Here is a 57671-nt window from a genome sequence, read left to right as displayed (position 1 = left end):
GCGAGCCGAAGCGCCAGTTGGAACGATCAACGCGTGCGACCTCGCACACCTAGGGCGTCGCCCCCACCCAGTTCAGACTGTATCACTTCCGAGAATGGAAGGTCTCGGCGTGCAATCGTTCCATGCTCCAGCGAGCGGATCACGGAGATAGATCGCCTTATGGCGTTTAAGTTGCGCCAGGTGAAGTCCTTCGTTGAGACTGATTTTGGCGGGCAGTTCCTAAAGCCAGCCCACCACCGCGAAAAAGTCAACATTGTGTAATCAGAGATCGCCAACAGCGGCGGATCCTGCTTTTCGCAAATCTTAAGTTGCACTGTCGGTCGCGGGCGGCTCACGTTTCTCAATGAGTTGGCCGCAACCTTTCCGAAGTATCGTTCCATTTCGGAATTCTGCTCGAAGTACAATCGAATGAGCGGTCGTGAACGATATCTTTGAAATAGAGTCCGCAGCAGCTCTCTGTATAGCAGCAGTGTTAGGCGATTCTTTGTCCGCGCCTGTGATTCGGTGAAGAAGATGAAGCTGCTGAATCCGATAGCGTGCGCTTGGAACGCAATAAAGCGATCAGCAATCGCTTGATCGTCATTTGACATATGGAAGCCGTCCTTGACGAACTTCTTGAAGCTCTCCTGATCGGCCATCCAACTGTAACTTGTGAGATCTGCGTATAGGTTCTCGATTTCGGAATTGATCGCAGAGAAGTCACTGTCTGCAACGGCGGCTCCGACACAGACCACCGGGGAGAACGACTCGTCCAACGCAATATGGATCGTGCCTTCAGGATCGTCGATCCGAGATTCGGTGCGTTGGACACGGTCTCCAACGGTGACCCACTGTTGCGGCATGTACTTGATCGTAGCCCCGTTGGCGTCAGCGCAGCAGGGCTTGTTCAAAGTCGTGGTTGCGGCGTGGTGTCGGGTTGACACGCCATGGGTGAGGTATAAGCCGGGCGGGCACGGTGGATACCGGGATCGTGGTGGGTGCTTGACGTCCACTGCCGATCGATCGGAGTCCTGCCGTGCCCGCACCCGTATCTTCTCTCATCCCGGCCGCTGATGCGCTGCGCGCCCATCAGGTCGAACCCGGTCACGGTGTTCCGGTCGAGGTGTGGGAGGTGTTGTCGATCATCACCGATCCGCGGGGCCGGCGGGGCCGCCGGTATGAGCTGGCCACCGTGCTGGTGGTCGCGTTGGCCGCGGTGGTCGGCGGATCACGGAGTCTGGCTTCGATCGCCGGATGGGCAGCGGATCTGCCCACCTGGCATTGGCCACGGTTGGGGATCACCCGGCGGCCGCCGAGCCTGTCGACGATCCGCCGGGTGCTGTTGCGGGTCGACCCGGAGGTGGTGGACGCGGTCCTGCACGCCTGGCTGGCCACGCTGACACCGGTCTCGTCGCGGTGGCGGGCGGTCGCGGTGGATGGCAAGACCTGCCGCGGCGCCCGCGGTGTGGATGGGTCGAGGGTGCATCTGTTCTCGATCGTCGACCATGCCACCGGGGTGCCGTTGGGGCAGGTCAACGCCGGCGGGAAAGATCATGAGATCGCCGCGTTCGCGGCGGTGTTGGACCGGATCAACCTCAACGGCGTCATCGTCACCGCCGATGCTCTCCACACGCAACGTGGCCATGCCCACTATCTGCACCGGCACGGCGGCCGGTACGTCTTCGTGGTGAAACGGAACCAGCCCACCTTGTACGACCAGCTCGCCGGGCTCCCGTGGAGCAAGGTGCCGGTCGCTCATCGTGTGGTGGAGAAAGGGCATGGGCGACGGGAGTCCCGTACCCTGCAGCTGACCGGTGTCCGGGCCGGGATCGGGTTCCCGCACGCCCGGCTCGTCGGCCGGATCGTGCGGAACCGGACCGAGACCGCCACCGGCGAGACCACGCAGGAGATCGTCTATGTGGTCACCAGTCTCGGCTGGTCAGACATCGCCCCGGCCGACCTCGCGACCTTGGTCCGTGGTCATTGGAGCATCGAGAACAAGGTGCATTGGGTGCGTGATCTCACCTTCGACGAGGACCACTCCACCGTGCGCACCGGCACCCTGCCCCAGCTGATGGCAACCCTGCGCAACACTGCGATCGGACTCCTCCGACTCCGCGGGAAACACACCAACATCGCCGCCGCGACCCGCAGCCTCGGTCGCCAAACCGGCCAACTGCTCGACCTGATCGATCACGCCCAGGTCACACCAGTCACAACAGAATCAACTTTGAATTGACCCTGGTCAGCGCAGACTCCGCACTGCTAGTTGAAACTGATGCGGCAGTTCGTGCTGTCTAGGCGCCGAACCGGCGACTGATCTCCACGCGAATCTGCCTTCGGGCACTAGCTCTTCTTGAGGCGTCCTGAATCTGATCCCGGACCCCACCCTCTCCAGGTCGTCCGATGTAGGACTGAAAAGAGTCTGAGGCGTTCACCACGACACCATTGTCATCGGAGCGGTCCTCGGCGGCCTCTAGCGCGGCATCGCACCACGATTCTTGCATTTCAATCTCAGCCATCACCGGTGCGATAAGTTCGAGCAAATCTTCATGTGGAACAGGATCCCGCGACGTCTGATAGATCCAGCGCTGCAGCAGAACTGCGACACCGTGGTCGCTCAACGAAGTATTTCGCTTCTCTAGCTGCAGGCACCCGCTATCCGCCGAGTGCAACTCACTCAACTCCACGACGTATTGCTCTGAGGGGCCCCCGGGTCCACGTACGGGAAACAGATCATAGTAGCCTGTACGCCACCGTCGCGAGGAGAGGTTCTGATCGAAGGGACTTACCCTCGCAGTCAGAATACGCTCCTTCAGTTTGGCTCCACGCCGCATGGAACACGGGTGGCTCATTATCATCACGAGACCCTCCGCGTCGCCTCCTCTCGAACAGGACACGTCCTGAAAAATGTCACCAAACATAATCGGTCGGCTTATCGGAACACTGTCAGTTCCGAGGAGTATGGCGTCCATATCAGTAGGATCAGCGAGGATCTCGTCTGCCATCGCGTTCACCCGTCTAGTAGGTCGTGAGCACTTCTATTGCTTTCGGCGCCTCAGGCTGCGGACTCCGTCTGAATCAAGCGTTACATCAAACTGTCGCCTACGGTTGATGCGCCAGTCTGCGTCGAAAGCGTCCATCGCTTGAGTTGCAGTCTTTCGCTGGAACGCGGAATCTAGCACGAGATCGAAGCGCTCCGCGGCAACAAGGTCGATGTACCGAACAGTATGGTCCCCAACCAGCGGTGTCAGAAGCCAGCCGGCCGCATCGACGACGAACGCTTCTTCTGCTAGATCGAGCAACGCAGCAACACGCGCAAGTCCAAGACGGTTGGCCGCCGTGCACTCTCCATTCTTTCTCCACTTCCGAACCGCGGACAGGCTGACGCCAATCGAGGTGGCGATGTCGTTCCATCCCAGTCCTCGTTCGTACAATTCGTCTAGGAGAGCGACGACGCCTCTCTTGGCTTTTATGGCGGCCCTATCATCGAGGTCGTAGCGTTGGAATGACTGGTGCAACTCCTGCGAGTCAACGTTCAGAACGTTGACGACGTCCCGAAGGCCCGCGGTCATCGAACGAAGCTCGCGAATTTGCTGCGATCCAGCGCCGGTGGAATCGTGCGAGGTCTGAAGAACCGGCATAGCTGGCTGCGTTTCAACCCTAGACATAGTTATCTTTCAGTTTGGCGGATTGTCTGAATTCATGAGTTGTAGCCCATCCAAATCCACCTTTGACAGGATTGTGGACAGCCTTCAATTGCCTGGAAATCTTCTCAATATCGAAGGGTTGAATTGAGTCAGGAATCCGTGGCCAGAAACCGTCAAAATCGATGACGCAGAAGTTGCCTGCCGCCGCGGGCGTGACCCAACGCTTCAGTGGGTCATTTCCGACGACGCCCAAGCCCGTTTGTGTAGCAACCCTGGTGGTTAGTGCACAGTTGTCAGCGAGCGAGAACTGGAGGTGTACTTCCAGGTCTCGGAGTTGTGGTCTATCTCCATCAACATTTCGGTGAACTTCACCCTCGCTGCGCACGAGAGTCGTAACCAGTTCAGGTGCGATCCACTGTTTCCAGTCGTCAAATGACTGGACTGGCCGGGTTGGCCAGACCTCATTTATGTAGCGAAGGCCCAGCCGCTCGTACCCAGCTGGTCGTGCATGTTCCGATATCAGGTGAAGACACGCAATGAACTCGCCCAGAAAGGTTTCGAACCCTGGGTATCTAGTGGTCTCATAAACGATTGATGTGTTCGTGACAACAAGGCTGCGCGAATTGGCGAGGTCTAGGAACCGCCAGCCGTCCTCGATCTCCACTTGGATGTTTCCGTCCTTTGGAACGAGGCGCTGCCGTTTCTCTGCGCGCAAGACCGGGAGTTCCGCTAACGCTTCCTGCAGCAGCTCGGCAGTCTCACCCTTGCTGAGTCGCGGCGCGAACGGCACCCTTATCTCGATCACGGCGTACACCAGCGGATGCGGCACTGGTGTGTCCATACGGACCCCCTTCGTAAGTAGCAACACTCAAACTAGCACTCAAACACGTACCTGCGGACGTACTGGTATGGATACCTGCACTCGTACGCTCGCACACACCTCTGACAGTCCTGCCAGGTGCGGGTGCGGTAGGCGCCCGCAGGTCACGCGGTCGGCCCGGCACAAACGGGACCGAGCGTCACGTCTGGGTGCGCGGGTTCACGCTCAGCAAAGCCTCCACCAACATGTTCGGAGCGTCTCGCGGATGCGCAGCGCGTCGGGAGACACGTCAGCGTGACGAATGTTCGCCCATTCAGGTCCGGGCTGGGGCCACAGACATCAAGCCACGTCACGTCGGGAACCGGTTCCAGTCGGACCTCTCGCCGCGTGCGGAGGTCCGCGGTTTGTGGCGCTGTGGCAGCCAAAGCGGCAGCCAGCAGCGTTCACTTTGGCGGTCTAGATCGCCCGGCAGTGGACAGATTCACGCTCAAGCGTGACCCGGGGGGACGACTCCCGATCGACTCGTAATGCGTAGGTCTGGGGTTCAAATCCCCAAGGCGGCTCCAGTCTTGGTTCTGCGCGGCGGATGTATCTGGCTGCAACCGTCGGGTCACTGATCTGTGTGGACCTCGACCTGCTCCGATTCCTGGGCATCACCGTGGTGGTGATGGCTGTGCCAGGGCCGTCGGTGCTGTTCGCCATCACCCAGCGGGTTCAGCACGGCCGAGTGGCCGGCATCGTTGCGGTGCTCGGGCTGGAGACCGGGCTGCTGGCCCATGTGCTCGCGGCCTGCCTGGGGGTCTCGGCCGTCATCGCCGCGTCGCCGGCTCTGCTGACCGTGCTGCGACTCGGTGGGGCGGGTTATCTGGCGTTCCTCGGGCTGCGGCAGCTGGGGATCAGGCTGCCCCTGGATTCCGGGGTCCTGAGCCCCGGGGTGCACCATCCAGCTCGGACGATGGCGGCGCCGGTGTCGGCTCCAGATCCCGGCCGCACCTTGTGGGGGATCTTCCGAGCCGGCCTGCTGGTCGATCTGCTCAACCCCAAGTCTCTGGTGTTCTTCCTCGCACTGGTTCCGCAGTTCATCCCCGGAGGCGTTATGTCGGCGCCGCTCGCCACCACGATGATCACCTGCGTAGTGGGCCTCGGGCTGTTGTTCGACGGCGGCTACGCAGCCCTCGCCGGCCGGATCCAGCGCACGGCTTTGGCCCGTGCCAGGCATTGGGGACCACCGTTGGCGGGCTGGTGCTTCCTCCTGCTGGCAGCCACCATCGTTGTCGGTTGACGCGACGAGCCATCTCCAAGATCGAACCCGAGCGTCTTCTTACGTTGAACTCTGGGCTATCGATGGCGCGCATCGACCAGCACAACGGATCCGTACGCTAGACATATCCCGTGAGCAAGCGCGTCTTGATCCTGTCCGCGGGTGTCGGTTCGGGCCACAACATGGCCGGTGGTGTCATCGAGAAGTTCCTGAACGCCACGCCGGGGGTGTACGCCGACATCGTCGATGTCCTCGAGCTGTCCAACGATGCCTACCAATATCTCTACGGCAAGACCTACTTCAAGCTGGTCGATGCGGTGCCGTGGCTGGTCGGCTGGGGCTATGACTCCAACGATCCGCCGTTCAAGCTCAAGAAGCCGGTGGAGATGTTCGACCGGCTCAACACGATGGGGACCGTGAAGCGGATCAAGGGCTTCAACCCGGATGTGGTGGTCTGCACTCACTTCCTGCCTGCCCGGCTGGCGGCCCTGCTGCAGGCGCGGGCGGTCATCGACGCGCCGATCTTCGTGGCGACCACCGACTACGACTTCCAGGGTCTGTGGCTCAACCCTCCGTTCAGCCGGATCTTCGTGGCGCGTGCGGAGACCAAGGCCTATATGGAGGCCATCGGCGTGCCGGCAGACCGGCTCACCGCGTCGGGAATCCCGGTGCGCCCGCTGTTCGGCGAGCCGGTGGACACCGACGCCGTCCGAGAACGGTACGACCTGGATGCGAGCAAGCCGTTGCTGCTGCTGTCGGCCGGAGCGGCAGGCGGCAGCTACACCACCGCCGTGGTGAAGCAGACGTTGCGGATGACGAGCAAGTTCCAGGCCGTGGTGATCTGCGGGCACAACGCGGAGCTCAAGTCCGAGGTCGAGACCCTGGTTGCCGGGCGAGAGGACGACTATCGCGTGCTCGGTTACTCCACCGACATGCCCGACCTGATGCGGATCGCCTCCCTCTTCGTCGGCAAGCCAGGGGGTCTGTCGTCGTCGGAGTGCATGGCCGCCGGGTTGCCGATGGTGCTGATCAAGCCGATTCCGGGGCAGGAGGACCGCAACAGCGACTATCTGCTGGAGTCCGGCGCCGCGGTCAAGTGCAACTATGAGAACACCATCGGCTACAAGATCGACGAGGTCCTGGCCGAGCCCGGGCGGTTGGAGCGGATGGCAGCCAACGCTCGCCGGATCGGTCATGCCGACGCGGCCGAGACGGTCGCTGCCGCCGTCGCCGATGACAACGCCCCGCCGCTGTGGATCACCCAGGAAGCGCGCGAGTCGATGGTCGCCGCGAGCGAAGCCGGCATCTCGGTGGTCGATCTGCCCGCCGAGCAGCGACTGCGTACCCTCTATCACCGCGACAGCGGGCGTTCTGCAGCGGTGCTCACCGAGGGCCAGCTCGACTCGTTGGTCGCCCAGCAGGCCGCGAGATTCGGCGATGGCACGGTGACGATCAGCGTCGAGGACCTGCTGAATCAGCGTCGCTGGCGTCGCTCCGACCCCGACCTGCTGCACGAGCTACGGCGTGCCATGGGCCAGTCGACCGAGGCGACCTTCGACCTGCGGTAGGCCATGGGCCAGACCGGATCGACCGGTCGGTGCAGCCCTTCGGTGGGGGAGTCCCTCGATTCATCCCTGGCGATCCCCTGGTTCACAGGCTCGGCACAGGAACACCGGGTTCTCTGGAAGGCGTGCTGATGCCGACCGTCTCCAGCTCCCGACCGACCAGGGAAAGCCCGCGCCCCGATGCGGCGTACGACCTCGTGCTCGTCGGTGGTGTGCCCGGTGCCGGCAAGTCCACCGCCATCGCCCAGGCCACCGATGACCTCGATCATGTCCGTGCCGTCGACCCCGAAGACATTTCCTGGTGGCTGCGGCGACAGCTGCCGGCCGGCACTCCGTACCACAGCTATCGCTGGCTGGTTCACTTCCTGCACACCGTCCGGGTGCTGATCCAGCTGCTGCAGGGTCCGGCCGCGGGGCGGCGATTGGTCGTGCACGACCCCGGTACGCGGGTGCGTCGCCGCGGCCTGTTCCTGGCCCTCGCCCATCTGGCCGGCTGGCGCACCGTCTTGCTGTATGTCGATGTCGATCGGTCGGCGGCCCAGGATGGTCAGCGTCGCCGCGGTCGCGTGGTCGAGTCCTTTGACGAGCACTGGCACAGCTGGCAGGCCTTGCGTCCACAGCTCGTCGCGAACGCCGAGCAGAGTGGTCCACCTCGGGCCGATCAGGCGACGCAGGTCGGCTCGACTCTGGCTCGCTCCGAGCCGTCCGATGCGGTGCTGCTGGTAGATCGCGCAACTGCCGCCCGGACGCTGCGGCAGCTGTGCTGACCTCCTCCGGGCGTTCTCAGTAGTCGCGGCTGCGGGCGGGACCCAGACTCGGGATCCAGAAGATGACGATGCTGAGCAGCGCGACGGAGGCCAGGGCCATCAGCTGCGGGAGCACCCACCCGAGGCCGGCCACCATCGCGCCGGTCAGGGCGAGCAATTGGGCGAACACCTGAATCGCCAGATAGCGGCGGAGCGGTAGCGCCAGCGCCCGAAGCTCGATCCGGGCCGTGATCGACGTCTGTCCGGCGATCGCGGCCAGCTGCAGCATCAGCGGCAGCGCGGCCACCAGCAACGGCGTACGCCAGGGGGCACCGGGTTCGACATCGAAGGCCAGGAGCAATCCCAGGACGATCACCAAGGCGCCGCCGACCAGCGAACCCGGGACCCAGAACAGTGCCACCAGCAGCCCGATCACGATCGCCCAACCGGGGGGCCCGGGCACTACCATCAGCCCGCAACCGAAGCCGATCAGCGCGACAATCGCGCGCAGCACGACACTCGGAATCGCCGGGGCGGTGTGGATGTGCACCCTGGGGAGCCGGGGGCGATGTCGCCCTGGGAGGTAAGCCAGCAACCAGCTGGTGAGCTGTGCCCACAGCCGGGGCAGTCCGGTACGCAGGGCAGGATCGCGGACGCCACCCTTGGCCATGCGGTCCTTCGGGCGGCGGCGCCGCGCGACCCCACCGCCCGCCGAGCCGGACTCCCGAAGACCATCGGGCGGCAGCTTGTCGGTCATCGCCGACCCCGCAGCCTGGCCAGCAGACCCAGTTCGAGCCCCGGATCGCGCTCGGGGTCCATCCAGGCCAAGGTCTCGACCCCGACGGCTGCGAGCCGGGTGATCCGGTCCACCCGTTCCATCGCGACGATCCGGTAGGCGATCCACAGTCGCTCCGGGATTCCGGAGATGAGCAACCGCGGCATGGTGTCGACCGCCAGCACGCGGTGCCCCGCCCGGCGCCAGGCGTGGGCCATCGCGGTGGCATCGTCATCGAGGAAGGTGGAGAAGAGCACGATCAGCGCGCCCGAGGGCAGTCGGGGGATGCGCTGCCGATGAGTCGGCTCACCCTCCGGTTCGGCCAGGGCGAGCTGCTGGGTGAGGAGCTGCAGCTGGCGTCGGCCACCGGCCGGGGGAGCGGGCCGGCGTAGCTTGCCGAGATCCTCCAACCCGACGCGGTCGCCGACGGCCAGATATTGCCGAGCTAGGGACACCGCCGCATGTCGGGCGACGTCCAGGGAGGTGGACTCGTCCTCCCGCAACTGGGTCGCGTCACCCCAGGTCGCCACCCGCGGTCCGACCTGATCCCGCGAGTCGATCACCAGCATCACGGTGGCGTCCGCGGTGGCGAAGGTGCGCCGTACATAGAGCCGGCTGATCGTCCGAGTCGGCCGGGGTGCTCCCGCCTCCGCCGATCCGCCGGCACTGGGAGCGGTCCCAGCGCCAGCGTTCCTGGGACCGGCGCCCTTCGGATTCCCGAGTACCGCCGGGGCCGTGTTCAGCCGGGCGGTGACCCGCCAGTCGACCCGCCGCAGCCGGTCGCCCGGCGTGAACAGTGCGACGTCGTGCAGGTCGCCGCCGGATCCGGCCCGACGCGAGGCGTGTGGTCCGGTCAGCCCCTGCAACCGGTACGGCAGCGGCAGCTCGGTCAAGGATCGTGCGCTGGGCAGGATCGTCATGGTCGCCGGCGCATCGGTCACGGCCGCCGTACTGAGCAGCGCATCGGGACCGACCGCACGGTGTGCCAGCCCGAACAGCTCGCGCCGCCCGGTGCGTACCGTCCGCATGGTCGCAGTGAGCGTCCGCGACTCAGCAGCGACCAGCGCCTCTGCGGGTCGGTGGCCGGGCGCGCGGACGCGGAGCGTCAAGGCCGTCGGCAGCTCGGCAGGTTCGAGCGCGACCTCGACCTTGATCTCGTCGGACAGCCCGGTCGGCTGGTCCTCTCCCCGGAGCTGGGCCGAAGGAGTTCGCTGGGATCGACTGGAGGTGCTCCAGGCGACGCCAAGCAGCAGCGGTACGCCGATGGCCACGATGTCGGGGCGCCGGGTCACCAACCCGAGTGCAAGCAGCACCACACCGGCCGCGAGCCACCCGATTGCTGCCGGCGCGAGTTGCCAACCCCCAGTTCGCACCATTTCGGTCATCTTCGCACCAGGTACGACGCCCGCCAACCGATCGGCGCGCCTGTTTCGACTCCGCACCAAGTACGGGTCGCCCGATTCCGACTTCGCACCAGGTGCTGTCACCGCGCACCATTTCGAGTGGCCTGATTCCGACTTCGCACCAGCTGCTGTCACCGCGCACCAGGTAGACCTGGTGCGCAGTAGACCTAAATGGTGCGAAGTCGAGATCGGGTTGGGCCGGCATCCCTCGGGGCCGACTGATGCGAAGTCGAGATCGGGTTGGGCTGCAGCGGACTCGCAGTGGATTTGGAGGGGACCGCAGGAAATGGTGCGAAGTCGAGATCTGGCGTCGGGCTGGTGCTCAGTGACCGATGCTGGCCGGGCCGGGCACCTGGTCGAGCTGGAGCTGCACCACATCGGCGGCCAACAACCCTGATGCCCAGGTCTGCGGATTGAGGGTGATCCGGTGCGCCAGCGCGGCGACGGCGACCTCTTTGACGTCCTCAGGCAGGACATAGTCGCGACCCGAAAGTACCGCCAGTGCCCGCGAGACGAGCAACAGGGCCAGGGAGCCACGCGGCGAGGCACCGACCTCGACGCCAGGATGTCGCCTGGTGCTGGCGGCGATCGCCACGCAATAGGACACGATGTCGGGATCGACGTCGACCAGCTCGATGCCGGCCTGCATCGCCAGCACCGTCCCGGGACCCACCACGGGCTCCACCAGAGCCTCGTCCGATCTGCGGGCCAGACGGCGGGCGAGTACGTCGACCTCGGCTGCGCGGCTCGGGTAGCCCACCGACAGTCGCACCATGAACCGGTCGAGCTGCGCCTCGGGCAGGGGATAGGTCCCCTCGTACTCCACCGGATTCGAGGTGGCCATCACGTGGAACGGCTGCGGCAGTACGAAGGTCGTGCCCTCCACCGTGACCTGCCGCTCGGCCATCGCCTCCAGCAGCGCGGACTGCGTCTTGGGGGCGGTCCGGTTGATCTCGTCGGCCAACAACAGCCCGGTGAACACCGGCCCGGGCCGGAACGCGAACACCGCGTCGGCCGGATCGTAGACATAGGAGCCGGTGATGTCGGCCGGCAGCAGATCCGGTGTGCACTGCAGCCGCCGAAACTCCAGTCCCAACGCCGAGGCCAGACTGCGGGCGGCGAGGGTCTTGCCCAAGCCCGGTACGTCCTCGAACAGGACATGTCCGCCGGCCAGCAAAGCGGCCAACGCGATCCGCAGCGGCTGATCCATCTCCACGACCACGGTGCCGACCCGTTCCAGCACCTGCCGGGAGAGCCGAGCCACCTCCCCGACCGTCAGGGCCTGGACGGCCCCTTCCTGACCTGTGACCGCCTGCCCCGTGACCGCCTGATCGGCAACCGCCTGGCCAGCGACCGCCTGATCGGCAACCGGTCGACCGCTGTGAGCTCCGTCGTTCATCAGACCCCCGAGATCGTCCGTCGTGGTGCCGCGATCTTCTCCACCGCGGTGACAGCGGCCACGAAGTCGGCGTACTGAGGTCGTTCATCCGGCTCGCTGATCACCCGGTACGCCCGCTCGCCGAGCGCGAGCTGGCAGCCCAGATAGTCGCGCGGGTCGGTGACGTCCAGTCCCTGCGCGGCGAGTCGGTACGCGGCGATGTCATGCAGGCGCCGCACCGACTGACGTTGCACTCGCGACTCGTAGCCCTGCATCGACCACGACAACCGGGCGACCTCCCGACGGACACCGGTGTCGGCGCGTGCGTCACCGTCGTCCGGCCAGGACTGGTCGAGGTTCACTGCGGGCGAGCGTCGCAGCCCCATGAGCGACGCCAGGACCGCAGCCAGCACGAAGGCATGCAGCAGGTCGACGCCCAGCAGCCAGAGCAGCCCACCGGTGACGAGGATGCCGATCCCGTTCAGCATCACCCGCCACCCGTCTGGTCGCAGGTTGGGCCACGGGGACGAAGCCTCGGTCATGGCTGGTCCTGGACGGTGTGTCGCATCGCGGTGTCGAAGCTGCGCCAGATCCGGGCCAGTTTGATCACCGCGGTCCGCGCGCTGCGTACCTCGTCATCGGTGATCGGGTGCCGAGAGAAGCGTGCCTGGTGATAGAGCCGGAGCAGCGTGTCGACCGACGCCGGGTCGGCCTGGGTGGCCAACAGCACGAGACCGGTGAACTCCGTCGGGCTGTCGGATGGTCGACGGGCGGCGCCCGAAGCGGCGGCAGCCTCCTCCAGGGCGAGCCAGCAGCGCAGGATCAGGTCGCGCGGCTGCCCGCCGGTCTCGGCGAGGATGCTCTCGGCGGCCTCCGCGCCGCGCACCAAGGTCGCCAGATCCGGTTCCGCGGCGAGCGCCCCGGCAGGTGTGGTGTCGGGAGGCCCTTCGACAGCGACGGCACGTCGCGGGCGCTGCCGCCACAGCCAGCGCCCGAGATAGATCAGTACGACCAGGACAGCCAGGCCGACCAGGACGGTCAGGACTCCCGCGATCCAGTGCTGAAGCGGGCTGGGTGGGGTCAACGGCGGCGGATGGGTGGGCGGCTCATAGGTGGTCGGTGGCGCTTCGAGATTGGGAGAGAGATTCTCCAGCCACCCCCGTGGCTCCAGTCGCCAGCCGCCTGCTGTGCTGGCGGCGACGATGGCCACCATGAGGACCAGGGCGATGAAGGCCCGGGCCGGCGATAGCAGCGGCGCCCGTGACGTCGCTGGCGTTTGAGCTCGCCGAGCCAGCATGGGCTCAGGATAGTTAGTCGGGCCTCCCGGTGTCAGGTACCGAGAGACAGGTGGGTGTTCGGTCAGGTCCGTACGGACAGCGGTCAGCTCCGCAACGGACGGGTGAGGGTCAGCGGATCGGCCAGGCAGGCGTCTCGCGCCAGCATGGCTGCCCCACGGGCCACTCGAGGTTCCAGCGTCTCCAGCGTGGCGACCAGAGTGGCCGAGAACGCCGGATCGGCAAGCCGCTCGCTGAGCTGTGAGTCGAAGGACTCCTGCAGGTACGGCGACAGCACGCCGACATACCCACCGATGATCGCGGCGTGCGGGTTGAGCACCCCGAGCACGTCATCGATCACCTGGCCCAGCGCACTCCCGGCCTCGGCCAAGGCGCTCAGCACCTGGTCATTGCCGGCTTCGGCCTCGTTGCGCAGCAGTTCCAGCGCTCCGATCGGATCGTCGATCACCTTCTGGGCCGCCTCGTCCGCACCCAGCAGGCCGCTGCGTACGAGCAGTGCCTCGGGACCGAGAACGCTGCTCAGCCGATCCGGCCGGTCACCGCCCGCTCCGCTGACGTGGGCCTGGGCGAGGTCACCGGCGACGCCGTGCGCACCACCGAAGATCTGCCCGCTGACGATCAGACCGCTGCCGACCTCCCGCAGGCCGCCGACATAGACGGCCACCGAGTCCACCGGTAGGCGAACCTCGGTCCGGGCTGCGTACAGACCCGCGAGTTGGCAGTCGTTGGCGACGCCGACGTGAATACCGGTCAGCCCGGTCTCGGCCAGCACCTCGCGGATGCGTTCCCGGATCGGGAACTCGGTCCACGGCAGGTCGGCAGCCCGCTCGAGCTGACCGCGGTCGCGTACCACCACGCCCGGGAGACCGATCTCGACCGAGATCACCTCCCGATCGGCCCGCACTTCGGCGAGGCGCCTGACGAGCACCTCGCGTACCTGGGCGAACGCTTCTTCTGGTTCAGTGCCGCGGAGCGTGACTGGATCGTTGGCCAGCCAGAGCTCCTCACCACCCATGGTGGTCGCGGCGATGGCTACGTTGTCGTGAGCCAGATCGATACCGATGGCGCACCACGGAGCACCATCCATGTCGATTGGGCGAGTAGGCCGCCCGGCACCCGGTCGTCGGACCGGATCCAGCTCTTTGACCAGTCGGCGCGACTTGAGGTCGCCGATCAGGTCGGTCAATGTGGAGATCCCTAAGCCGCATCCACGAGCGATGTCGTGACGACTGCAGGGTCCATGATCTCGGACGTAGCAAAGGACTTGGGTTAGATTGCCGTGGCGCAGATCCCCCGATCCTCCGCTGCGTCGTGCTCCCTCAGGAGCCGGCGCATATGGCATGCCGGAGATGCTAGTGCCATCTTGGAAAGAATCTCGGGAGTTCGGCGAAATACGGGAGATCATTCGGCCCCCAGACGGTAGTGACAGCGATGCGAGGTCACATTCGAGTATTTCCTGTGTGAGGTATATCACGAAATCGACAACATGTCCGTCGTCCGAACTGTCCCCAACCCAGCGGGGCCGAGCTCAGAAGGGCCCGTTCGGCGGCTGGCAGGCGCTCAGGAGTCGCGGATCTGGGGCAGTGCATACGAGAGGGTCACAGGTTGCTGGCCGGTCGGTTCCTCGCCGGGTGTCACGATCAGCATCGGGCATGATGATCGCGTCGGATGAGCACTGACTGAGGATTTCCCAGGTACGGTGAGGCGCACGATGACCAGTCACCATCGGGGCGCCTCCCACGACCTCGGCGATGTGCCGGCGGCGTACGATCGAGCGGCCCCGACGTACGACAAGATGGTCAACCTCACTCCCGGCTATCACCGGCACCTGCAGTCCGCTGCCGATGCCCTGGTGGAGTGGCTGCCGGCGGGCGTCGGGCTGACGGTGGTCGACCTGGGCTGCGGGTCGGGGGCCTCCACCGATGCCCTGGTCAACAGCATGGGGCACCGCGGCGAAACCTATGCGGCGATCGGCATCGACGCCTCGGCCGGGATGCTGACTGAGGCACACTCCAAGCCCTGGCCCACCTGGGTGTCGTTCCTGGAGGGTCGGGCGGAATCGCTGGCGTCGTTGGTGCCGCCGGTGTCGGGGGTGTTCGCCGCCCATCTGTTCCGCGACATCGTCGACCGCGACGCCCTGCTGCGCTCGATCTGGGAGGCGCTGGAACCCGGTGGCGTACTGGTCGTACAGGACTGCTGCCCGGCCGGGTCGACCCGGGCTCGGGTGACCTGGAACGCGGTGTCCTGGTCAGCGGCCATCCCGCTCGCGAAGGCGATCACCCGCGACTCAGCCCTCTATCGCCACCTGTGGCGGACTGCCCTCGACAACGACTCGGTCGATGTCCTCGCCGAACGGATGCTGAGGGCTGGATTCGTCGACGTCGAGCACCGTACGGCCCCCGGCTGGCCCCGCGGGATCCGCTACACCTTCCGGGGGCGTAAACCCCGTTGAGCCCATCGGCGCTGAGCCCAACGACGCGGAGGGGACCCGATGATCGCTCGTCTGCCCGCGGGGGCGAGAGAGGGGGACGTTTCGCGCCCGCGGGCCACGGACGGTCTGCGGTTGCGCGTGTTCTGTGTACGTCTTGCGCCGCGGGGCCACGGACGATCGTCGCTTGAGCGAAAGGCCGGTCCGTTTCGCGCCCGCGGGCCATACAGGACCACCCGCGGGCCCCGGGCGGGACGTTTAGCACCCGCGGGCCACAGGAGGCACTCGTGACCACCGTGGCGGACGCTCGCTTGATTCCATGGTAATCATGTGGGAATACTGAGAGAATGGCCAAGAGCCCACAAGGCCCGCTGCCGGCTGATCCCGAGCACCCCAAGGGATCGCTGAAAAGGGTCATTACCTCGTCGGCCCTCGGTCAGTTCGTCGAGTGGTACGACTTCGTCATCTACGCCTACTCGGCCGCGATCCTCGCGAAGCTGTTCTTCCCCAAGGAGGACCCGGTCGCGGGGACGCTGTTCGTCTTCGCCGGCTACGCGGTCGGCTTCTTGATGCGTCCGCTCGGCGGCATCGTCTTCGGTCTGCTCGGCGACCGGATCGGCCGGCGTACGGTGCTGGTGATCGTGATCGTCGCGATGGGTGCGGGCACGATGGGCATCGGGCTGCTGCCCACCTATCAATCGGTCGGGGTGCTCGCCCCGGTCCTGCTCGTGGTCTGCCGGATGGTGCAGGGCTTCTCGGCCGCCGGCGAGACCGTCGGATCCAACGCGTTCGTGGCCGAGCACGCGCCGGCCGGCAAACGTGGTCTCTACACCTCGTTCACCTACAGCTTCTCCACTCTTCCCTCGGTGGTGGCGTCCCTCTTCGTCCTGCTGTTGACCACCGGTCTCGGCCCGGAGACGTACGAGGCCTGGGGCTGGCGGATCGCGTTCCTGATCGGTGGCCCGATGGCGCTCGTCGGGCTCTACATCCGTTCCAGAGTTGACGAATCTCCCGTGTACGAGGCGGCCAAGGCAGCCAAGGCGACCGCCGAGGCCAAGCACGTCACCATCGAGAAGACCTCCGTTCGGCAAGCGGTCATCCAGACCCTCGCGCTTGCGGCGCTGTCCAGCCTCGCCTTCTACACCATCAGCGGCTACATGGTCAGCTACCTCACCACCGGTGCGAAGCTGCCGCAGAGCCAAGCCCTGCTCACCAACGGCATCGCCTTGCTGGTTGCGGTCACCTGCTTCTGGCTCGGTGGCGCCCTTTCCGACCGATTCGGGCGCAAGCCGATCCTGTTCTCCGCGATCGGCGCCACGATCGTGCTGTACCTGCCGGCCTTCTGGCTCGCCGGTCTGGGTCACATGTGGTCGGCGCTCATCGGCCAGCTGATCATCGCGATCATCTTCGGGCTCTACTGGGGCGCGTTCGGCATCACCGTGATCGAGCTGTTCCCCACGCGGAACCGGGTCAGCGGCGCGATGATCAGTTACAACATCGCCTACACCGTCTTCGGCGGCACGGCGCCGCTGCTGGCCACCTGGCTGATCGCTCGGACCGGGGTGCTGGTCGCGCCCGGTATCTACATGATGGTGGTCGCGATCATCGTGTTCATCCTGGTACGCAACCTGCCGGAGACCTCGCGGAGCAACCTGCTGCACTCCGATGATCGGGCACCCGTCTCGTCCGGTGCCGCCGGTGCAACGGAATAGCCATTTGCCCCGCCGCAGGCGGCAGCTGGTGCGAAGGGCAACGAATCCGTACGGATTCGATCGGCAGAATCGGCAGAATCGGCCACAACCCAGCGCAGACGTAGTATTCTTTCGACCGCAGGTGAATCACCTGTATGCCCTCGGGGGGCCCCAATGTCGCTTCTTTAGAGTTACATGGGTGTAGTCTCTGTTTGTGGCTGGTGTGACGCGTGAGGTGAGGTCGGCGGAGGAGCGGTTGCCTGATCGGGTCTCGATCGGGGTGCTGGCACGGTCGTTCCCGGCGGCGGTGCTGGATGAGGTGATCGAGGCGGCAGGGGTGCGGGAGGTCCGGTATCGGCGGCTGCCGGCTCGGTTGATGATGGTATTCACGCTGGCGTGCTGGCTGTTCATGCGGTCGGGGTACGGGTTGGTGCTGTCGAGGCTGGCCGATGCGCAGGCGTTGACGGGTGGCGGCTGGGGAGACTGGCAGGCTCCGGGAACGGGATCGATCACGAAGGCGAAGGCGAAGCTGGGCGCGGAGCCGTTCAAGCTGTTGTTTGCGCGGACGACGGTGCCGGCGGGGACGCCTGTGACGCCCGGGGTCTTTCATGCCGGGCTGCGGGTGGTGACGGTCGACGGGTTCACCCTGGATGTGCCGGACACGGCGGCGAACGAGGGGTTCTTCGGCCGTGGTGGCAACGGCAGCAGGTCGCAGAATCCGTATCCGCAGCTGCGGGCGCTGGTGCTGGCCGAGTCCGGAACCCGGGTGCTGCTGGCCGCCGCCCATGGGCCGTCCAGCACCGGCGAGCAGACCCTGGCCGTCGATCTGCTGCCCGCGCTCGACAGCGGGATGCTGGTGCTGGCCGACCGGAACTTCGCCTCCTGGAAGCTGTGGCAGGCGGCCGCCGGGACCGGCGCGCAGCTGTGCTGGCGGATGTCGGCATCGTTCACTCTGCCAGTGCGGCAGGTGCTGGACGACGGCACCTACCTGTCCCAGCTGAACCCGCCCTCCAAGAAGGACGGCGACCCGATCCCGGTCCGGGTGGTCGAGTACTCGGTGACCACCACCGACACCCACGGGGTCGAGACCTCCGAACTGTTCGCGCTGGCCACCACCCTGCTCGACGCGCAGGCGTACCCGGCGATCGAGCTGGCCCAGCTCTACCACGCCCGCTGGCAGGCCGAGACCGGTATCGCCGACCTGAAGACCACCATCCGCGGCGGCCCCGAAGTGCTGCTCCGCTCCAAGACCCCCATCATGGTCGAGCAAGAATTCTGGGCCATGCTGTGCGTCTACCAGGCGATCCGCGACCTGATCGGCTACGCCACACCCGCCGGGCTCGACCCCGGCCGGATCAGCTTCAAACGCGCCTTCCAAGCCGCCCAGGACTCCACGACCCGGGCGGCTCTCTCCCCCCAGCCGACCTGACCCGCGCCCTGGCCCACCTCGCCACGCAACTGACCAAACCCGCCAACCTGATCCCCACCCGCGACGGCCGCACCGCACCCCGCGCCCGTAAACGCGGCGGCTCCCACCGCTACGAACGCCGCAAGAGCAACGCCGCACCAGTCCGCACCGTCACCCACACCATCGTCCTCCACCCCCTCAAACCACCCCAACCCTAAAAGAAGCGACATTGCGGGGGGCCCAGGCACTTTGGCATCCCCACCAACGGAGCATCGTTGAGCAAGTTGAGCAATCCGCATCGTCCTCGGCATCTGCGCGAGGTCTCGGAACACTTTCAAGGACCCGACCTTCCCCGCAACCGGTATGGCTATTCGGCCGACCAGGTCTGGGCCATCAAATGGGCGATGCTCGCTGCCTTCCTCGGCGGAGCGATGATCGGTGCCGTGATCATGGCTCTCGTGCTGCTGCTGACGTTTTGACACCAGCCACCGGCAGCCTGCCAACAGCTACCTGACTGAGTAGGGTCAGGGGTTAGCGTCGACGAACGTCAACGCCACGAATCCGATCGTGGTGCAGTCGGGCGCGGTAGGGAGCGGGACGGTTGACCCAGACTCAGAGAAGCCGGACACTCAGCCATTTGGCGGCACTGGAGTCGGAGAGCATCCACATCATCCGTGAAGTGGCGGCGGAGATGCAGCGCCCGTGCCTGCTCTTCTCGGGCGGCAAGGACTCCGCGGTGCTGCTCCACCTGGCGGCGAGCGCATTCACTCCTGCGCGGCTGCCGTTCCCGGTGATGCACGTTGACACCGGCCTCAACTTCCCCGAGGTGCTGGAGTTCCGGGACAAGTGGGTCGCCGAGATCGACGCGGAGCTGATCGTGGCCAGCGTGCCGGAGGCGATCGAGCAAGGCCTGGTACGCGAGGAGCCGAACGGATCCCGCAACCGGATCCAGACTCCGGTGCTGCTGGAGGCGGCCGAGCGCCACGGCTTCGACGCGCTGTTCGGCGGAGCGCGCCGGGATGAGGAGAAGGCTCGGGCGAAGGAGCGGATCTTCTCCTTCCGGGACGACTTCGGCCAGTGGGATCCGAAGAACCAGCGTCCGGAGCTGTGGAATCTCTACAACGGGCGGGTCTTTCCCGGCGAGAGCATGCGGGTGTTCCCGCTGTCGAATTGGACCGAGCTGGACGTCTGGCGCTTCATCGCGCACCGGAACATTCCCTTGCCGGAGCTCTATTTCGCCGCTGAGCGAGAGGTGGTTGACCGCGACGGGATGCTGTTCGCGGTCAACCAGTTCACCCCTGCCGGGGCACGCGACACGGTGCTCCGCCGGCCCGTCCGCTACCGGACGATCGGCGACGCGAACCTGACCGCCTGCGTACCCTCGTCCGCCGCCACGATCGAGGAGGTCCTGGCCGAGGTCGAGACCACCCGACTCACCGAACGCGGCGCCACCCGCGGTGACGACCGGGTCAGCGACACCGCCATGGAGGACCGCAAGAAGGAGGGCTACTTTTGAGCACCGCCGAGCTCATCCGCATCGCGACCGCCGGCTCCGTCGACGACGGGAAGAGCACCCTCATCGGCAGGCTGCTCTACGACTCGAAGTCGCTGTTCACCGACCAGCTGGAGGCGGTCAGCGCGACCAGCCGACGCCGGGGTGACGACTACACCGACCTCTCGCTGCTGACCGACGGGTTGCGGGCCGAGCGGGAACAAGGCATCACCATCGACGTCGCCTACCGCTATTTCGCCACGCCGCGGCGGAAGTTCATCCTGGCCGACACACCCGGGCATGTTCAGTACACCCGCAACATGGTGACCGGCGCATCGACCGCAGACATCGCTCTGATCGTCGTCGATGCCCGGCGTGGCATCACCGAGCAGAGCCGACGGCATGCGTTCATCGCCTCGCTGCTCGGTGTTCCCCATCTGGTGCTCTGCGTGAACAAGATGGACCTCGTCGACTGGTCGGAGGACGCGTACGAGCAGATCCGCGACGAGTTCACCGAATTCGCGGCGCGACTGCGGATCCGCCACCTCACGTTCATCCCGATCTCCGCGTTGCTGGGAGACAATGTCGTCACCTCCAGCAGCAACATGCCCTGGTATGCCGGCGGGCCGCTGCTGAACCTGCTGGAGACCATGTATGTCGCCAGCGATCGCAATCTCGTGGACGTCCGCTTTCCGGTCCAGTACGTGATCCGGCCACAGTCCGCGCGGGCCCGGGACTACCGCGGGTACGCCGGCGTCGTGGCCAGCGGCATCATGCGCCCGGGTGATCCGGTATTGGCCCTGCCGAGTGGTTTCACCAGCACCATCGGCGCCATCGACTCACCCGATGGCCCGATCGAGGAGGCGCTGCCGCAGATGGCGGTGACCATTCGGCTCGACGACGACATCGACATCAGCCGGGGCGACATGCTCTGTCGACCACACAACTCCCCGGAGGTCCGGCAGAACATCGACGCCAAGATCTGCTGGCTGGACGAGTCGAGCGTCCTGCGGCCCCGCCGCAAGTACGGCATCAAGCACACCACCCGTTGGGGACGAGCCATGGTGCAGTCGGTGGACTACCGGATCGACGTCAACACCATGCACCGGGACGTCGATGCCGGTCAGCTGGGTCTCAACGAGATCGGCCGCGTCCAGCTGCGGACCACGCTGCCACTGTTCTGCGACCCGTACGCGGCCAATCGTGCGACCGGATCGTTCATCCTCGTCGACGAGTCGACCAACCGTACGGTCGGGGCCGGCGTGATCGACGCCCACTGACTACCACGGAATCAAGTTGAATCAGCGGCTGGTGTGCACGTCACGAACCCGGTTTCGTGAAGATCGACACAACGGTCCGCAGGATGATCTTGATATCGAGCCAAAGAGTCCAGTTCTCGATGTAGAAGTTGTCGAAGCGCGCACGCTGGTCGATCGAGGTGTTGCCGCGCAGACCATGAATTTGCGCCCAGCCCGTGAGTCCGCATTGCACCCGGTGCCGATCAGCATAGCCGGTGTAGAGCTGCCCGAACTGCGCAACAAAATGTGGGCGCTCTGGCCGAGGACCGACGAGGCTCATGTCGCCACGCAGGATGTTGAACAGCTGTGGCAACTCATCCAACGACGTCTTGCGGATGATTCGACCGATTGGGCCCAATCGGTCGTCGTCGGAGATGTTCCAGTTCGTCTGAGACTCAATCTCGTCGGCCGGCTTCAACGATCGGAACTTCATCAACTCGAAGGAGGTGCCATTCCGACCGACTCGCTGCTGGCGGAAGATCACTCCTTTGCCAGTCTCCAGACGAACAGCCAGCGCAACGATAGCAAGTAGCGGCGAGAGCAGCACGAGCGCCACAGCCGAGAACGCGACGTCGAACATTCGCTTCACACGCCACGATGGGCTTCGGTAGGCGGAGCGCCGGAGACGCACGAGAGGAACGTCACCGATTGCATCCATGCCATCCGCGACGTGGGTAATTTCGTGCAACCGTGGCAGCACGAACACCTCACACCGCTGACGCTGGCACTTGCGTACCAGACTGACCACATCGGCATCGCCCAACCCGCCATCAGCAAGAACAAGAGCGCGCGCCTGTGAGTCGACGAGGATCTCGCTCAAATCGGTGGGCTCGCCGAGCATCGGGATCGACGGTGCCTCCAGATCGAGTGACAGCATGTCTACGAATCCCACTGCCCGCAGGCCGGTCTCGGGATGATCACGCAACGCGTCTACAATGAGTTGAGCTCGTGCACCCGAGCCGACCAGGACGGTGGGATGGGTGACGACGCCCTTCGTCCGGAGGTGACGGACCAAGCCGTAAAGCACCGTTCGCATCAGGATCATCGCTACCAGCACACTGAACACCAGCTTCAGTTGCCTGGATCCGCTGAACATCTCTGAGGTCACTACGAAAATGGCAGAACCGACGAGCCAGAGCCTGATGATCCTCGGTAGGTCGTCGAGCACCGACAGCGCCAGCCGTGAGCGGTTCATCCCGCCCAATGCGAACAACCCGGCCATTATCAGCGCGGTACCCGTCGAGGACGCGACGCTTGCGTGCATGACGAGCGCTGTTGCGACGCAGGCAACAATGTCGCCGGTCAGGAACAGCGGCCGCACTCCGTCGCGCAGCAACGGCGCGAAGCGTCCGCCTGGGCGCCCAGGCTCGTTCGGCCGACCAAGTGAGCGACGGGCAGCGTCATCAGGTTTGAGCGCAGTTCCGCTTGGCTTGGACGGCGTCACCGTCCAGGACGGGTGATACGAATCTCTGATGACGGTCATTGCTGTGGGATCCCCCGATTCCTCAGCGTGGCACGGAACTGGTGGTGTGAGCTGTGTCCAATCCAGGAGCACGTGCGGGTGCGGGCATCGCCCGACTCGACCAATTCAGAACACGCCGGGCGCGGTGGATTCCACAAACCGGAAATCAAGGACGTTCGCTTCGCCGCAGACAGCGGCAGGCGTGACGCCAAGGCGCCCGCAGTGCATAGCCCGACGATCCTTGATCCGCCAACGACTGAGTCGTGGGTTGTGGTCACCGATCCCCCCGAATCGAACACACCGTTGCCGCTGAGCGCGGTTCGCGCTCCCCCCGAGCGTCAACACAGCCAGGCTACGGCATGGCGAGCTCAGTCGCTGCCGTTTCGACGGTCTGCCACCACGAGTTCGGCGGTGCCCGGAAACCCGCTGACCAGGTAATTCCTTTACACACAAGAACTTCGGGCGACTTCCGGCTTAACCAGCGGCCGCGTCTCGACATCAGTCATCATCTCACCTCGTGGAACGACCACTCTTCACCTTCGGTGAGGTAACCGCTGCCGGCCGGCGCACCACCACCCTCCTTTCGAAGCCGACCAGACCTGGGCGCCTCGTGAGCACGCCAAGCCTTCACGCACCAACTAACTATCGCTGCCAGGCACGCACATAGTCGACGTGATGCTTGCCCTTCGCCTTGGGTGACGGCGGCCTCTTGGAGTAGACGAAGTTCGAGATCACGATGTTGGTCGGTCCGGTCGACGTGCTCAAGGTCGAACATACCTGCTTGCCATCAACATAAAAGACCGTGCCGGTCGGCTTGATGTCGGCACCGTAGACATGAAAGGCCTTGCTCGGATTGAATTTGTGGTTCTTCACGGTGCACCCGGCAGCCCTGCCAGATTGCTGTGCCACATACAAGGCCTTGGGGTTGTCCGAGAAGAACTCGTATACATCAGTCTCGGTCCACCGGTTATTTGACGGCGTTTGCCAAGTCCAGAAACTCGGCCAAAACCCTCTCTTTGCTGGCAGCTTCGATCGAATCTCGATATAGCCGTACTGAAAGGAGAACGAAGGTGTGCTCGTCAACAAGCATGATGTCCACTTGTACTTGACGCCAGATGGTGATTTGATGTTCGTCCGCTTGGCGGTTTGGGTAAGAACCCCCTTCGACACCGAGCAGTTTGAATGCCGGTTCCATTCAAGCTGCTTGTTCTTCTTGTTGCCCCGACCGTGGTCGGACTGCGAAGAAGATCGATCAGTCCACTTCTTCCGGTTGACAGACTTGCCATTGAAATCGTCCGAGAAGACGAGCTTCCAGTTCCCAGTCGGCCCGAGTGGTTTTGGTACGGCAGCGGAAGCGTCAGGAGTTGGTGCACCGAGATCCGCCGGTGCTGCGATCAGAGTTCCCAGGATGACTGCGGCGAGCACAATCCAGCCGCCACGGCGCCAGGCGGGGCGTGACGAGGAATCTTCGTCAACGATCTCGCCGCGCTTCTTGCTTCTTTCGCGGGGTGCGCACAGCGATGATTCAATTTTTGAACGGGGGAACATTTGGGGGGCTCCGTCTTCGGGGGTGGGGGAGCCGACGCCGACGCAGATCCTCCGAAGCTACTTGATCCGAGTGACCCCCGCGGCTCGTCGCGTATGCGCTGGAGTGGATGCGTCAAGGTGTCGACCTTCGAAATATTAATCCCGGTCGCCCAGTCATGCAAGTCGTCAGCGGAGAGCACCAAATATCAGTGCCGGCATGGACAGGCAGACGCCCAGCCACCGGTGTCGCCTGCGGCGACTACAACCGGCTTGCGACCAGGCACGGCAGGTCGCCGATCGATCGTGGTGGGACGTCAGGGACGCACAACGATCCCGGCATCAGCCCTGCCTGCCCAGCTGGCACATCGGATGACCAGCCACGACCGCGCGGACCCGGATTGCAGCAGCACGACCTGGTTTCAAATATCTGCATCTGCCGGGCGCTTCGCAGGGCTGGTGAAGTCGTCCACCAAGGACCGCTCAAGTGGCGATCCATAAATCACGGCCGACCGCAACATGATACCCAAGAACACCGAATAGAGCATCGTCGTCGGCCCGGCCAGGTCGCCCCAAAGATTACTGATCGCATAGAAGGAGAATGCGCCAACGCAGACTAGCCGCAAGAAATTGTCCGTCAGATTCGTCTCAGGTTGGCGAAGTCTCGAAATATGCCGAATTCCTAAGACTGCAAGCAGCAGGAGATGACTGCCTAGTCCGAGAAGACCTTGCTCGCTGAGCAATAGCAGGTACTCATTATGGGGACTAAGAAGCTGGACCCGAACATAGCTGTCGGCACCGACTTGATCGCTCCCAGATGAGGTGCCCAGCGGCGCAAGACTGTCACGATAGGCTGGGAACTGCTTGAGCCCGACACCCACCACTGGAGAGGTTTGCCAAATTCTGGTTGCGGCGCGCCACAGATCGTAACGGTCCTGAACCGATCGGTCGGGAGCGGAACTCGAGTCTACGATCGAAGTGAATCGCTCCCCAACTGTCGAATCAAACGAGGCAACAAGCGGAGCTGCGAGGACCACGAGAACGGCGGCGATGACACCGATCTTCAACGCCCGCCGAAATCCTGCTGACAGCACCATCACCCCCGCCGCTGCCACGGCTGCCAATACAGCACCACGGCTCAAACTGAGCAGCAATGGCACAAAGAGAAGGGCGACACCTGCTATTGCATAGATCCTATGTTTCCGTCTGCCTTTCAGCGCCACCGCCAGTAGCACGATTTGACCGCAACTGACGACGATTCCGATCGCGATTTGGTCGCCGATACCGAACGTCCCAATCGCGCGGATGGTCTCTCCATCATAACCCGCGCCAGTCTTGGTCACAGCCTGATATGTGCCGATAATCCCCTCAACTGCTGCCAGGCCGACCACCGTACCCAGCAAGATCCTGACATCGGACCAGGTCCGGAGCACTAGAACGACCGCTACCGGAACCAGCAAGAACACCTGGGCATAGCGAATCACAGCCACCAGGCTGAGCACAGGGTCAGTCGAGAACAAAGTCGTGAAGCCAGCAGCACCGACCACCAAGACCGGACACAGCATGATTCTCGATCGCAAGACCTCGATGTTTCGGCCTCGCAAGACATCGATTGCGGCGACTCCGACCAAAGCCAGGGAGGCAAGGTCGGTGGGCGTGACATTCGCTAGTCGGACTGCGGTGCTCAACGAGTCATTCGGGTATGCCACCAATGCGACGACGATCACAGCCAGCAGGACCGGCCGACGAACTCGGGTGAACACGATTACGAGCCGGCTCTCAGTGCCATCACATGCGGGCTCGTGGCCTCAGGCCCTCCCGGGGCCTCCGCAGAATGAAGATCACCGCGCTGGCCAGGACACCAAGTGCCGCACCAGCGAGAACGTTCACCGGATAGTTGGGAAGAGTCGGGTCGAGAGGCATTGAAGCCGTTGCGAAGACTCGCGCGCTCACGGCGGTCTCTTTGCTGAAGTTGTTGACCTGGATCTCAGTGCAGCGAGCCAACTCATCGGAGAGCTTGGCTGCTTCCTCAGCCGTCCCGGCTCGGGCCACCAGATCCACCAACGGGGCATCAGGTGATGCGGTGACAGTGAGTCGTCCCTCCTCCGCGGCACGGATCAACGACGCGTCAGCACCCGCGGAGGCGAGAACACTGGTCTTGGTCGCCACCCGGGCTGTGGCCTGTGCTGCATTCGTCGCCGAGCCGTCGGATCCGCCAGAATTGGTGATCAAGATCACGTAGGAGTGCGCCGCGTAGGTTGTCGGCATCAGCGTGGCAACAAGAAGACCCACTGCCGCACCCAGGATCGGGAGCGCGACCAGAAGCAGGATGAACCGCCCCATGGATTTCCGAGTTGGGCGACCGGCGTCCGCATGTGGCTGACCCGGATTCGGTGAGGTCGTCGAACTGTCCTCATGCACTGTCACTTACTTCTTCCCTTCGGCTCCAAGAGTTCTGCATAGACGTGATCCACTCGGGATGCCACCTTTCGAATGTCATAGATGTTGAGTTCGTCCGCGAGCGGAAGCGAGCACGTCGTCTCCAACCCCTCCAACAGGCCGGCACGCACCCCTTCAACGCCTTCGGAAACCTTGATCACTCCAGGCAGCACACCGATGTCGTCGACAGCAGGGGCTCGCACGTACACTACCGGCCGGCCGGCCACGACAGCTTCGAGAACGGCAAGACCGAAAGTCTCTTGCGGCGATGTCGAAACCACCAGATCCACCGCTGCCAGCATCCTGCTCACGTCTGCCCGTGGGCCAAGGAAACTGACGTGGTCTTCGATGCGAAGCGAGGCAGCCAGGTCACGCAGACGCCGCTCCTCCGCGCCAGCGCCGATCAGCGCAAGCCGCAGCCTGGGACTCAGCAGCGGTGCCGCCGCCTCCAGCAACAGATCCCACCTTTTCTCCGGAGAGAGCCGACCAACACCAGCGATGACTCGTAAGCTATCGGCCCAGCCGAGCTCCTGGCGAACTTCCCCCCGGATACGGTCGGATGCTTGGGGACCAACGATCTCGATGCCGTTGGGAATGATCCGGAGTTTGCTGTCAGGCACCCCCCAATCGAGGAGTCTGGAGTGCACGTCTCTCGACACGGCAATCGTCGCCGCATTGAAAGGCTCGGTTGCCATATAGAGCGCACGTACGCCTTTCGTGGCCCGGCGTCCCTCGATGCGCCCGTCCAGCAATGAGTGCTCCGTGGTGACGACCGCTGGGACGTTCGCGAGCCGAGCCGCGAGACGTCCGTACAGCGTCGCCCGGTAGAGGTGCAGATGCACAACGTCCGGTCTCAGAGCCCGCAACCAGCGTGCCAGCCTGATGACGGCGAAGACGTCACGATTGCTCCTCATGTTGAGCGCATGCACGGGTGTTCCATCGTGTCGAATCGCATCGGCGATCTCATCGGCGTTCGTGAGAGCGATCACCTCCGCGTCTGTTCGGCTATTGCGCAGCAGAAGCTGGAGTTGGTTCTCGGCACCGCCGATGCGCAGGCCGGTGATGATGTGAACGACCTTCACAGCTCGCCGTGATTTCTGCGTTCGCGTAACCTGCGCAAGGCGATCTTGGCAAGCAATCGACTCGGCCCGTCTTCCTCACCCACGAAGAAGCGTGGAATAGCCCACTGATTTGCAGGCAGAGGCGACGAGACGGCACAAGCGTAGTCATAGTGACGCGTCACCTCTGAGAGCGCGTGGGCGGACACGGCACCATAGGGATAGCAGAATCCCTTCACCGAGTGGCCAGTGATGGTCTCGAGCATGCTCTTGCTTAGCTTGAGCTCCGTGTCCACCTCCTCATTGCAGATCTTGCTCATCGCTGTATGGCTGACTCCGTGCGAGCCGATCTCATGACCTGCCTGCTGCATGGCGCGGATATCTGAAGCGTCCATGAGCCGACGAACTGGCGGTGAGTCCCAGTCGTTGATTCCGCCAACGTGACCGGCCACGACGAACACTGTCGCGTTGAATCCGAATTCGTCGAGGATCGGCGCCGCGCGCTCGGCGAAGTCCGCGTAACCATCATCGAAGGTCAAGCCGACCAGCCGAGATTCGGCGTCGTGCTCAGCCAGCAGTTGCTCCATCGACACACCCCGATAGCCGAGTCGCTTCAGCGTTGCCATCTGTTGTCGGAGGCGGCGAGGCGTCACCTGAACCATCAATGGATCCAACTCTTCCGCAACCGCATGGTACATGAAGACTGGGCGAGTCCTCATCGCAGCCTCTTCATCTCGCGTGGATTCTTAACGAACCTGGTCAGGGCGCCAGCCAGATCACGCGCTTCTGGTATTCGCACGAGGATTGTAGCCGTGACGAACAATATGCTAGTTGATGCGCTTCCCAGTAGGAGCGCCGGAAGACCCGTGAGGCCGAGAACATCGGACAGCAGACGAGCAGCAAGTGCAGCTGTCACTGCCAACGGGGTGGCCAAGAGAAGCAAGCGGGTGAGACTTCGCGGCTGCCAACCGACACTTCGGGTGAGCCCGATGAGGACCACGATCGCGGCAACGGTGATGCCGCCGGCGTTGCCGATGCCCAGCGCCCGCACGCCGAGCGCCGGACTCAGCGCGACGTCCAAGACGATCGTCACCACCAAGCAGGCGCCGGCTGCGATAGCCGGCATCCACACCTGTCCCCGGTGCGCAAAGGCGACAAGAGTGCCGACGCTGACCAGGACTTGACCGAGTAGCCCAAAGCCGTACAGCGTCAACACACCAGACGTTGCCGCAGTGTCCGAGGCGTCGAAGGCACCCCGCTCGAACATGAATTGCACAGCTGGATAGGCAAACATGATCAGAAACATCATCGCCGGCAACGTCATGAGCACAACTAGCCGCAGCACTCGATCAGCTTGCGACGCCACTCCGGCAGAGGTGGCCGCGGCTCGCGCGAGGGACGGAAACGCCACTGTGGCAATCGGAAGCACAAGAAGCAAGGGGATTTGCCCGATTTTGCTCGCGTAGTTCATGTGCGAAATCGAGCCGGCGTCGAGTGTCGACCCGACGATACGCTCGACAAAAACCTGAGCCTGTCGGCCCAAAGTGTAGATCGCAATCGGTAGAAAAACCATCGAGGCAGTGAAGAACTTCCGACTCATCCGGCATTCAAGACCTTTTAGCGAGACCAGTCGTAAGAACTGTGGCAACTGGACAGCAACCATCATGACGCTACCGACAGCTAATCCGATCGCGGCACTCAAGACGCCTAGGCGGTCACGCAAGAGAAACATGCAACTCAGGATGCCGACGTTGTATGCGGCGTAGATGAGCGCCGGACGGACGAACGAGTCGTGTGCGCGTAGTGCTGCCACGAGATAGCCTGCAACGCCCATGAAGAAGATTGTCAGACATGCGTAGCGAAAACACTGGACGGCGAGTTCTGGGTCGCTCAATGCCGGCGCGAGCAACCTCACCAACACCGGCGCGCCGACTATGGTCAGCGCAGTCAGGATCAGCAACAACAGCAGGTAGGGGAGAAGAGTCAACCGCACCAGCCTGGTGATCGATCCCACGCGCACGATCTCTGCTACGAACAGTGGCACGAGGAGGAAGGTCATCGCACCTTCGAGTAACAATGGCGTGACGGTCTCCGGCACTGTCCATGCCACCAGAAATGCGTCTGTCGCTCCCGATGCGCCGAACAAGCCAGCGAGGCTGAGATCGCGCACGAGTCCTAGCAGCGAGCTCAGGACCGACAGCGCAGCAACGGCCGCCGCAGCTACTGCCAACCCTCTGTTCTCGGGAGGGACTTTTGCGCTGGGATCGCCGGATGATGCCTGTCCGTGCGGAACGTCGGCAGCCTCGTCGGCGCTCACCGGGCCAGATGAATCGGAGAGACCCGATGAGCGTCAGCGACGGCCTCCCAGACTTCCGTCAGCTTGTCGGCCAGTTGAGCTCGATCGTGGAACTCTTGAACGTGTTTGCGGCCACTGAGGCCCTCGGTGACACGTTCATGGGCATCTGTCTGGAGCCGCTCCACGATTGCGGCGGCAAGGATCTCCGGTTGATCTGCGGACACCGTTGCGCCAACGTTGAGAGGCAGCGTCTCGGCGTTGGGCGCGATGTCGCTTGCCACTATCGGGACAGCGCAAGACATGGCCTCCAAGATCACCAGTGCCTGGCCCTCCCAACGACTTGGCACGACCGCGAGGTCTGCGAGTTGAAACCAGCGTGCAGAGTGAGGAGATGCACCGGCGAACACGACATTCGCCACGCGCTGAGATTCGAGTTGATCCCGTTTGGGACCGTCGCCGACCAGCACGAGCTGGGCGGATGGCACCGCATCGAGGACCCTGGGCCACGCGGCCAGAAGAAGGTCTTGCCCCTTCTGTTCGCAAAGCCGTCCGACGCAGACTGCCAGCGAGGCATCGGGTGCAAAGCCCATCTCGGCTCGGAGCGCGGCTCGATCCGCGTTTCCGGGAAGCGGGTGGAACCGAGCGCTGTCAACCGAGTTGGGCACCATCGCGGTGGTTGCTTCGACACCGAACTGCGTCCCTGCAGCTTGCTCTGCTCGACTGACACAGACGGTCACGTCGGTCCAGCGCTGGGCCCAGCGTTCCCATCGAACCGCCAGGGCCTTCGACATCCCTCGGGATGCTTGGAATGACCAAGCGTGGGGCTGGAACACAGTCGGGCGTGAGCCACGGATGAGCAGGCGTCCCACTAGGCCGGCCTTGCTGCTGTGCAGATGGACGACGTCTGGAGAGGTGCGCTCGAGGATGCCTCGAAGTGCCCTCATCTCGGAGTGGACACCGCTCGCGGGACTTCGCTTGGCTTTCCAGGGTTCAACTCTCCCGCCACGCTCCACAGCCAACTCGGCAAGCCTGCTCTCGGGGTCGCATGCCACAGTGGGCTGCCAACCGCGCTCTACAGCCCACTCCACGTGGTTGGCGACGACATGAGCCACGCCGGCGTCGCCCGGCTGACTGACGAGTAGGATCTTTCGAGGCATCGATATAGCCTAACGGCCTAACCCACGGCAAGATCGCGATAGCAGAAGAACCTTCCGGCGGAGGCACTCGCAGCCGGGTGATGGAGGGATCTGTCCTGGCTCGGACTTTTCCTGAGTTTGGCTGACGAATCCGGGGCGTGGTTGGCAGAATGTAACGTGGCGGGCTCGGGACAGCTGTCGATCTCCGGGACGTTGCTGCTGGCGACGCATGGGCGGTCGCCGGGTTGGTCAGGGAGCTTCGTGAACATCAAGTCGAACGTGCGGCACCAGCACGAAACAGGGTAGGGTGGACTGGATTGAGCCGAGTTGTGGCGAGTCGAGCCGACCATGTCTTGATCATCGTGCAGAATCTCCCGGTCCCACTGGATCGGCGAGTGTGGCTCGAGTGTCAGGCATTGACGTCGGCAGGATATGACGTGAGCGTCATCTGCCCCAAGGGGCCGGACGATCCGGATTATCAAGAGCTGGATGGCGTCCATATCTACAAGTACAAGCCGGCACCCGAAGCCAGGGGGCTGGCGGGTTTTGTAGTGGAGTTCGTCTACAGCTGGCTCCGAACTGCGGGACTGTCGCTCAAGGTCTGGCGGCGCCAAAACTTTACGATCATGCAAGCCTGCAACCCACCAGATACCTACTGGGCGCTGGCGTTGCTCTGGAAGCTCCGGGGCGTCACCTTCGTCTTTGACCACCACGACTTGAATCCGGAGCTGTTCATCTCCCGGTTCGGAGAACCGAGCAGCACACTGAAGAAGGTCGAGTACGCCGGGCTGCGCTGGTTGGAGCGGATGACCTTCAAGACCGCGAAGCGGGTGATCTCCACCAACGAGTCGTACAAGGCGGTCGCGGTCCGTCGCGGTGGGCGGAAGCCGGCCGAGGTCACCGTCGTACGCAGCGGACCGGACACTCAGCAGATGCGGCCGGTCTATCCGTCGACGGTCGCTACCGGTGACCGTAGGTTCAGCCTCGCCTATCTGGGCATCATGGGTCCGCAAGACGGCGTGGATGTCGTCCTGGACGTGATGGAAGAACTCGTGCACCGACGGGGGAGGGCCGATCTCGAGGCGACACTGCTCGGCTTTGGTGACTGCTACGTGGACCTGCGGGCGCGTTGCACACAGCTGGGTCTTGACGACTACGTCACTTTCACCGGTCGGGCGGACAAAGCGATGATCGCCGATCACCTGAGCGTCGCTGATGTGGGCCTGTGCCCGGATCTGAAGACGCCGTTGAACGACGTGTCCACCATGAACAAGACGATGGAGTACATGTCGTACGCACTGCCGTCGGTCTCCTTCGACCTGGTCGAGACGCGGGTCTCCGGCGGAGACTCTGTGCTGTACGTCCCTTCGGGAGATGTCGGTGCGTTCGCCGATGCGGTCGAGAGGCTGCTGGACGATCCCGAGTTGCGGATCGCCATGGCACAACGGGCTCGCGAACGCGTGTCCACTGAACTCGACTGGCGGCCGCAAGCTGCGGCCTACCTTGGCGTTTACGCTGAGCTGACCGGCAGGACCCAGGCTGAGCTGCCTGATGGGCGGCGTGACACCGGCCAGACCGACCAACGCGGCAGGACCTATGTGCCGCTTGATGATGACGTTGAGTTCGAGCGGTTCATCCGCGAGAGGAGTGCCCGATGACCCTGCACATCTCCGTGATCGGTTGCGGCTATCTGGGAGCGGTGCACGCTGCCTGTATGGCGGCGCTCGGCCACGATGTGATCGGCGTCGACGTCGATGCGCGTAAGGTCGAAGCGCTCGCCGGCGGTAAGCCGCCGTTCTTCGAGCCCGAGCTGCCCGAGCTGCTGGCTGAGACGGTGGCGACGGGACGGCTGCAATTCTCCAGCGACATCACCGACGCTGCGGCAGCGACCATCCACTTCATCTGCGTCGGCACGCCGCAGAAGCGGGGCGAGAACAAAGCCGACCTGCGGGCGGTCGATGCGGCGATGACCGCCCTGCTCGCCGTGGTGAAACCGGGCGACCTGGTGGTCGGGAAGTCAACGGTGCCGGTGGGCACCGCTGAGCGACTGGCAGAGATGCTGGCCGAAGCGGAGCCCACCGCGACCTTGGCTTGGAACCCGGAGTTCCTGCGGGAGGGTCACGCGGTCAAGGACACCTTCCATCCAGACCGCCTGGTTTATGGAGTTCCTGATGACGCTGCCGGCGAGAGAGCGACCGCCCTGCTCAGTCGGGTCTATGCCAAGACGCTCGCTGACGGCACGCCGTTGATCGTTACCGACTATTCGACCGCGCAGCTGGTCAAGGTTGCGGCGAACTCGTTCTTGGCGACCAAGATCTCCTTCATCAATGCCATGGCCGAGCTGTGTGAGGCAACCGGCGGTGACGTCGTGCAGCTCGCGAACGCGATCGGGCACGATGCCCGGATCGGTCGTCAGTTCCTCAACGCCGGCCTCGGCTTCGGCGGTGGCTGCCTGCCCAAGGACATCCGGGCGTTCATGGCACGAGCCGGCGAGCTCGGCGTCGACCAGGCGCTGACCTTCCTGCGTGAGGTCGACTCGATCAACCTGCGCCGCAGGGTCCGCATGGTCGACCTGGCGCGCGAGGTCTGCGACGGGTCGATCGTCGGACGCCGGATCGCCGTCCTGGGGGCCGCATTCAAGCCTGAGAGCGACGACGTTCGTGACTCCCCGGCGCTGAGCGTGGCGGCGCAGATGTCGCTGCAAGGCGCGGACGTGGTGGTCACCGATCCAAAGGCGATCGAGAACGCCGCAGCCAAGTGGCCCGATCTTCGCTTCGTCGAGACCGTCGAAGAGGCGGTCGCTGATGCTGAGCTGGTGCTGCTGCTGACCGAGTGGAAGCAGTACGTGTCACTGGATCCGACCGAGGTGAAGCGCTGGGTCAAGTTGCCCCGGATTCTGGATGGCCGCAACGCGCTCGACGTGGAGGCTTGGCGCAGCGCAGGCTGGACCTATCGAGCTCTTGGAAGGCGATGACAGGCGAGCGCAGGAAATTTGCGGATACTCCCCACGAGTGACTCAGGTGCTCTATGCTCCTGCCCAAGGGATCTCGCGGGGGCGAGTTCCTTGAAGTTCTGGGGGAAACATGAAGCTCCGTGCCGATGACTTGACGTGGCGGGAGATCGACAGCGAGCTCGTCGTCTTGGATCTGCGCTCGTCGACGTACTTGACGACCAACGCCAGCGCCACCTTCTTGATGAAGCAGCTGGCCGTGGAGAAGTCTGCTGCCGAGCTTACCGACGCCCTGATGAACCAGTTCGCGATTTCGCAAACTGATGCCGAGCGCGATGTGCGCGCCTTCGTGGACGACCTTGATCGCCGCGGACTGCTCGTTCACTCCTGATTGGCATTCCCATGTCCAGCCGCGGCCGTGCGGCTTGAGGAACAACACTTGTAGAGGGGGTGAGTGCACATGAGCGAATCAGTTCAGCCTCGACCGCAGTATGAAAGCCCGCGACTGACCGAAGTTGGGTCGGTGAAGGATCTGACCCTGGGTGAGGGCATCAGGGGGAATGACGACACATTCGTCTTCTCCATCTGGGGCCACCAGATCTCCATCTCGTACGGAGAGTTGTCGTAGTGCAATCGCCGAGCCGGGAGCTCCATCCACCTGGAGTGCAGCTCCCGTGCTGTTGTGCAGGCAGGAGGAGGAGTGATCAGCGGGCTCGCGAGTGGCTACCTACGCTGTGACCCACTCGAGGTCGCCGTCGGCTGGGTCTATGGCCATCAGGACGTCGCTCGACCGGAGCCTGGGAAGTCGGCGCGTCAGGCGTTGGACGATGCCATCAGGCCGGCGCTGCAGCATGGTCCCTGCTATGTGACCTTCTCCGGTGGGCGAGACTCATCGGCCGTGCTGGCGGCGGCAACCGATCTGGCGCGGCGCGAGGGCTTCGACCTTCCTGTGCCGATCACCCGCATCTATCCTGACCTGCCGGACACTGATGAGTCCTCGTGGCAGCGGATGGTCATTGATCACCTCGAGCTGACCGAGTGGATTCGGCTGGAGCTACGCCAGGGAGAGTCCGACTTGCTCGGTGCGGCAGCGCTCGCCGGGTTGCGAGCCCGCGGGCTCATCTGGCCACCCGCGCTCCAATCACACGACGTGATGTTCCAACACGCACGCGGCGGATCCCTGCTGACGGGCGAGGGGGGAGACGCGGTGCTGGGCTCGCATCGGGGCACGCCGCTGACCCGGCTGCGGAACCGCCGCCGGCCGACGCGGACACTGCTCAAGCATGCCGCGACCGCCATCGTGCCGCGACCGATCCGACGTCGGAAGGTGGCCAAGCTCGCGGCCCAGTCGGTTCAGAGCCGTTGGCTCCAACCGACGGCGTTGGCGGAACACGCGAGTCGAGTTGCCGATGACGAGTCCACCGAGCCGCTACGCAGTGACTCGGCAACCTGGGCTGTGGCGACCAAACGGTCGTTCGCAACCATCTCCCACAACCATGCGGCTGCCGCATCTGAGTACGGGATCAGGGCGAGCGACCCGTTGCTCGATCATCGGTTCGTGTCGACATTGGCGCGCGATGGTGGACGGTGGGGGTTCAACAGTCGCACGGCGACGATGAGGTTCCTCTTCGCGGACGTCCTTCCTGCAGCGGTGCTCAGCCGAGCCACGAAGGCATGGTTCAACCAGGCCCACGCAACGGATACGACGCGCCGGTTCGCTCGTCAGTGGGACGGAACCGGCGTGGACCGGAGTCTGGTCGACGTTGATAAGTTGCGTGAGGTGTGGCTCTCGGACCAACCGACGATGGCTACCGGCATGCTGTTGCACGCGGCTTGGCTGGGTACGACAGGCCGAGACGGATGACGCGCTCGCTCGTACGAGGCGTCTTGCGTCCGGGGATCCGTAGCCGGCTGCTCCGTGCTTTTGACCTGCTCACCGCGGCGGCGGTCGCCGTCTGCGTCGAGGTCGGCCTGCGTGTCACGACACTGACGCGCCTGGCGAAGTTCCTCGGGGTACCGCTAGCGATGGATGGTGATGCCGGGTGGAACCGACCTTCGACGAGTGCCGGTCCAGAGCGCGTTGTCCTGCCGGCAGCGGCCCGCCGGAGGATTCGAGCGACCAGGACGGTGATGCGGCACTGGCCCCTCGGTGACACCTGCCTGCGGCAGGCGCTTGTCAGCGGTCAGCGGATCCGTGGACTGAACCCGAATCTGCACGTTGGTGTCGCGAAGGTCGGGTCAGAGGTCCGTGCCCACGCATGGCTCACGGTAGGTGACACCGTGATCGACCCGATGCGGGCTGCCGGGACCTACCTCCCGCTCTCCACTCCACCGACCGGAATGGCGCCGTGACCTACGAGTGTCGTCTCTATGACCTGAATATCTCATCCGAGTTGCCTCTGTATCAATATCGCCCGGTCCCACCAGGTGGTGACATTGACGTCGAGGTGCGTCTCGGCGCGCCGATCCAAGCTGTCGACGACCGACCGAGCGGTACACCGATTCTTCACCTTCAGACGAAGAAGCAGCACTACACCATCGGTCACACCGACGGTGTGTATGTGGCTCGTTTCTACGGATCTTGCGATGTCCGGTTCGATGCCAGTTTGTCCACCCTGACCGTTCATCCCGTGCAAGGTGTGGACCTAAGCCTGCTGTCGGTGCTGGTGGCCGGCACAGTCTTGGCGCTGCTGCTGACGTTGCGGGGGGCAACGGTGTTGCACGCCAGCGCCGTGCAGGTGGATCAGGGCGCCGTCGCGTTCATCGGCGGCTCGGGCATGGGCAAGTCAACTCTGGCTACCCTGTTCTGCTCCCGCGGCGCTCTCCTCATCACCGATGACCTGCTCCGTCTGACTCCAGGCGAAGGGCAGTTCCGCTGTGCCCTCGGTGCTACGGAGGTGCGTCTACGCAAGTCGGCTGCAGAGTTGATGGAACAGTTCGATGTCGCCCCGGATCGGCGGTTGACGGGCGATGCCCGCGATGCCTTGGCAACGGCAACTGCCGTCGACGAGACCATTCCGCTCGCGGCGATTGTGGTGCCGATTCCGGACAAGTCAGCGACCGCGGACTCGACCTCGGTCACGCGACTTCGCGCCTCAGAGGCGCTGCTGCTGCTGTCTCGGTTTCCACGACTCCTCGGCTGGAAGGATGCGGCTGCGGTCCGACGCCAATTCGACCAGCTGGCCGATGTCGTCACTCAGGTGCCGGTGCATGTTGCCGAACTGCCGTGGGGACCGCCCTTTCCCGATGACTTGGTCGATACCCTGCTGGATCGGATGGGCGTCAGCGTCAACAGACGTGAATCGCGGGTCGTGGACTCTGCCGATGTTGCCGATTCGCCACAGTGATGCACCTGCGGCATAGATTTAGTTCAGGCGACGGCAGGTCATAGATTCAGTCGAGACACTCGCATTCGGTAGTCGAGGCCAGAGTTCGGGCAGCTTGACGAATGCACGAAAGACTGCGATACGGAAGGCGGTCAGATGGACACCGGAGCTATTGATCCGCTAACGCTGCGCGCAGCCGCGAGATACAGGCGGAAGTCACTAGGGCAGCTCAAGAGACTCGTATTCACCAGCGTGGGCCTTGTCTGGTCAGCGGGTCGTCGGCTCTTCGTCGGACTCATCGTCCTTCAGCTCGCGGCGGCCGGGTTGCTAGTCGCTCAGGTGCTCGCTGTGAGATCGGTTCTGCAGGCAATCCTGGCCTTGAATGAGCACGCTGACACATCTCGAGTGGTCGTGCCGATCATCGTGCTTGCGATTCTGACTGGTCTCTCCTCGATCTGCAGTTCATTTCAGACTCAGCTTCAACGACTGCTCGGCGAACACGTTGCTCGCGCGATGTGGAATCGAGTGCTGGGTGTCTCGACCACGGTCAGCCTGCGTCACTTCGAGTCGTCGGAGTTCTTCAACCAACTCAGTCGGGTGCAGATGAGTGCACTCAGCAGGCCATATCAGGTGACACAAGGACTGCTGTCCATGGCAGGGGCGTTGGTCGCCAGCGTGGCGCTCGGGGCGGCACTGTTCACCCTCGCCCCGGTGCTCCTGCCGTTGGTCGCAATCGGTGGGGTGCCTGTGTTGCTGGCGAGTCGACGCGAGTCCAGACTCGAGTTCGATTTCTCGGTCAAGCAAACCCCTGCCCTCCGCCTGCGGTCGTACTTCGGCCTGCTCCAGCTCGGTCGAGACGAGGCGAAGGAGGTCCGATCACTCGGCCTCGGGCCCTGGCTCACGGGACGCTTCAACGACCTCTACGCCGCCTATCTGACTGACCTCGGTGACCACGTGCGCCGCAGGACCAGCCTGAGCGTGTTGGGCCAGCTCGGCGCAGCCGTCGTCTTGGGCGCGACCTTGACGGTGATGATCTGGCTGATCTCGCGCGGGTCTCTCGACATCGCAGGAGCCGGAGCGGCGTTGGTCGCCATCCGGATGCTGACGACTCAGGTCCAGCTGGTGTTCCGCGGCGCACAGTCGGTCTTCGAGTCGGGGCTCTTCCTCGATGACCTGGATGACTTCCTCGCCCTCGGTGCGCAGGCACTGGAGGAGGACCGCGGCGCAGAGGCACCTGATGGATTCCAGACCATTCGAGTGGGTGGAGTGACCTTCTCCTACCCTGAGTCCCCCAGACCGGCGCTGTGCGGAGTCGATCTGGAGCTCAATGCGGGAGAGATTGTCGCGCTGGTGGGGGAGAACGGCTCCGGGAAGACCACGCTGGCCAAGATCATCGCAGGTCTCTATGAGCCCACTGCTGGCAGCATCCGATGGGACGACCACGATCTTTCGGAGTTCAGCCCGTCCAGCGTCCGCGAACGAGTCACCGTCGTCTTCCAGGACTTCGTACGCTTCGCCCTCACCGGAACTGAGAACATCGCGGCCGGTCGGATCGGGATGCCTATTGATCCGGAGAGAGTCCGCTTTGCGGCTCGGTCCGCCGGCGCGGAACGGGCGCTCGACGGACTACCGAACGGCTTCGACACGATCCTGTCGCGCATGTTCTCCGGTGGCCATGACCTGTCAGGAGGACAGTGGCAGCGCGTGGCCCTCGCACGTTCGTTCTATCGGGACGCACCCTTGGTGATCCTGGACGAGCCAACGGCGTCACTAGATCCGCGGGCGGAGCATGACCTGTTCACCACATTGCGTGCGGCGTTGCGCGGACGCACGGCACTCTTCATCTCGCACCGCTTTGCCACGGTTCGGGGTGCTGATCGCATCTATGTGATGCATGAGGGGAAGGTTGTCGAGCAGGGCACCCACGCGGAGTTGATCCGCGAAGAGGGGCGTTACGCAGAGTTGTATCGGTTGCAGAGCACGGTGCGAGTTGGCATGGCCGATAGTTGACCATGAGGCCTCGACGTGTCGCACCAGATGTTGGGCCTACATTTCACGAGACTTGATTTTACTGTCAGGAGCGTGATTCGCGGACGTCTCAGAACTCCGCCATCGCAACAGCGAAGGCGCGGCCATCGCGTACCGAGACGGCAACGCTGATCTTCAACGCCCCGAGCGCACGAGCGGCAACAGCCACATCCCCAACTAGATCGACGGTAGGCACCTTGTCGGTGTGGAGGATCATGATCGATCGCCATGGCACGGAGCCATCCCACTTCATTCCAAGCGATTTCCAGACTGCCTCTTTTGCAGCGAATCTGACCGCGAAAGCGTGCGTGGGTGACTCACTGGCGTCGCACTGCGCCACTTCCTCAGGCACAAACCAACGATGGGTGAATCGCGCCCCGTAGCGCTCGATCAACCGGGCGATGCGATGCACGTCCGCAACGTCGATACCAATCCCGTGCAGGCCCACCGAGCAGAAACTAGCGAAGAGCCAGTGCGAAAACACGGATAAACTCGTTGGCGGCCGCCTTGCAGCCAACACTGTTGAGATGTCCCGCATCCGTGCTCAGCGCGCGGTTGAGGACGAAGTACCGCTCACCCTTCAGGCGACGCACCATCGGCCGGTGCTCGATGGTCGCCTCCACTGCGGCGATGTCGAACAACATGCCGGCACCGCCGCAGCGGGCTCGCATCAGGGAGTTGTAACGTTCACGGGCGAGGTTGTCAGCAGGGCCCCGCCGGTCGCTCTGACCCAGCAGCGCCTTCGTCTTGGCTTTCCAGCCGCGGTCAGTCGTCAATGGCACCGTCGCATGAACGAATCTGACGTCCGGATACCGCTCCTGGAGGCCGTTGAGCGTAGTCCAGTAGGCGTCAAAAAGTGCGTCTATGTCTGTGTCCGCAGTCACATCGGCATAGCAGAACTTCAGCGCTGCAGCATCGAGGTTGGCGCCGAGCCCGTCGTTCAAGATGTCAGCGAACTCAGTTAGCTTGCTGAGCGGGTCGCGGTTCTTGCCGACCCCGGCATGCGCAAGTACGGAGCGAGATGTGCGTAGTGGGCCTCGAGTCTCGACGATCTGAGGCGCGATCTCACCCGCGGTCGCATACAGGGGATTGATCCCGCTTAGGACGTTCCGACCAACGGACTGGTGGGCGAAGAAGATGCGCGAGGCCCCCACGGTCCGCAGATCCTCGTTGCTGAGCCGGGGAACCTTCAATGCCCAATCGGTCATGGCTAGGGTTCGGTTCAGGCTTGCCCGGTCCGGGCAACCGTCTCCAGCAGCACCACCGCAACCTTCGAGGCGCCGCTTGCGTTCAGGTGTGCGCCGTCACTGCTATAGCCAGGATACAGGGATGTGAGCGCCTCACCGTCAGGGGAGGTTGCCTCGACGGCAGCCAGATCGAACACCTGGTCGGCATCGAAGTTGCCTCGGATCAGTTCGTTGTACCGCGTGCGCGTTGCATTATCGTCACGCCCCACCACCGCTTTGATGTGACCCTTGATTCCGACTGGACCAACGGTCAGGGGGACTGTGGCGTGCAGGAATCGAACATTCGGGTAATCCCGCTCCAAGTCAGCCATCGTCTGCTTGTACTCAGCGAATAGAGCATCCACATCGGTGTTCCACTTGATGTCGACATAACAGAACTTGAGCAGCGCTATATCGACCTGATCGGCGATGCCAGATCGCACCATGGAGTCGAAATTGACCAGCTTGCCAGCCGGATTCCCGTTCTCGCCGATCTGCGTATGTAAGATGGTGCCCTCACCGGCCACCTTTGGAACTGAGCCACCAATCGGAACCTCAACCACCTCGGGCTGAGTCACCCCTTTGGCGGCGTACACGTCTGAGACGCCCGAGAGAATATTCTTGCCGACCGACCTGTGACCGAAGTAGATCCTGGCCCCAGATGCCTTGCCGAGGACCTCGGTAGTGATCGTCGATGCGGCTGTGTCCGGCGCAGGCTCATAGCTCCTTTTGGGATCCCACAAGAAGTACAGCGAGACTGCCCCGAGGATGCCTACCGCTGCGACACCCATGACCAAGCGTGACCAGAAACTGGTCTTCACGATCGTTCTCCCCCCTAGAACAAACAGATCTACTCAGGGTACCTCAGAGCCGACGCCCGCAAGCAGTTCCCGAAGTTCTTGCTTGGCGATCTTGCCGCTGGCGGTCAGCGGGAACACATCGAGCACTTGGACGGCCACTGGGACCATGTGCTTGGGCAGCCGAGCGCGCAAGAATTCCAGCAGACTCGCGACCTCCGCCGGTGTCGTCCCCGGTGCGGAGACGATGGCCAAGGTGACGGACTCTCCGGCATCAGGGTCAGGGAGTCCGACCGCTGCCGCTTCCGACACTCCCGGATGAGACAGGGCGACCTCCTCTATTTGTTGCGGTGAGATCCGGTAGCCCCAGGACTTGATGAAATCCCCGCTCCTGCCGACGATGTAGATGTACCCATCACCATCCACCGTTGCCAAGTCTCCCGTGCGTAGCGTTCCGCCGGGAAACTTGCGCGCCGTCTCCTCAGGGTCGTTGTAGTACCCCGGTGAGATATTGGCGCCTCGAGCAATGATCTCGCCCTGCTCGCCAGGAGCGACTGGTCTTCCGTTCTCGTCCAAGACCTCGAGCGTGACTCCTGGGATCCCCCGGCCAATCGATCCCAGCTTCTCTCCTAGCACTTGCGGCGGCAGGTAGGAAAGCCGCGCAGTGGCCTCCGTCTGCCCGTACATGACGAACAACTCGGCGTCAGGCTGGGCAGCTGCAAGCTCCTCTATCAGCGCCGGCGCGAGCCGGCCACCTGCCTGCTGGATCTTCCGCAGGGTGGGCAAGCGTCGTGCGCCGTAGCTGCTCGCGCGCAGCAACAGCTGATAGGACGATGGCACCCCGGCGAAGCCCGTGCACGCCTCCCTATCGATGAGATCGACCGCCGTCTCCGGGAACGTGTAGCTGTTGCACAACACGAGGCTGCCGCCGACCGCCAGATGGCTGTGCAGGAGGGAAGCGCCGAACACATAGTGGAATGGCAAGATCACCAGCATTCGGTCGCTTGCCGTCAAGTTGAGGTATTCCGTGATCGAGGTAGTGTTCGCGACTAGATTCTGGTGCGTCACTCGCACGGCTTTGGGACGTGATGTCGTGCCGGAGGTGAACATCAAGGCAGCATCTCCGAGTGCGTCGGATGCTGTCGTGGGCCAACTAGACTCCCCCACCTCAGCGAGCACCGCGTCGGTGACAACCGGACGGTCACCGAACGCTGGTCCGAGGCGACGTTGCTGGCGGCGATCGATCAGCACCGCCGCGCAATCCACCCAATCGGCCTGGGCAGCAAGGTCATCGACACCGTTCTTGTCCGAGAACGGCACTACCACCCCTAGCTTCATCGCGGCGAGGTAGCCGGCGACCCAGAACAACGAGTTCCCGCCGAGCAGGCCGATCCGGGCATCAGGACCGACTCCTGCCCGGCGCAACTCGGCGACGAGCCGGGCCGCGGCGCGACGCAGGTCGGCATAGGTGTGGCGTCGCTGAGCGTCCACCACGGCGACCGCGTCGTCTTCGCCGGTAGCCAGCAAGAAGTCGCTGACGTTGACCTTGTCCAGCATTGATAGCACCCGTCTTCCGTCGGATGAGAGGTCGACCGCCATGCGCCAACGACTCTGCGAATTCGGCCCCAGGGGCCCTCAACCGTATAGTACAATCGAGCGTCCCGTAGGCCTGACTGGCCGGGACCGGCCGGGCTGGCAGACATGCACGGTCGAAGAATCTGTATTACAAGATAGTCGGGCGGACATTCATGGAAACGTTGATTGCAGGGCAGCTTACTGACTTCATCACGACTGCCTACTTATTCGGGGACGAGTCGAGGTTGCCGGAGGCAGATGAATCGTTGCTCGAAGCCGGAGTCTTGGACTCCACCGGAGTGCTCGAATTGATCGAGTTTCTTGAGGACACGTTCGAGATCTCGGTCGAGGACTCCGAGACCATCCCGGAGAACTTGGGCAGTATCGCCGGGCTGACACGATTCGTCCAGTCGAAGACCGGTCAGGCCGCGGGAGCAGTGTGAACATCGGTCTGATCGATCACGTGCTCGCGGAGTACGAGCACCAGCGGAAGGCATATGCCGACCCCGCGTTGGAGGCGGTGCGGACAGCGATCTTTGTTGAAGATGTCTTCGGCCTGACGCTGAGCGACGACCAGATCAACCCAGCAGTTCTCACCGATCCGGTCGCTTTGCGCGAACTCGTGGCCAGCACCACCAGTCCAGACTGATGTGTGGCATATGTGGGATCGTCACCAACGGTCCGCCTCCCGATCTGGACGTGGCAACAGCAATGATCGGACGGCTAAGCCATCGCGGACCGGACGGCAGCGGTTACCTTCGTGACCACCAGGCCATCTTGGGACACACACGGCTTTCGTTGATCGACTTTGCCGGGGGTGCACAGCCGATTGGCAACGAGGACGGCAGCCTCTGGGTGACGTTCAACGGCGAGATTTTCAACTACGTCGAACTGGCTGTAGAACTCCGCGATCGCGGCCACCGTTTCACCACGCACAGCGACACCGAGGTGATCGTGCATGCCTGGGAGGAGTGGGGTGCCGATTGTTTCAACAGATTCAACGGCCAGTGGGCCATCGGTCTGTGGGATCGCCGCCAGCGCCAGTTGATCCTCTCCCGAGACCGATTGGGTGTGCGCCCGCTCTTCTACCGGCTGACTGATAGTGGCATCACCTTCGCCTCCGAGGTAAAGGCGATCTTCGCGGATCCATCAGTGCCGCGAGCCTTTGACCCGATCGGACTCGATCAGATTCTCACTTACTGGTCCACGGTCGCGCCACGGACGGTGTTCGAGGGTGTCAGTCAGCTTCCGCCGGGCCATTTCGCAGTCTTCGACGCGGATGGGTTTCGGTGTGAGCCGTACTGGCGGATCGACTTTCCTGCGCGCGGGCAGGAGCCCAGTCAGGACTTACAGGAGAACGCCGAGATCTTGCGCGAGCTCGTCGTCCGCGCGACCCGGCTCCGTTTCGAGCGAAGTGACTTCCCGGTGGGCGCGTACCTGTCCGGAGGAATCGACTCCGCCGTCACGGCAGCTGCGATCCGGCACTTCACCGATGCCGATCTCGATACCTTTTCATTGCGGTTCGCGGATACCGAGTTCGATGAAGGCATCTATCAGCAGCGCATGGTCGAACAGCTGGGGACCCATCATCAAGACATCGTGGTGACCCATCGCGACATCGCAACTGTGTTCCCGGACGTCGTTTGGCACGCGGAAGCGCCAATCCTCCGGTCGGCGCCCGCACCGCTCTTTCTGCTGTCGAAGCTGGTGCGCTCCAGTGGCTATAAAGTGGTTGTCACCGGCGAAGGTGCAGACGAGGTCCTCGGCGGCTACGACATCTATCGCGAAGCCAAGGTACGTGACTTCTGGGCACGCGATCCAGACTCCACGGTTCGCAGTAGGGCAGCGGAACTCCTCTATCCGTGGATGGCACGCAACCCAGGCCAGGCACCGGCATTCGCTCGAGGCTTTTTCGGCCAGGATCTGGATGCCGCCGATCCGGCGATGTCCCATCGACCACGGTGGAAATCGACTTCCGCGCTCAAGACCATGCTCACGGCCGCAGTTCGGGATGCGATCGGGACAGAGAACCAGCAGGATCTGGCTAATGAGCTACCTGAAGCCAGTCAGCGGTGGGACCCGCTAACACGAGCGCAGTGGTTGGAAATGACGACGCTACTGCCTGGCTACATCCTCGCGTCTCAGGGCGATCGGATGCTGATGGCAAACTCGGTCGAGGGACGCTTCCCGTTCCTGGACCGGGATGTCGTTGAGTTTGCCAACACCCTGCCGGCCCGCCATAAGCTCTTCGGCCTGGATGAGAAGTTCCTCCTCAAAGTCGCCTTCGCAGATCTGATCCCAGACGAGATTCGCGATCGATCCAAGCAACCTTACCGAGCGCCGGACGCTGCGAGCTTCTTCACTGACGGCTCGCCATCTGATTGGGTGGAGGATGTGGTCTCCCCGGCGGCGCTCCGGGCAAGCGGGATCTTCGACCCGAAACAGGTCGGAAGCCTGGTCGCGAAGGCGAGGATTCGCAGCGGCCGGTTCGGAAACACCGACAACATGCGAGTCCTTGCCATTTTGTCCACCCAACTCATCCATCGGCAGTTCATCATCGACCCAGCGTGGGTTGGTGCTCAGACGCCGCCAGAGCCAGTCCACATCATTGACTTTGTTTCAGCTGAAAGGGAAACCGATGACACAGCCCACCCCGTTCGGGCCTGAGAGCCTCGCCATCGATTTGGCGGCGGAAACCGAACGCATCAGCGAACGCATCCGTGCCTACCTGACCGCTACCAAGCGGAAGGGTGCCGTGATCGCGCTGTCAGGGGGAATCGACTCGAGCGTGACCGCCGCGCTCTGCGTGCGGGCCGTAGGCAAACAGCGAGTTTTCGGGTTGCACATGCCAGAGCGAGCCTCGTCGCCTGAGACCATCGAGCTCAGTACGTCCGTGTCCGACACGTTCGGCTTTGACTCCACGGTCGAGGAAATTGCAGACGCGCTCGAGGCGGCGGGCTGTTACCGCCGATACGATGAGTCGGTCCGCAAAGTGGTTCCCGACTACGGCGCTGGCTGGAAGTCGAAGATCGTGCTACCCAGCGTCACCGAGTCGGATGCGCTGCGGATCTACTCCGTTGTAGTCGAGGATCCGGATGGCAACCAGAGCCGACACCGGCTCTCCACCGAGGCCTACCTGGGTGTTGTAGCCGCCACCAACTTCAAACAACGAGTCCGCAAGATGATGGAGTACTACCACGCCGACCGGCTGAACTACGTCACCACGGGAACGCCGAACCGACTTGAGTATGACCAAGGTTTCTTCGTGAAGCTGGGCGATGGGTCGGCGGACATCAAGCCCATCGCCCATCTCTACAAGTCGCAAGTCTATGCGCTTGCTGAGCATCTTGGCGTCCCAGAGACCATTCGGACCCGTCCCTCAACGACGGACACCTACTCGTTGCCGCAGTCTCAAGAGGAGTTCTATTTCTCGTTGCCGTACCAGCGTATGGACCTGTGCTTGTATGGCAAGAACAACGACGTGCCGCTAACGGAAATCGCCGTAGCAACGGGACTGACCGAGGAGCAGGTGGTCCGCGTGTTCCGCGACATTGATCAGAAGCGCAAGACCACCCTATACCTGCATCTGGAGCCGGAACTCATCAAGGGTATCCCCGAGATCAGTCACTCGCTCAGCCGTCGCTCAGCCACGTGAGGCGGCGGGCGATCCCGACCCACCTGCAGCCGGGCGGCGATGCGGTGATCCGCGGCTGCTGGGCCCGGTTCGGCGGGTTCGTGATTTGAGCCGAGAAACGAGAGTTGATCATTGAGGCACACTTGCGAGTTATGATCACGTCACCGAGGCTGTCCGCGCTAGGACTCGCCCGCCGCGGGCTGGTCGCAGCGACCGTTGCCGTGCTTCTCGCGGGATGCGCTGGCCAACCCCCTGCGGCCGGGCCGGAGTCTGCCCCGCCGTCCACTAGCGGGCCGAAAACTCCGGTGCCCAGTGGGGCAGCGCCGACGGTGCTCACCGATGAGCCCGGTAAGTTTCGGGTGGTGGCTACTGGCCTCGGCGTTCCGTGGGATCTGGCGATGCTGCCGGGCGGCGACGCGCTAGTCACGTTGCGTGATCGGGCGGAAGTTGTGCTGATCGCGCCAGGCGAGGTGCCGACCGTGGTGGCCCGGATCGACGACGCGCGCCCCGAGGGCGAAGGCGGGCTTATGGGCATTGCCCTCTCGCCAGACTTCGTCGACGACCAGTTCGTCTACCTCTATTTCACGGCTGACCAGGACAACCGGGTGGTGCGCTACAAGTATGCGAACGGCAGCCTGACCTCGGCGGAGCCGATTCTCTCGGGGATCCCCCGCGCCAGCAACCATAACGGAGGTAGGATCCGGTTCGGCCCAGACCAGATGCTCTACGTCACCACCGGTGACAATCACGCGAAGCCGGCCTACAACGCCCAGAACACTCAGACCCTGGACGGCAAGATCCTCCGAGTCACGCCGTCTGGCAAAGCGCCGGAGGATAACCCATTTGAAAATGAGGTGTGGTCTTACGGTCATCGCAACGTACAGGGGATTGGCTGGGACGCTAAGGGCCGGATGTACGCGAGCGAGTTCGGGAGCGGCGAGTTTGACGAACTGAACCTGATCAAGAAGGGTGGCAACTACGGCTGGCCGGAGGCCGAGGGTCGGTCCGACAACCCCGACTTCATTGAGCCACTCCTAACTTGGAGCACCGATGATGCGTCCCCGAGCGGCATCGCCGTCATGCCGAACGGCACGGTGTTCCTCGCCTCGCTCCGAGGGGAACGACTTTGGCGAGCACGATGGGATGGAGATCGGATGACCGATGACGTCTACTTCGACGGAGTGGGACGCCTGCGTGCGGTGGAGGTCGTTGGAGATGAACTCTGGTTGCTCACCAACAATACGTCTGGGGGGGATCCCGCCAAAGATGACGACAGACTGATAGCGATCGGGGCGTCGTAGTCACCACTTAGGAAAGCAAGTGGCCAGCAGTCCAAATCCGGCTGGGGGCAGTTCTGTGCAGTAGGCACCACTTGGGGGAGGGACTGCTCAATCCGCGATGGCCTTGAGGCAATCGTCTAGGTGACGGCACCAGTTCGCCACCATGCGGCTGTCGGCGATGCGGCCACTCAGATAGGAGTCGATTGACCACAGCATCGATCGGGCGCACTTCCAACGCATCCCCAAGGTGACGAGGTCACGATCCACGTGGTGTCCTGACTCCGAGGCGTAGCTAGCTAGGAATTGGTCGATGCGGGCTGTGGCACTCCCAACTAGGACTGCCACGGCGGCGCCGACGTCCAGTGCGCGCGGTAGAGGAGTCGCGTTGTCGAAGTCCAGCAATGCGCGCAATCTAAATGTGGGACCGAAAATCAAATTCTCCCAGTTTAGGTCGTTGTGTGCTACCACAACGTCGTCTGAATCCAACAGAGCCACTGACGTCTCATCTGCTAGTCGGTTTGCCACCCGATATAGCCGCGGCAACTCGCTCAAGATCCACTGATCAAATTCTGACTTTCGTGGGCGCACTCGCAGCCGCGCAGCTTTGAAGACCTGCGGTGGGCGTCCGCGCCGAATGCTGGTGACAGTTCGACGCGGGCCAGTCAGCAGCCAACGACCGTCGATCGGCGCCGACGCGCTCGTCAGTAGCGGCTCGCCTAGTCGGTGCAGCCTGCCGAGTGCTGCCCCCAACTCTTGAGTCAGGTCAGGGTGCCGCTCGAGCGTCTTGTCCCGTTGATCGATTGTGATCTGTTGCCCGGGTACCCAATCATGCAGAGTGAAGAACATCTCTCCGTGCTGAACTAGTGCCTGTCCGTTCTGAGAAATCTGCAATTTTGCCACAGGGAATCCGGCGTTGACCAGCAGTTCCTCAAGCCCCTGAGAGAACCCAAGATTCTTTACACTGCCGGGTCTATGACACTTCAGGATCCAGTCCTGTTGGCCAAGTCGAATGCGGAAGTTCACGTTCTTGATGCGCTGCACCAAGCGTTCGATATCGGCGTCCGCCGCGTTGAAACCGTAAGCTCCCGATGCCACCGATAGCGCATGCGCGGTCGATATGTCGAGATCAGACGGGCTGGGCCCTTTAGTCATCGAGTAACCAATCTCCTGGCTCGAGGTCCGGGAGTCGCTAGTGCAGCATTGAGAGTAGCGACTTCTGTCCCACTCCTACTTGTTCTGCCGCTGCGTGATCTCATTGACTTCACGGAAGAAGTCGCTATGTTCCATCAAATCGGCGTGGGAACCGATCGCCGAGACTCGGCCGTCCACCATCACAACGATCTTGTCGCACATCGACAGAGTGGACAGTCGATGTGCAATCAAGACGAGCAGCACCTCGGACTTGATCTCGTGTAGGGAGTCGCTGACAGCATCCTCCGAGCGAACGTCAAGAGCACTTGTAGGCTCGTCAAGGACAAGCACCTGCGGGTCACCGGCCAGCGCGCGAGCGAGGCAGATCCGCTGTCGCTGTCCCCCGGAGATCGCGCCGACACGCTGTCCGATCTCAGTGTTATATCCATTGGGCCAGGTCATGATCTCGTCATGAATGCGCGCCCGCCGAGCCGCTTGCTCGACTTGGTCGTCGTTGAGCCAGTCGCGGTTGAAGCGAATATTGTCGCGCACTGTTCCCCAAACCAACTGGGAGGTCTGCGGCACGTATGCGACCTTTCGTTGCCAGGACGAGCGCTTGATTCCCCGGACATCGGAACCATTGACCAGAACGGCACCAGAACTCGGCTCTCGCAGCCGCAACAGCAATTGGACGATTGTCGACTTGCCGGCGCCTGAGGGCCCCACGACTCCGATCGCCTCTCCCTTGCTCACCCCGAAGCTCACGTCGTGCAGCACCTTCGTCTCGGGACGATAAGCGAAAGAAACGTCTGCGAGCGAAAGTGTCGCGACGTCGGTGAGTTCTTCGGATCCGTCCTGCTGCGGGTTGTCTCGGTACCGCTGGAGCGCGTCGACTACCTGGTTCATAAACGGTACCCGTTCGTCAATGGCAGTTACCGCGGTCTGAATCTGCTGCGCGTAGGTGAGTGCCCGGATCAACATCAGGATGACTGCTGCTAGCGCTGCGAGTTGGGCTGATCCGGCCACCGAGACGGCGATGAGCGCAACCACCAACATGAAGAGTGCCACACTTTGATACAACGCAGGGAGCGCGCCCGAGAGAAATCGCGTACGAGCGTGCGGTTGTCGGACTGCGGCTACCCGGTCCTGAAATCTAGCGACGTAGGTCGGTGTCGCACCGAAGACTTCAGTTTCCTCAGCGACCAGCACGACGTCCTGCACGCTCTCCGTGAATTCCATTGCTTCGGTGCTCAACCGCTTCGCGTGCCGCCTCAGGGTCCGAGACAATGGCCGTAGTGCAACGAATAGAACGAGAGCAGCGACTGCTAGAACTGCGGCGGCTACAGCGTTCTGCATGAACGCAGCGGCCACCATCATCGCGAACATGATCGTCGCAGTCACGCCGTTGCCGAGACCGATCACCGATTGGGCGGCATTGGTGATGCTCTGGGTCATGAGCGTCTGGAAGGCGCCGTCACGTTCAGTGGTCTTGACCGACCACGCACTTTTGATGAATGCGTCAAATAGCTGAATTCGAAGATCGGCCATTACTCGAGAACTCATATAGGCCGGCACGCGGGCTAAGAAGATTTGCAGTACCGCGCGAATCACAGTTAGTGAGATAGCGACCGCAAATGTCGTCGGTTGGGGCAGTTCAAGGTCAAGCGGCCCGAAACTCATTTGTGTTGAGGCCGCACCCTCCGACAGCGAGATGGTCATCGCGGCGATTAGCGCCAAAACTGAGGCTTCAACTAGGCCCGTAGTGACTGCCAAGAATACCAGTAGGACGATCCGTCCTCGAGAACCGCGGAAGAACGGCGACAAACGCTGCCAGGCCACCCTCGTGCTGGCGAGTGCGCGGAAGCCTTTGTTCGCTCTGTTCTTGGAGTCGTGTTGGCTCATGCCGCTTCCTCAAGCCGAAGCTGACCGGTCATCCCAGCGATACTCATAGTGGGTCCGAGCGCCAACTTCAGGTGATCGTTCTTCTTTCGATTCTTCTCAAGATAGTGATGCACCCTCTAGTCCCGTTCTTCAGTGATGTAGGTCACCGCAGCAGCCCTCGGCCGAGCGCATCCCATGGTTCAGTCCGATCATGCCTAGGCCCGTCTACCTCGTCGGTCAATAAGAGTAGACCACGCTGGAGCTGAGTCAGCGAGTTCGTATCGACGACAGCCGACCTGAGTACAACGGCTCGACCTCACGACGCTGACGAGCGACGTCACCAGGGGACGACTCGCAGGCCAAGCGCTTTTCCGATCCGCTGGCGAGCATGCCGGACCTTCGGACGCCAGCCGTGGTAGTGCTTAGGTGCATACGGCGCTCCCTGAAGCACGACGGCGCTTCGTTCGAGTTGAGCAATCCACTCCTCAACCGTGCGGATCCCATTACGTTGGGCCGAGAGGGGGAGCCGGTCCGCTAGATCTGCATCAGTCGTGATCAGGCTGTGAGGTGAGCGCGGATCGTCCATGTGGTCTTCTCGGATGAACGGATAATAGAATCCGATAACGGCGCCTTCCATGGCTAGACGGAGGCAGAACTCCGTGAAAGACTCACCCGCACGCAAGTACCCGGCTTTAACCGCCATTTGGCGACGCAACAGGTGGCCTGACCCCTGGACCCAAGGGTTGCGCATTAGGCGGTGACCACCGGGAAAGGTCTGGATTTTGCGTTCCGCGAGATCCGGACGAAATTCTTCAGGCCAGTGTCGCCAGCTGCCTACCACTCCCAGGTCAGGTATATCCCGGTGCGCCGCAGCGAAGGTGTCCAGCCATTCAGTGCTGATCAAGCAGTCGTCATCAACTTTGGAGACAAACTCGGCGTCGGACTCCTGCCACAACCAGTTGGTCGGCTCGTGTAAGCGAACGTTTTCGCGACTGTGGTGGAATCGCGCCACACGTGGATCTGATGTGTAGGGGCGCAATGCCTCGAGAGTGGCCTCGTCATCTCCGTTGTGCCACAGCCAGACACGGTCGTTCTCGCCAAGTGAATCGAGAAGCAGGGGCAGGCTCAGATGCAGATAGCCTGCACTGCGATAAGTGATCATCACAACGTCTGCTCGTCGCTTCATGCCCTCTCCGTCATTTGGCCCGCCGCTGCCACCTTAGCGTTGGCGGGCTCCGCCATGGTCTCGCGTCCTTCCAGAAACCGTTCCACGCCTACTGGGTCGCTGCGGGCAGGGTGACCGTCACGCTGCTTCCGTCGGCTAGCGGGCTGATGTTGCCGATCTGGTCCTGCGCGAAGATCGCATAACTGTACTTGGTGTTCGGAGCTAGACCGGTGTTCGTCACCGACTCAGCCAGCGCGGTCGCCAAGGTCACGTTGGTGCCACTCGTCGATGACGCCGGAGGTGTGGCTCCGACAGCTCGCCGCACAGTGATCCTCTTCAACTGATTGTTGTTGGGATTGTGCCAGGAGATCTTGACGCTGGTGGCGCTCTCGACCGTCGCCGTCGCCTCTGTCACCGGTTCACGGAAGCTCACCGGAACAGTGATGCTCGCCGGGGTCCCAACGTTGCCGGCTTGATCTTCGGCGAACACCGAATAGGAGTACCGCTGCCCGGGCTGCAACCCAGTCGTGTCATTCACCAGAGTTGTCATCGCCCGGCCCGTTGGAACTGCCACGCCGTCAGTGACCTGCGCAGGTGCGACCTCACCCGGTGCCCCCCGCACAATGATCCGCGCAATGCCGGCGTTTGACGGGTATCCCCAGTTCAACGTCACCTTGCTCGATGTCACGATCGACGCCGCCAGATTGGTAACCGAGACGTTCCAGGTTGGGCCACCGTCACCAGGATCAGTCGGGGGGTCACTAGGCTCAGGAGGAGTGTTGGGATCCGTCGTCGTGACCGTCACGCTGCTTCCGTCGGCTAGCGGGCTGATGTTGCCGATCTGGTCCTGCGCGAAGATCGCATAACTGTACTTGGTGTTCGGAGCTAGACCGGTGTTCGTCACCGACTCAGCCAGCGCGGTCGCCAAGGTCACGTTGGTGCCACTCGTCGATGACGCCGGAGGTGTGGCTCCGACAGCTCGCCGCACAGTGATCCTCTTCAACTGATTGTTGTTGGGATTGTGCCAGGAGATCTTGACGCTGGTGGCGCTCTCGACCGTCGCCGTCGCCTCTGTCACCGGTTCGCGGAAGCTCACCGGAACAGTGATGCTCGCCGGGGTCCCAACGTTGCCGGCTTGATCTTCGGCGAACACCGAATAGGAGTACCGCTGCCCGGGCTGCAACCCAGTCGTGTCATTCACCAGAGTTGTCATCGCCCGGCCCGTTGGAACTGCCACGCCGTCAGTGACCTGCGCAGGTGCGACCTCACCCGGTGCCCCCCGCACAATGATCCGCGCAATGTCTCGGTCCGTTGGCTGGTTAGGGTATCCCCAGTTCAAAGTCACCTTGCTCGATGTCACGATCGACGCCGCCAGATTGGTAACAGGGGTGGGGGCAGGGTCATCCGCAAGGATCAGGCTGTTCATCGCCTTGCCGCTAATCTGCGTGACACCTGTTATCGCTGCAGGAACATTCATCTGTCCCCACAAGTTGTCGCCCCAGGTTGCGACCGTGCCGTCCTGCAATGCGACGAGACTGTGCGTAGCACCGGCTGAGATCGCTGCCGCAGGCGCCAATCCCGCTGGAACCGACGCCTGACCATTCTCATCGTCGCCCCAAGCGATCACCGATCCATCACGCGTTAGTGCGAGGTTGTGGTACCAGCCCGCAGCGATCGCTGTCACGTCGTGCAAGCCGGCCGGAACTGTCGACTGACCAAATTCGTTGGCCCCCCACGCCACCACAGTTCCATCACTCCGCAAAGCCAGGCTGTGATATCCGCCGCCGTCGATTGCAATCACGTCGTGCAAGCCGGCCGGGACCGTCGACTGACCAAATTCGTTGGCTCCCCAGGCCACGACAGTTCCATTACTCCGCAAAGCCAGGCTGTGATAGCGACCACCAGAGATGGCGATGACGTCGTCGAGTCCGGCCGGGACAGACAACTGGCCGTAGTCGTTCTGACCCCATGCGACGACATTTCCGTTGCTTCGCAGCGCGAGGCTATGGAAGCCTCCGGCGGCAATTGCAGTCACGTCTGACAAGCCAGCAGGAACTGTCGCTTCGCCGTACTTGTTGTGACCCCAGGAGATGACGGTGCCGTCGTTCTTGAGCACCATGCTGTGCGCGGTCCCGGAGATTGCCTTCACGTTGGACATTCCATTTGGCACTGCGGCTTCGCCCCACGTGTTTCGCCCCCAGCCTATGACAGTCTTGGGTGTCTCGGCGGCGGCGCTTTTTGGCGCTTCGACCATGAGCATGGACACCGCGACAAACGACAGTGCCATGGCTCCCACCAGCAGCCGACGCCACGCCGCGTACGACGCGTTCAATCGCCTGAGAATCTTGCCTGATAGGCTGAACACGCGTGGCATTTGCCCCCCCTGTGCGGGCGTGCTTGTGCTGTAGGACATGGTTTCCCCCTGGAACGGCGCCGCGACACCCCCGATCGCGTTGCACCGAGCGCATCGTACCCCGCTGCCGGGACCGAATGTAGCGATTCCGTCAAGTTCGCCTCAGGCAATGTTTCGAAGTGACCCCAGTTCAGCGACCCTGGCCTGAGTTGCACAAGTTGGGCCTGAAAGGCGGGGCGATCGGGGTCCAGATCGCGGAGAAGCGGAACGGGTGACGCAGGACTCTCGTCGGCGTCGGCGGTGTTGTGGTCGGTCCTGGCCGGCGCGTATCGCCGGCTCGGATTCGATCGATGACGCGGTGTTCCGCCGCGCTAGCGGTGGCCCGCTACCTGCGAGGCCCCACCGGCTGGACCATCAAACGACTTCGTGCGGACACTGCGGCCACCGCGGAGCGTCACATCGCAGGCCATCAGATCACCGCGCAACCCCGACTCGACCCCGAAACAGCCGCGCTCCTGGGAGACCTCGCAGACCCTCACCGCCACCGCCGACCCGCCGGGGCGCTAAGACAAGCCCCAACTTGTGCAACTCAGGCCGGCGCAGGGGGGAGGGCAGATCTTCTAGCGGTCCTTGGTTCGCATACGTCACGGTTGCGTTGAGTTCAGGCGACGTCTTGTAGCCGGGCATGGACGGCGCGGACCGGATGTGCCGGTCGATGACCGTCAAAGTGCGTCCCCTCCTCGAGGGCGGCTGGCGGCTGGCGGCTGGGCTTCTCTAGTACGGGAGAATGCACGTTGTCAAACCCTTGCAGTGATCTTCGCGTCAGGGCACCATCATTGCGGCATCAGAGTATCGTTGTTGCCAGTGTGTCGGTAGTCTGCGGTCCCTCGCCGACTCCGCGGTCGACAGAGCACCTGCGGGTTGAACTGTGTCCGTATCGTTGCCCCAAACGGGTCGCGGTTGCCTCGGTGACAGCCTAGATTCGTAGATCGTTGACTTGAAATGGACGGGGAGTATGGCCACGACCAATCGGCTTGGACGACGCATGCTGGCGTCGGCAATTGCGCTCGTTCTGGTTGGGGTGGTCGGAGGCTGCAGCGATGGACAGGCTCCATCTGTCTCGCAACAAGGGGGGCGAACGACGCCGAAGCCCTCCAGCAGCCCAGCTACACCGGAATCAGCGGATACGACCAAGCCACCGAAGAACGACCTTCGCAAACTACCCCGTCGGCGCTCCCTTGAGACAGGTCCGATATCGGTCGAGGCCGAGTATGACACCACCCTGCCGATTGAGGATTGGCGCGCCGACACAACGAAACCGTTGCGGATAACTCTTACCGCTTCGAATGATCGCAAGCGCAAGCAGAAGATTTACCTGACCAGAGTCACGATTGCGGCTACTTCGTACGATGAGTCTGGACCGCTCGACGTACCGCAACCCATCATCGACGCTGCGAGTGTTCAGCCAGGCTACATCGTAACGTCTCCCAATACGTACAGTCAGAACTTCGACATCCCAGCGGTGAACAGGGAAGCCGTCCGCGTTGGCATCGACTTGACCTACGAGTTCCTGCTTGAAGTGAATCAGGGCGAAGAGGGCCGTGACCTCGCCAAGCAGGTGGCTACTGACCGGCTATCGGTGCCGATCGCTGGTAGTTGACCTGGGGCGCGCCAGGAGTTCTGGGCCGTGCTGCTGGATAGGCAGGCTGCACACTGGCTCGCGTTCCAGGTGTCTGCAAGTTGGTGAAATGTTTCGGGATGACTCACGGTCAGCGTGGCGGTCCCGGTAACGAATCCCATCTGCGCTCCGAGATCACCGCGATCAGAATGGCACGATGGTGCGCACTATACGAACGTATTAGCTCCCTGAGGGCAACCACTCCGCGGTAAATACCGGCGTAGAGTCCGCGGTGGTACTTGCGTACATATTTGATTCGGTTCACGGCGAGCAGCTTGGCTAGTGCTAGGGAGGTTCCAGATCCCCCTTTATCATGCCGGGCCTTCGCCGTTGGCTCATACCAGACTTGGCCACCCAGCTCCCGTACACGCCGCAGGAAGTCGGTTTCCTCGGAGTATAGAAAGTACGATTCGTCCCAGATTCCGACTTGAGCAGCAGCCCAGCCGTCGACCAGAAGCGCGGCGCCGGTGGCCCAATCCACTCGCTGCGCCGACTCGTAGCTCTTTCGGCGCTGGATCGTTTCGCTCAAGGCCGCTGGCCGGCAGCCGAATCGGTTTCCGAACAAGGCATCACCCAACGCACCCAACACGTTCGGTTCGCGCCGCAGCGAAGGATATATCTGGCCATTTGAATCGAGAAGCTGCGGAACAACGACCGCAGCACCCGAATCTCGCATGCGCAGAAGAAGTGCCCCTATGCATCCTTGCTCGACCTCAAGATCCGGGTTGAGGATTAGTTGAGCTTCGTCCCCGACGCAAGCACGGGCGGCCACGTTGATGCCAGCCGCATATCCCAAGTTTCCGCCGGTCGACAGCCAGCTCACATCGGGATGCGCGGAAAGTTTGGAAAGCGTCCCATCGGTCGACGCGTTGTCAGCCACAATCACACGAAGTGCGTGCTCAACTGCTTCCCGTCGTAAGGAGGCGATCAGTCTGTCGATTACGACCTCGCTTTGGTGCGTAACCACAAGTACTGCAACCTTGGCTGATTCTCCTGGCCCAACGAAGGTCCCCGAACTCGTCAACAGATCCCCTTACTTAACTGAATTCGCGTTCCCAGCGGGCAAGATTTCTGCCAGCCGCATGGTGAACTCGGCGAGCTTCTTGTCTGCAACGCCGTGGCTGCGCCGAGCAGCCTCCTGCAGCCGCTCGCGATCATTGATCAGTTCGGCGGTGCGATCTAGCGCCGAGGCCGTGTCAAGCTCGGTCAGATCCACTAGATCAGCATAGCCGAGATTTGAGTAGTATCCGGCAAATTTGCGGCTGTAAGCCAGTGGGATAGTCGCTAAGCCAGCGGTGAATGCAGCAATCGTGGCGTGCATGCGCGCACCGACCATAACATCCAGGCTGGCGATATACGACTTCGCCTCTACTGGGTCGCGAAAGCGGGGCGCCAGCGTACAGCCAGGCTGGTTCGCGAGGATCTGCTCGCAGGCCGTGACATCATCTTCGTCAAGACTCCCCCCTCGGCCAATGACATGCGGGATGAGGTGCACTTCCAGGCCGTCTGCATGTAGCCGATCAACCAGCAACGAACAGTACTT

At 63.1% G+C, this 57671-nt stretch carries 52 protein-coding genes (1 of these 52 only partly in view); 24 read left to right on the top strand and 28 right to left on the bottom strand.

All coding sequences use genetic code 11. The annotated features are described in order from the left end of the window. Positions 1–26: 26 nt before the first annotated feature. On the bottom strand, positions 27–842 hold the full coding sequence (locus MLP_RS23715) for a hypothetical protein (protein ID WP_013865763.1): 816 nt from the start codon (positions 840–842) through the stop codon (positions 27–29). A gap of 173 nt (positions 843–1015) precedes the next feature. On the opposite strand from MLP_RS23715, the gene MLP_RS23710 reads away from it, so the two are divergent. Further along, entirely contained in the window at positions 1016–2218 is a 1203-nt protein-coding gene (locus MLP_RS23710) for an ISAs1 family transposase (protein ID WP_013863144.1), read from the top strand. Between the two features lie 58 nt (positions 2219–2276). Here the strand turns inward: MLP_RS23710 and MLP_RS28190 are convergent, their stop codons facing one another. From MLP_RS28190 to MLP_RS27680, 3 genes are all read right to left on the bottom strand, one after another. After that, the gene (locus tag MLP_RS28190) at positions 2277–2669 is read right to left on the bottom strand and encodes a hypothetical protein (RefSeq protein WP_156821282.1); all 393 of its coding nucleotides are present in this window, start codon (positions 2667–2669) and stop codon (positions 2277–2279) included. Positions 2670–3020: 351 nt separating this feature from the next. After that, positions 3021–3623, bottom strand: a complete 603-nt coding sequence (locus MLP_RS23700; protein WP_041790541.1) for a hypothetical protein — start codon at positions 3621–3623, stop codon at positions 3021–3023. Between the two features lie 19 nt (positions 3624–3642). Further along, a complete protein-coding gene (locus MLP_RS27680) occupies positions 3643–4470 on the bottom strand; it encodes a TIGR04255 family protein (RefSeq protein ID WP_156821281.1) in 828 nt (275 codons plus the stop codon). Positions 4471–5035: 565 nt separating this feature from the next. Between MLP_RS27680 and MLP_RS23695 the strand changes: the two genes are divergently transcribed. From MLP_RS23695 to MLP_RS23685, 3 genes are all read left to right on the top strand, one after another. Next, positions 5036–5731: a LysE family translocator gene (locus MLP_RS23695; RefSeq protein WP_013865760.1), complete on the top strand. Its 696-nt coding sequence runs from the start codon at positions 5036–5038 to the stop codon at positions 5729–5731. A 110-nt stretch (positions 5732–5841) separates the two neighbouring features. Next, positions 5842–7278, top strand: a complete 1437-nt coding sequence (locus tag MLP_RS23690; protein WP_013865759.1) for an MGDG synthase family glycosyltransferase — start codon at positions 5842–5844, stop codon at positions 7276–7278. Between the two features lie 128 nt (positions 7279–7406). After that, entirely contained in the window at positions 7407–8042 is a 636-nt protein-coding gene (locus MLP_RS23685) for an AAA family ATPase (RefSeq protein ID WP_156821280.1), read from the top strand. Positions 8043–8058: 16 nt separating this feature from the next. Here the strand turns inward: MLP_RS23685 and MLP_RS23680 are convergent, their stop codons facing one another. The 6 genes from MLP_RS23680 to MLP_RS23650 form a co-directional block, all read right to left on the bottom strand. Continuing rightward, positions 8059–8778 carry a hypothetical protein gene (locus MLP_RS23680; protein ID WP_013865757.1) on the bottom strand — a complete coding sequence of 240 codons (720 nt, stop codon included), beginning with the start codon at positions 8776–8778 and terminating at the stop codon, positions 8059–8061. Then, complete coding sequence (locus MLP_RS26835) at positions 8775–10172, bottom strand: DUF58 domain-containing protein (protein WP_013865756.1); 1398 nt, start codon at positions 10170–10172, stop codon at positions 8775–8777. The genes MLP_RS23680 and MLP_RS26835 overlap by 4 nt, the downstream gene beginning before the upstream one ends. A gap of 349 nt (positions 10173–10521) precedes the next feature. After that, a complete protein-coding gene (locus tag MLP_RS23665) occupies positions 10522–11598 on the bottom strand; it encodes an AAA family ATPase (protein ID WP_013865755.1) in 1077 nt (358 codons plus the stop codon). Next, positions 11598–12119, bottom strand: a complete 522-nt coding sequence (locus tag MLP_RS23660) for a hypothetical protein (RefSeq protein WP_013865754.1) — start codon at positions 12117–12119, stop codon at positions 11598–11600. Before MLP_RS23660 ends, MLP_RS23665 begins: the two co-directional genes overlap by 1 nt. Then, the gene (locus MLP_RS23655; protein WP_013865753.1) at positions 12116–12874 is read right to left on the bottom strand and encodes a DUF4129 domain-containing protein; all 759 of its coding nucleotides are present in this window, start codon (positions 12872–12874) and stop codon (positions 12116–12118) included. The genes MLP_RS23660 and MLP_RS23655 overlap by 4 nt, the downstream gene beginning before the upstream one ends. An 83-nt stretch (positions 12875–12957) precedes the next feature. Continuing rightward, on the bottom strand, positions 12958–14058 hold the full coding sequence (locus MLP_RS23650) for an ROK family protein (RefSeq protein ID WP_041790538.1): 1101 nt from the start codon (positions 14056–14058) through the stop codon (positions 12958–12960). A gap of 525 nt (positions 14059–14583) precedes the next feature. Here MLP_RS23650 and MLP_RS23645 point away from each other — a divergent pair. The 6 genes from MLP_RS23645 to MLP_RS23620 all read left to right on the top strand — a co-directional run bounded on the left by MLP_RS23645 (position 14584) and on the right by MLP_RS23620 (position 21171). Next, positions 14584–15324, top strand: a complete 741-nt coding sequence (locus MLP_RS23645; protein ID WP_013865751.1) for a class I SAM-dependent methyltransferase — start codon at positions 14584–14586, stop codon at positions 15322–15324. 323 nt (positions 15325–15647) lie between these two features. After that, a complete protein-coding gene (locus tag MLP_RS23640) occupies positions 15648–17012 on the top strand; it encodes an MFS transporter (RefSeq protein ID WP_013865750.1) in 1365 nt (454 codons plus the stop codon). A 193-nt stretch (positions 17013–17205) separates the two neighbouring features. Continuing rightward, positions 17206–18420, top strand: a complete 1215-nt coding sequence (locus MLP_RS23635) for an IS4 family transposase (protein ID WP_013862764.1) — start codon at positions 17206–17208, stop codon at positions 18418–18420. A 254-nt stretch (positions 18421–18674) separates the two neighbouring features. After that, on the top strand, positions 18675–18878 hold the full coding sequence (locus tag MLP_RS23630; protein ID WP_013865749.1) for a hypothetical protein: 204 nt from the start codon (positions 18675–18677) through the stop codon (positions 18876–18878). A gap of 122 nt (positions 18879–19000) precedes the next feature. Further along, positions 19001–19915, top strand: a complete 915-nt coding sequence (gene cysD, locus MLP_RS23625; RefSeq protein WP_013865748.1) for a sulfate adenylyltransferase subunit CysD — start codon at positions 19001–19003, stop codon at positions 19913–19915. Further along, positions 19912–21171 carry a sulfate adenylyltransferase subunit 1 gene (locus MLP_RS23620; protein ID WP_013865747.1) on the top strand — a complete coding sequence of 420 codons (1260 nt, stop codon included), beginning with the start codon at positions 19912–19914 and terminating at the stop codon, positions 21169–21171. Before cysD ends, MLP_RS23620 begins: the two co-directional genes overlap by 4 nt. Positions 21172–21211: 40 nt before the next feature. Here MLP_RS23620 and MLP_RS23615 read toward each other — a convergent pair whose 3' ends face one another. From MLP_RS23615 to MLP_RS29610, 8 genes are all read right to left on the bottom strand, one after another. Further along, the gene (locus MLP_RS23615; protein ID WP_013865746.1) at positions 21212–22672 is read right to left on the bottom strand and encodes a sugar transferase; all 1461 of its coding nucleotides are present in this window, start codon (positions 22670–22672) and stop codon (positions 21212–21214) included. A 621-nt stretch (positions 22673–23293) separates the two neighbouring features. Beyond that, positions 23294–24199, bottom strand: a complete 906-nt coding sequence (locus MLP_RS27675) for a glycoside hydrolase family 16 protein (RefSeq protein ID WP_083843934.1) — start codon at positions 24197–24199, stop codon at positions 23294–23296. A 398-nt stretch (positions 24200–24597) separates the two neighbouring features. Next, positions 24598–25863 carry an O-antigen ligase family protein gene (locus MLP_RS23605; protein WP_156821278.1) on the bottom strand — a complete coding sequence of 422 codons (1266 nt, stop codon included), beginning with the start codon at positions 25861–25863 and terminating at the stop codon, positions 24598–24600. A gap of 100 nt (positions 25864–25963) precedes the next feature. Continuing rightward, positions 25964–26518, bottom strand: coding sequence for a YveK family protein (locus MLP_RS23600; protein WP_013865742.1), 555 nt, complete (start codon positions 26516–26518; stop codon positions 25964–25966). An 80-nt stretch (positions 26519–26598) separates the two neighbouring features. Beyond that, positions 26599–27696: a glycosyltransferase gene (locus MLP_RS23595; RefSeq protein WP_013865741.1), complete on the bottom strand. Its 1098-nt coding sequence runs from the start codon at positions 27694–27696 to the stop codon at positions 26599–26601. Then, positions 27693–28370, bottom strand: coding sequence for a polysaccharide deacetylase family protein (locus MLP_RS23590; protein WP_197536468.1), 678 nt, complete (start codon positions 28368–28370; stop codon positions 27693–27695). The genes MLP_RS23595 and MLP_RS23590 overlap by 4 nt, the downstream gene beginning before the upstream one ends. Positions 28371–28387: 17 nt before the next feature. Further along, positions 28388–29989, bottom strand: a complete 1602-nt coding sequence (gene murJ / locus MLP_RS23585) for a murein biosynthesis integral membrane protein MurJ (protein ID WP_013865739.1) — start codon at positions 29987–29989, stop codon at positions 28388–28390. After that, positions 29986–31125 carry a glycosyltransferase gene (locus tag MLP_RS29610; protein ID WP_013865738.1) on the bottom strand — a complete coding sequence of 380 codons (1140 nt, stop codon included), beginning with the start codon at positions 31123–31125 and terminating at the stop codon, positions 29986–29988. Before MLP_RS29610 ends, murJ begins: the two co-directional genes overlap by 4 nt. Before the next feature lie 416 nt (positions 31126–31541). Here MLP_RS29610 and MLP_RS23575 point away from each other — a divergent pair, with 416 nt between their 5' ends. The 8 genes from MLP_RS23575 (at position 31542) to MLP_RS23545 (ending at position 39390) form a co-directional block, all read left to right on the top strand. Further along, a complete protein-coding gene (locus MLP_RS23575) occupies positions 31542–32762 on the top strand; it encodes a glycosyltransferase family 4 protein (protein ID WP_407938975.1) in 1221 nt (406 codons plus the stop codon). Further along, a complete protein-coding gene (locus MLP_RS23570; RefSeq protein ID WP_013865735.1) occupies positions 32759–34078 on the top strand; it encodes a UDP-glucose dehydrogenase family protein in 1320 nt (439 codons plus the stop codon). Before MLP_RS23575 ends, MLP_RS23570 begins: the two co-directional genes overlap by 4 nt. 109 nt (positions 34079–34187) lie before the next feature. Further along, complete coding sequence (locus MLP_RS23565) at positions 34188–34445, top strand: PqqD family protein (protein WP_013865734.1); 258 nt, start codon at positions 34188–34190, stop codon at positions 34443–34445. A 69-nt stretch (positions 34446–34514) separates the two neighbouring features. Next, positions 34515–34682, top strand: coding sequence for a lasso RiPP family leader peptide-containing protein (locus MLP_RS29605; protein WP_013865733.1), 168 nt, complete (start codon positions 34515–34517; stop codon positions 34680–34682). Between the two features lie 72 nt (positions 34683–34754). Continuing rightward, the gene (locus tag MLP_RS23560) at positions 34755–35918 is read left to right on the top strand and encodes an asparagine synthase-related protein (protein WP_013865732.1); all 1164 of its coding nucleotides are present in this window, start codon (positions 34755–34757) and stop codon (positions 35916–35918) included. Then, positions 35915–36406, top strand: coding sequence for a lasso peptide biosynthesis B2 protein (locus tag MLP_RS26830; protein ID WP_013865731.1), 492 nt, complete (start codon positions 35915–35917; stop codon positions 36404–36406). The genes MLP_RS23560 and MLP_RS26830 overlap by 4 nt, the downstream gene beginning before the upstream one ends. A 287-nt stretch (positions 36407–36693) precedes the next feature. Then, positions 36694–37401: a phosphoenolpyruvate carboxykinase (ATP) gene (locus tag MLP_RS23550; protein ID WP_156821277.1), complete on the top strand. Its 708-nt coding sequence runs from the start codon at positions 36694–36696 to the stop codon at positions 37399–37401. 492 nt (positions 37402–37893) lie between these two features. Continuing rightward, the gene (locus tag MLP_RS23545) at positions 37894–39390 is read left to right on the top strand and encodes an ABC transporter ATP-binding protein (RefSeq protein WP_197536466.1); all 1497 of its coding nucleotides are present in this window, start codon (positions 37894–37896) and stop codon (positions 39388–39390) included. Between the two features lie 88 nt (positions 39391–39478). Here the strand turns inward: MLP_RS23545 and MLP_RS23540 are convergent, their stop codons facing one another. From MLP_RS23540 to MLP_RS23525, 4 genes are read right to left on the bottom strand one after another with little or no spacing between them, the layout of a single operon-like run. Continuing rightward, positions 39479–39856 (bottom strand): holo-ACP synthase, encoded by a 378-nt coding sequence (locus MLP_RS23540; RefSeq protein WP_013865728.1) that lies wholly within the window; start codon positions 39854–39856, stop codon positions 39479–39481. A gap of 10 nt (positions 39857–39866) precedes the next feature. Continuing rightward, on the bottom strand, positions 39867–40616 hold the full coding sequence (locus MLP_RS23535; protein WP_013865727.1) for a hypothetical protein: 750 nt from the start codon (positions 40614–40616) through the stop codon (positions 39867–39869). 14 nt (positions 40617–40630) lie between these two features. After that, positions 40631–41455, bottom strand: a complete 825-nt coding sequence (locus MLP_RS23530) for an SGNH/GDSL hydrolase family protein (RefSeq protein ID WP_013865726.1) — start codon at positions 41453–41455, stop codon at positions 40631–40633. Positions 41456–41488: 33 nt separating this feature from the next. Continuing rightward, on the bottom strand, positions 41489–42988 hold the full coding sequence (locus tag MLP_RS23525) for a class I adenylate-forming enzyme family protein (RefSeq protein ID WP_013865725.1): 1500 nt from the start codon (positions 42986–42988) through the stop codon (positions 41489–41491). A 263-nt stretch (positions 42989–43251) separates the two neighbouring features. Between MLP_RS23525 and MLP_RS23520 the strand changes: the two genes are divergently transcribed. The 5 genes from MLP_RS23520 (at position 43252) to MLP_RS23500 (ending at position 47941) form a co-directional block, all read left to right on the top strand. Continuing rightward, complete coding sequence (locus MLP_RS23520; RefSeq protein WP_231851384.1) at positions 43252–43449, top strand: acyl carrier protein; 198 nt, start codon at positions 43252–43254, stop codon at positions 43447–43449. Continuing rightward, the gene (locus MLP_RS23515; RefSeq protein ID WP_013865723.1) at positions 43446–43655 is read left to right on the top strand and encodes a hypothetical protein; all 210 of its coding nucleotides are present in this window, start codon (positions 43446–43448) and stop codon (positions 43653–43655) included. The genes MLP_RS23520 and MLP_RS23515 overlap by 4 nt, the downstream gene beginning before the upstream one ends. Beyond that, on the top strand, positions 43655–45673 hold the full coding sequence (gene asnB, locus MLP_RS23510; protein ID WP_013865722.1) for an asparagine synthase (glutamine-hydrolyzing): 2019 nt from the start codon (positions 43655–43657) through the stop codon (positions 45671–45673). The genes MLP_RS23515 and asnB overlap by 1 nt, the downstream gene beginning before the upstream one ends. Then, positions 45645–46661 carry an NAD(+) synthase gene (nadE, locus tag MLP_RS23505; RefSeq protein WP_013865721.1) on the top strand — a complete coding sequence of 339 codons (1017 nt, stop codon included), beginning with the start codon at positions 45645–45647 and terminating at the stop codon, positions 46659–46661. The genes asnB and nadE overlap by 29 nt, the downstream gene beginning before the upstream one ends. Before the next feature lie 308 nt (positions 46662–46969). Continuing rightward, positions 46970–47941: a PQQ-dependent sugar dehydrogenase gene (locus MLP_RS23500; protein ID WP_197536465.1), complete on the top strand. Its 972-nt coding sequence runs from the start codon at positions 46970–46972 to the stop codon at positions 47939–47941. 87 nt (positions 47942–48028) lie between these two features. Here MLP_RS23500 and MLP_RS23495 read toward each other — a convergent pair whose 3' ends face one another. From MLP_RS23495 to MLP_RS23480, 4 genes are all read right to left on the bottom strand, one after another. Then, complete coding sequence (locus MLP_RS23495; RefSeq protein ID WP_041790529.1) at positions 48029–49072, bottom strand: phosphotransferase enzyme family protein; 1044 nt, start codon at positions 49070–49072, stop codon at positions 48029–48031. A 75-nt stretch (positions 49073–49147) separates the two neighbouring features. Next, positions 49148–50953: an ABC transporter ATP-binding protein gene (locus tag MLP_RS23490; RefSeq protein WP_013865718.1), complete on the bottom strand. Its 1806-nt coding sequence runs from the start codon at positions 50951–50953 to the stop codon at positions 49148–49150. A 316-nt stretch (positions 50954–51269) separates the two neighbouring features. After that, positions 51270–52094 carry a glycosyltransferase family A protein gene (locus MLP_RS23485; protein WP_172641625.1) on the bottom strand — a complete coding sequence of 275 codons (825 nt, stop codon included), beginning with the start codon at positions 52092–52094 and terminating at the stop codon, positions 51270–51272. 112 nt (positions 52095–52206) lie between these two features. Next, positions 52207–54510 (bottom strand): fibronectin type III domain-containing protein, encoded by a 2304-nt coding sequence (locus MLP_RS23480; protein WP_013865716.1) that lies wholly within the window; start codon positions 54508–54510, stop codon positions 52207–52209. A gap of 955 nt (positions 54511–55465) precedes the next feature. Between MLP_RS23480 and MLP_RS28180 the strand changes: the two genes are divergently transcribed. Next, positions 55466–56110: a hypothetical protein gene (locus tag MLP_RS28180; RefSeq protein WP_156821276.1), complete on the top strand. Its 645-nt coding sequence runs from the start codon at positions 55466–55468 to the stop codon at positions 56108–56110. A 109-nt stretch (positions 56111–56219) separates the two neighbouring features. Here the strand turns inward: MLP_RS28180 and MLP_RS27670 are convergent, their stop codons facing one another. Both MLP_RS27670 and MLP_RS23470 read right to left on the bottom strand, forming a co-directional pair. Then, entirely contained in the window at positions 56220–57095 is an 876-nt protein-coding gene (locus tag MLP_RS27670; RefSeq protein WP_013865712.1) for a glycosyltransferase, read from the bottom strand. Between the two features lie 66 nt (positions 57096–57161). Beyond that, a protein-coding gene (locus MLP_RS23470; RefSeq protein ID WP_269453408.1) for a polysaccharide pyruvyl transferase family protein crosses the window boundary here: on the bottom strand, positions 57162–57671 show its end. 666 nt of this gene lie beyond the right edge of the window; only the last 510 of its 1176 coding nucleotides appear in the window; the start codon falls outside the window, past its right edge; the stop codon is at positions 57162–57164.

The sequence above is a fragment of the Microlunatus phosphovorus NM-1 genome, assembly GCF_000270245.1.
Taxonomy (GTDB): Bacteria; Actinomycetota; Actinomycetes; order Propionibacteriales; family Propionibacteriaceae; genus Microlunatus; species Microlunatus phosphovorus.
Note: the sequence above shows the minus strand (reverse complement) of the source record. Positions and strands in the feature narration are given on the sequence as shown.

What these genes read in the sequence shown, in the direction of transcription:
- MLP_RS23545 (WP_197536466.1), top strand. Translation starts at nt 37,894, where the DNA reads ATGTGGAATCGAGTGCTGGGTGTCTCGACCACGGTCAGCCTGCGTCAC.
- MLP_RS23660 (WP_013865754.1), bottom strand. Translation starts at nt 12,119, where the DNA reads ATGACCGAGGCTTCGTCCCCGTGGCCCAACCTGCGACCAGACGGGTGG.
- MLP_RS27675 (WP_083843934.1), bottom strand. Translation starts at nt 24,199, where the DNA reads ATGTTCCCCCGTTCAAAAATTGAATCATCGCTGTGCGCACCCCGCGAA.
- MLP_RS23535 (WP_013865727.1), bottom strand. Translation starts at nt 40,616, where the DNA reads ATGACCGATTGGGCATTGAAGGTTCCCCGGCTCAGCAACGAGGATCTG.
- MLP_RS26830 (WP_013865731.1), top strand. Translation starts at nt 35,915, where the DNA reads ATGACGCGCTCGCTCGTACGAGGCGTCTTGCGTCCGGGGATCCGTAGC.
- MLP_RS29610 (WP_013865738.1), bottom strand. Translation starts at nt 31,125, where the DNA reads ATGCCTCGAAAGATCCTACTCGTCAGTCAGCCGGGCGACGCCGGCGTG.
- MLP_RS23665 (WP_013865755.1), bottom strand. Translation starts at nt 11,598, where the DNA reads ATGAACGACGGAGCTCACAGCGGTCGACCGGTTGCCGATCAGGCGGTC.
- MLP_RS23695 (WP_013865760.1), top strand. Translation starts at nt 5,036, where the DNA reads ATGTATCTGGCTGCAACCGTCGGGTCACTGATCTGTGTGGACCTCGAC.
- MLP_RS23700 (WP_041790541.1), bottom strand. Translation starts at nt 3,623, where the DNA reads ATGCCGGTTCTTCAGACCTCGCACGATTCCACCGGCGCTGGATCGCAG.
- MLP_RS29605 (WP_013865733.1), top strand. Translation starts at nt 34,515, where the DNA reads ATGAGCGAATCAGTTCAGCCTCGACCGCAGTATGAAAGCCCGCGACTG.
- MLP_RS23495 (WP_041790529.1), bottom strand. Translation starts at nt 49,072, where the DNA reads ATGACTAAAGGGCCCAGCCCGTCTGATCTCGACATATCGACCGCGCAT.
- MLP_RS23590 (WP_197536468.1), bottom strand. Translation starts at nt 28,370, where the DNA reads ATGTACCATGCGGTTGCGGAAGAGTTGGATCCATTGATGGTTCAGGTG.
- asnB (WP_013865722.1), top strand. Translation starts at nt 43,655, where the DNA reads ATGTGTGGCATATGTGGGATCGTCACCAACGGTCCGCCTCCCGATCTG.
- MLP_RS23685 (WP_156821280.1), top strand. Translation starts at nt 7,407, where the DNA reads ATGCCGACCGTCTCCAGCTCCCGACCGACCAGGGAAAGCCCGCGCCCC.
- MLP_RS23600 (WP_013865742.1), bottom strand. Translation starts at nt 26,518, where the DNA reads ATGGGGCGGTTCATCCTGCTTCTGGTCGCGCTCCCGATCCTGGGTGCG.
- MLP_RS23480 (WP_013865716.1), bottom strand. Translation starts at nt 54,510, where the DNA reads ATGTCCTACAGCACAAGCACGCCCGCACAGGGGGGGCAAATGCCACGC.
- MLP_RS23640 (WP_013865750.1), top strand. Translation starts at nt 15,648, where the DNA reads ATGGCCAAGAGCCCACAAGGCCCGCTGCCGGCTGATCCCGAGCACCCC.
- MLP_RS23525 (WP_013865725.1), bottom strand. Translation starts at nt 42,988, where the DNA reads ATGCTGGACAAGGTCAACGTCAGCGACTTCTTGCTGGCTACCGGCGAA.
- MLP_RS23490 (WP_013865718.1), bottom strand. Translation starts at nt 50,953, where the DNA reads ATGAGCCAACACGACTCCAAGAACAGAGCGAACAAAGGCTTCCGCGCA.
- nadE (WP_013865721.1), top strand. Translation starts at nt 45,645, where the DNA reads ATGACACAGCCCACCCCGTTCGGGCCTGAGAGCCTCGCCATCGATTTG.
- MLP_RS23645 (WP_013865751.1), top strand. Translation starts at nt 14,584, where the DNA reads ATGACCAGTCACCATCGGGGCGCCTCCCACGACCTCGGCGATGTGCCG.
- MLP_RS23565 (WP_013865734.1), top strand. Translation starts at nt 34,188, where the DNA reads ATGAAGCTCCGTGCCGATGACTTGACGTGGCGGGAGATCGACAGCGAG.
- MLP_RS28180 (WP_156821276.1), top strand. Translation starts at nt 55,466, where the DNA reads ATGGCCACGACCAATCGGCTTGGACGACGCATGCTGGCGTCGGCAATT.
- MLP_RS27680 (WP_156821281.1), bottom strand. Translation starts at nt 4,470, where the DNA reads ATGGACACACCAGTGCCGCATCCGCTGGTGTACGCCGTGATCGAGATA.
- MLP_RS23615 (WP_013865746.1), bottom strand. Translation starts at nt 22,672, where the DNA reads ATGACCGTCATCAGAGATTCGTATCACCCGTCCTGGACGGTGACGCCG.
- MLP_RS26835 (WP_013865756.1), bottom strand. Translation starts at nt 10,172, where the DNA reads ATGGTGCGAACTGGGGGTTGGCAACTCGCGCCGGCAGCAATCGGGTGG.
- MLP_RS23715 (WP_013865763.1), bottom strand. Translation starts at nt 842, where the DNA reads ATGCCGCAACAGTGGGTCACCGTTGGAGACCGTGTCCAACGCACCGAA.
- MLP_RS23680 (WP_013865757.1), bottom strand. Translation starts at nt 8,778, where the DNA reads ATGACCGACAAGCTGCCGCCCGATGGTCTTCGGGAGTCCGGCTCGGCG.
- MLP_RS23485 (WP_172641625.1), bottom strand. Translation starts at nt 52,094, where the DNA reads ATGATCACTTATCGCAGTGCAGGCTATCTGCATCTGAGCCTGCCCCTG.
- MLP_RS23570 (WP_013865735.1), top strand. Translation starts at nt 32,759, where the DNA reads ATGACCCTGCACATCTCCGTGATCGGTTGCGGCTATCTGGGAGCGGTG.
- MLP_RS23655 (WP_013865753.1), bottom strand. Translation starts at nt 12,874, where the DNA reads ATGCTGGCTCGGCGAGCTCAAACGCCAGCGACGTCACGGGCGCCGCTG.